Raw genomic sequence first — 53,522 nt, 5'->3', positions numbered from 1 at the left:
AAGGTGGTGCGGGCGGGGGCGGAAGGGGGCTCGGGCCTCTTCGGGGTGGACTATTTTGAAAAGCGGGCCTACCTGGCCCAGTCCCCCCAGCTTTACAAGCAGATCCTGGTGGGGGTCTTCGAGCGGGTGTACGAGGTGGCCCCCGTCTGGCGCATGGAGGAGCACAACACCAGCCGCCACCTGAACGAGTACCTCTCCCTGGACGTGGAGATGGGCTTTATCCAAGGGGAGGAAGACCTCATGCGGCTGGAGGAAGGGCTCCTGCAGGAGATGATGGAGGAGGCCCTGACGGGCGCCGGCAACGAGATCCGGCTCCTGGGGGCGGAGTGGCCCTCCTTCCCCAAGGAAATCCCCCGCCTCACCCACGCCGAGGCCCGGAAAATCCTGAAGGAGGAACTGGGCTACCCCGTGGGCCAGGACCTTTCCGAGGAGGCGGAGCGCCTCTTGGGCCAGTACGCCCAGGAGCGCTGGGGCACGGACTGGCTCTTCGTCACCCGCTACCCCCGCCCCCTCCGGCCCTTTTACACCTACCCGGAGGCGGACGGCACCACGAGGAGCTTCGACCTCCTCTTCCGCGGCCTGGAGATCACCTCCGGGGGCCAGAGGATCCACCGCCACCCGGACCTGGTGGAAAGCCTGAAGGCCAAGGGCATGGACCTCGAGGGCTTCCAAGGGTACCTGGAGGTCTTCAAGTACGGCATGCCCCCCCACGGGGGCTTCGCCATCGGGGCGGAAAGGCTCACCCAGAAGCTTTTGGGCCTGCCCAACGTGCGCTACGCCCGGGCCTTCCCCCGCGACCGGCACCGCCTCACGCCCTAGGCCCCACTGGGGCGTACGCCCCAGCGGCCAAGGAGCCGCCCCAAAGCCTGCCCCACCCTTGGGGCCCCCATCGCGGCTTGGGCCGCGATGGGGCACTTAGAACCGGTCGAAGAGGATGGCCCGCTTCACCTCCTCGATGAGCTGGGTCACGGGGATCTCCCGGGGGCAGGCCTCCGTGCAGTTGTAGGCGGTGCGGCAGCGCCAGACCCCGCTTCCCGAGCCCAGGGCCCTGAAGCGCTCCCTTTTGCCCCGGTCGCGGGAATCGAAGAGGAAGCGGTGGGCCTGGACGATGGCCGCCGGGCCCAGGTAGGCCCCGTTCACCCAGAAGACCGGGCAGCTGGTGGTGCAGCTGGCGCAGAGGATGCACTTGGTGCCCTGGTCAAACCGCTCCCGTTCCTCGGGGCTTTGCAGGCGCTCCCGGGCCGGGGGAGGGTCGTCGTTGATGAGGTAGGGCTTCACCGCCCGGTAGGCGGCGAAGAAGGGCTCCATGTCCACGATGAGGTCCTTTTCCACGGGCAGCCCCCGGATGGGCTCCACGGCGATCTGGCTCCCCAGGTCCTTCACCAGGGTCTTGCAGGCCAGGCGGTTTTTCCCGTTGATGAGCATGGCGTCGGAGCCGCAGATGCCGTGGCCGCAGCTGCGGCGGAAGGCCAGGGTGCCGTCCTGGCCCTCCTTCACCTTGTGCAGGAGGTCCAGGACCCGGTCGGTGGGCTCGGCCTCCACCTGGAAGGTCTGCCACTCGGGCCGCTTGTGCCGGGCGGGGTCGAAGCGGAGCACCTTGAGGGTCACCTGCATGGGGCCACCTCAGTAGACGCGGGCCTGGGGCTGGAAGCGGCCCAGGACCACGGGCTTGTAGCGGAAGGCCACCTTGCCGTCTTCCACCTTGTAGGCCAGGGTGTGCTTGAGCCAGTTGGCGTCGTCCCGCTCGGGGTAGTCCTCCCGGGCGTGGGCCCCCCGGGACTCGGTGCGGTTCAGGGCGGAGTGCACCAGGGCCTCGGAGACCTCCAGGAGATAGCCGAGCTCCAGGGCCTCGACGAGCTCGGTGTTGTAGGCCTCCCCCTTGTCCTGGAGGGCCACGTTCCGGTAGCGGTCCATGAGCTCCTTGAGGACCTCCACCTGCTTGGCCAATAGCTCCCCGGTGCGGAAGACCGAGGCGTGGTCCATCATGCTCTGCTGGAGCTCAGCCCGCAGGACGGCGACCTTCTCTTTGCCGGTGGAGTTCTTGAGGCGCTCGATGCGCTCGCGGCTTTCCCCCAGGTGGTCGGGCTTAAGCTCGTGGAAGTCCGCGTCCTTGGCGAAGCGGGCGGCGTGGATCCCCGCGCGGCGGCCGAAGACCACCAAATCCCCCAGGGAGTTGGTGCCCAGGCGGTTGGCCCCGTGCAGGCTCACGCAGGCCGCCTCCCCGGCGGCGTAGAGCCCGGGGACCACGGTGTTCTTCTCGTCCCGGATCACCTCCCCCCAAAGGGTGGTGGGGATGCCCCCCATGGCGTAGTGGGCGGTGGGCATCACCGGCACGGGCTCCTTCAGGGGGTCCACCCCCAGGTAGATGCGGCTGAACTCGGTGATGTCGGGGAGCTTCTTCTCGATCACCTCGGGGGGCAGGTGGGTGAGGTCCAGGAGGACGTGGTCCTTCCGGGGACCCACCCCCCGGCCCTCCCGCACCTCCAGGTACATGGCCCGGGCCACCAGGTCCCGGGGGGCCAGGTCCTTGATGGTGGGGGCGTAGCGCTCCATGAAGCGCTCCCCCAGGGCGTTCCGCAGGATCCCCCCTTCCCCCCGGGCCCCCTCGGTGAGGAGGATCCCCAAGGGGAAGAGGCCCGTGGGGTGGAACTGGTAGAACTCCATGTCCTCCAGGGGGAGCCCCTTGCGGTAGAGGATGGCCTGCAGGTCCCCGGTGAGGGTGTAGGCGTTGGAGGTCACCTTGTAGATGCGGCCGAAGCCCCCGGAGGCGACGACGATGGCCTTGGCCTGGAAGAGGTGGAGCTCCCCGGTGGCGAGCTCGTAGGCCACCAGCCCCTTGGCCACCCCGTCCTCCAGGATGACGTCGGTGACGTGGAACTCGTTGTAGAAGGTGATCCCCGCCTTCACGCACTGCTGGTAGAGGGTCTGGAGGATCATGTGCCCGGTGCGGTCGGCGGCGTGGGCCGCCCGGTGCACCGGGGCCTTGCCCCAGTCCTTGGTGTGGCCCCCAAAGCGGCGCTGGGCGATCCTCCCGTTGGGAAGGCGGTCGAAGGGGAGGCCCATGTGCTCCAGTTCCAAGACGGCCTCGATCACCTCCTTGGCGAAGACCTCGGCAGCGTCCTGGTCGGTGAGGTAGTCCCCCCCCTTCACCGTGTCGAACATGTGCCACTCCCAGTGGTCCTCCTCCACGTTGCCCAGGGCAGCCCCGATGCCCCCTTGGGCCGCGCCGGTGTGGCTGCGGGTGGGGTAGAGCTTGGTCACCACCGCCACGTCCGCGCCCTCCTTGGCCGCATAAAGGGCGGTGGCGAGGCCCGCCCCGCCCGCGCCCACCACGATCACCCCGTGCCGGATCACCATGCTAGTTCACCCCGAAGTCGTGGTTGAAGAGGGAGAGGCTGCCCAGGAAGAAGATGAAGGCCAGGAGGGAGTAGGCCACCACCTTGGTCCAGAAGCGCTTCACCGGGTCCCGCACCCAGTCGTCCAGCACGTAGCGGAGGCCGTTGCCGCCGTGCAGGAGGGCCAGGGCCAGGATGAGCCAGTCGTACACCTTCCAGGTGGTCTGGGAGAGTCTCTGGGCCACGTAGTCGTAGTCGATCTTGTTGAGGTCCATGATGACGGCGTTCATCCACATGTGGCCGATGAGCAGGAAGACCAGGACCACCCCGGAGATGCGCATGAAGACCCACCAGTAGAGCTCCAGGCTGCTGCCGGCCTCGAGCCTCGCCTCCTCATAGCGCTTGGACTTAATCGCCATGGCCGCCTCCTAGGATGCTGCCCCCGATCCGGATCAGGAAGGGCAGGTAGAAGACCACAAAGAGGGCCCAGACCCCGTACCAGAGCTGGCGCTGGTAGCGCACGCCCCAGCGGGTGAAGTCCATAAGGATGATCCGGAGGCCGTTGAACCCGTGGTAGAGCACCCCGGCGATGAGGGCGAGAAGCCCTATCTGGAACACGGGCTGGTGGTAGAACTTCATGAGGGCGTTGGACACCTCGGGCCCCCACATGGCGCTGGCGATGTTGGCCACGTGGAGGACCAGGAAGACCAGGATGCCCAGGCCCGAGATCCGGTGGAGGTAGAACGCCCACTGCCCTTCTCTTCCCCGGTACATGGCACCTCCTTGCCGGGACCCATCATAGCATCACCTATACTAGAGGACTTTGTCCTGGAAGGCCCATTCCCTTTCAATATACCCCACCGTAGTATATGAAGTTCGTCCTACACAGCTTTTACTCCCCAGTCCCCTTCCCCTCTTCCAGGGGTGGGGTCCGGGGATTTATCCCCCGGGGGCACAGGAGATTTCCCGCCAGGAAACGAGGTATTGACAGGGGGGGGAGGGGGGGGCATAATGGGGGGCGTGCCGTGGGGGGATACCCCGGGGGGCACGGGAAGGAGGTGGTCGCGATGGAACTCTTTGGCTTCGGCCCACACCTGATGGTAGACGGCTACGATGCCGATCCCGCCAGGCTCCGGGACGCCGAGCTGGTACGGCGGGTCCTGGACGAGCTCCCCGAGGAGATGGCCATGACCAAGGTGCTCCCTCCCTTCGTGTACCGGTACGGGCCCGAGGGAGAGGACGGGGTGACCGGGGTGGTGATCATCGCCGAAAGCCACATCGCCATCCACACCTTTCCCAAGAAGCGCTTTCTTTCCATCGACATCTTTTCCTGCAAGGCCTTTGACATGGCCCACGTCCTGCGCAAGCTCACCGAGGTCTTCCAGATCGGGCGCTACGAAACCTACATGATCCACCGGGGCAAAGAATTCCCCAAGGATCCGGAACTGGCCCGGCAGATCGTCCTGGGGGAGCGGGAGTACCTGCAGGCCCGGGTGGGCTGAGGCCCGGGGCGCAGACCGCGACGCAGGGTTTGCCCTGGCCTGGGGTTTTCATGGGGGGCTCATACTTCTCGCCTAACCTTGGGTATCGGAGGCGTTCTATGGCGAGAAAGCTGCTCCCGCTTCTGCTTCTGGTGTTGAGTACGGCCTTGGCCCAGGGCTACCGAGGCCTTTCCCTAGGCACTCCCTATCCCGAGATCGGGGTGCAGCCCGGGGAGAGCGTGAACCTCACCCTTACCCTCAAGAACCACGGCCTGCCCCCTGGGGTGGTGCGCCTCAGCGTGACCGAGGTGCCCCAGGGCTGGCAGGCCAGCCTCATCGGCGGCGGGCGCCTGGTGCGGGCGGTCTATCTGGCCCCGGAGGGGGAGTCGAGCCTGACCCTCAGGATCCAACCCCCCCGGGAGGTGGCCCCGGGCACTTACCGCTTCCAGGTACGGGCAGAGGGCCTGGGCCAGACGGCCAGCCTACCCATCGCCCTGGTGGTGGGAGAAGGCCTGCCGCAGCGGCTCAGCCTCGAGGCCGAGCTCCCCATCCTCCGGGGGCCGCCCACCAGCGCCTTCCGCTACCGGGTGACCTTGCGCAACGAGTCCGACCGCGACCTCCTGACCTCCTTGGAGTACGAGGCCCCCCAGGGCTTCCAGGTGACCTTCACCCCCGCCTTCACCGGGCAGCAGGTGACGAGCCTCCCCATCCGCGCCGGGGAGAGCCGGGACCTGGACGTGGAGGTTTCCCTGCCCCGGGACACCCCGGCCGACACCTACGGCTTCACCGTGCGGGCGGTGGCCGGGGACACCCGGGCAGACCTGAGGCTCACCCTGGAGGTGACGGGCAGGCCCGAGGTGCGGGTCACCACCAAGGAGGGCCGGCTCTCGGGAAGGGTGACCGCCGGACGGGAAAACGCCATCGCCTTGGTGCTCCGCAACGAGGGCAGCGCCCCGGCCAGAAACCTCACCTTCAGCGCCTTTGAGCCCTCGGGCTGGGAGGTGCGGTTCGAGCCGGAAGAGCTGGAGGCCCTGGAGCCCGGCCAGGAGCAGGAGGTCACCGCCCGGGTGAAGCCCTCCCCAAGGGCCGTGGCCGGGGACTACATGCTGACCTTCTCCACCCGGGGCGACGATGGGGTGAGCCAGACCATGGACTACCGGGCCACGGTGGTCACCTCCACCCTCTGGGGCCTGGTGGGGGTGGCCCTGGTGGCGGTGGCCCTCCTGGTGCTGGCCTTCGCGGTGAGCCGCTTTGGGCGGAGGTAGGATGACGGTCATCCAAACCCGGGGGCTCAGCAAGCGCTACGGCCGGGTGGTGGCCGTGGAGGACCTGAACCTGGAGGTCTGGGAAGGGGAGGTCTTCGGCGTTCTGGGCCCCAACGGCTCGGGCAAGACCACCACCATCCTCATGCTTCTGGGCCTCACCGAGCCCACCCAGGGGGAGGCCCGGGTCCTGGGCCTGGACCCCATGCGGGAGCCCCTGAAGGTGAAGGCGCGGGTGGGCTACCTCCCCGACCAGGTGGGCTTTTACGGGGAACTCACCGCCTGGGAGAACCTGCGCTACACCACGAGGCTTCTGGGCCTGCCCGAAGGGGAGGCCAAGGCCCGCATCGAGGAGGTCCTCAGGCGCATGGGGCTTTGGGAGGTGCGGGAGCGGCGGGTTTCCGCCTTCAGCCGAGGGATGCGCCAGCGGTTGGGCCTGGCCGAGGTCCTCCTCAAGAGGCCCAAGGTGGTCATCCTGGACGAGCCCACCAGCGGCCTGGACCCCGAGGCCGCCCGGGAGTTTTTAGAGCTCATCAAGGAACTCAAGGCCGAGGGGATCACCGTCCTCCTCTCCAGCCACCTCCTGCACCAGGTGCAGGAGATCTGCGACCGGGTGGGACTTTTCCACAAGGGCCGCCTGGCCCTTCTGGGCACGGTGGAGGAGCTGGCCCAGCGGGTGCTGGGGGGCGGGTACGAGATCCTGGTGGAGGCGGGGCCGGGCCTGGAGGAGGCCTTCCTGGGGCTGGAGGGGGTGGCCCGGGTGGAGGCGGAGGACGGCCGTTACCGCGTGCTGGCCACGGGGGACCTGCGCCCCGAGCTGGCCCGGGTGGCGGTGGAGCGGGGCCCGCTTCTGGGGCTCACCCTCCGCCGCCCCAGCCTGGACGAGGTCTACGCCCACTACTTCAAGGAGGTAGTCCATGCGGCGTGAGGGCTCCCCCTGGACGGGGCTTTGGGCTGTCTTCTTCAAGGAGATGGCCGACCACCTCTCGGGGCTCAGGATGCGGATCCTGGAGGTCCTGATCCTCCTTTCCGCGGTGGCGGCGGTGTACACGGGGAGCCAGGCCCTGCGGCAGACGGTGGGGGAGGACCCCTTCCTCTACCTCAAGCTCCTCACCACCGCCCAAGACCCCTTGCCCTCCTTCGTGGGCTTCCTCTCCTTCTTCGTCCCCCTGGCGGCCATCGCCTTGGCCTTCGACGCGGTGAACGGGGAGTACACCCGGGGCACCCTCTCCCGCATCCTCTCCCAGCCCATCTACCGGGACGCCCTCCTCTTCGGCAAGTTCCTGGCGGGCCTGGGCACCCTGGCGGTCCTCCTCCTGGCCCTCTTCCTCCTGGTGGTGGGCCTGGGGCTTTTCACCCTGGGGGTGCCCCCTGGGGGGGAGGAGGTGGCCCGGGCCTTCTTCTTCCTCCTCGCCACCCTGGCCTACGCCGGGGTGTGGCTGGCCTTGGGCCTCCTCTTCTCCGTCCTCTTCCGCCAGCCCGCCACCGCCGCCTTGGCCGCCATCGGGGTGTGGCTCTTCTTTGCCGTCTTCTTCCCCATCCTCACCGACCTGGCCGCGGTGGCCCTCCTGCTCCAGGCCGACCCCTTTGACCCGGAAAGCCAGCTCAGACAGGCCAACCTGGCCCTCTGGATCTCCCGCCTCTCCCCCAACACCCTCTACGCGGAGGCCCTCACCGCCCTCCTCAACCCCGAGGTCCGGGCCCTGGGGCCCGTCCTCATCGTCCAGCTGGAGCGGGCCATCCTGGGGAGCCCCCTGCCCCTGGGCCAGAGCCTCCTCCTGGTCTGGCCCCAGCTCACGGGGCTCTTCGCCGCGGTGATCCTCCTCTTCACCCTGGCCTACGTGGCCTTCCAGCGTCAGGAGGTGCGGGCCTAGGTGCCGGCGCGGGGAAGTGGCCACAACCGGCAGGGGCCAAGGGCATAACCGCAGCCCCTCTGGCCACCAAACCCGCCTCCCCCGCAAGGGGGAGGCTCCATTCCCGGGCCGACCCTGTGCCGCACCCCTTCGCCGTCGGCCCAAAGAACCGCCTTGCGGGTGGGAGCCCTGGCGGCACTGCCCCGGTGAAAGGGTGGGCAAGGCTTCCCCTCGGGACGAGGAGGGGAAGGGTTCGGCGAAAGGGTATTACTCCTCCAGCCACTCCGTGGCGTAGGCGGCGGTCTTGGGGATGACGCAGAGGAACTCCACGGGCTCCTCGGCCTCGTTGGCGTAGGCGTGGGGGGTGCCCGGGGGGATGTAGACCGCCTGCCCGGCGGCCACCTCCCTGACCTCGCCGCCCAGGTGGACCCGCATGCGCCCGGAGAGGACGAACTGCTCGTGCTCGATGGTGGGGTGGCGGTGCATGGGGATGCGGCCTCCGGGGAGGATGGTGAACTTGCGGGTGATGAAGTGGGGGGCCCCGTCTTCAGGGCCGATGAGCACCTGGATGAAGGCCCTTTCCCCCCGCTCCACGGGGCGGGCCTCCACGCTGGCCGCCTGCTTGACCACGGGCCTCATGCCGCCCATTGTAGCAAAAGGGCCTCCACCTCCTCGTCGGTAACCTCGCCAAAGTCCAGGTAATAGGCCCCCACCGCGGCGAAGTCGTGAGGGGTGGAAAGAGCCACCACCTCGGCCTTCTCCCTAAGCCGCTCCACAGCCTCAGGGCTGGCTACGGGAACGGCCGCCACCACCCGGCGGGGCCTTTCTGCCAGCACCACGCTCAAAGCCGCCTCCATGGTGGATCCGGTGGCGATGCCGTCGTCCACCAGGACCACGTCCCGTCCCTGGAGGGGTAGCTTGGCCCGGGCCCTGCGGTAGCGCTCCGCCCGCTTGCGGATCACGTCCTTCTGCCGGGCCGCCTCCCGCTCCAGGTAGCTCTGATCGGCATACTGGAGGGCGTAAGGCTTAAGGACCAGCTCCCCCTTCTCCCCCACAGCCCCCAGGGCGAACTCCGGGTTGCCCGGAGCCCCCACCTTGCGCACCAGGACCACGTCCAGCTCCCCGGAAAGGCGCCTGGCCACCTCGTCGGCCACCACCACCCCCCCTCGCGGCACGCCCAGGACCACGGGGGCCTCGAGGCCCAAGGGCTTCAGGGCCTCGGCCAGAAGGGCTCCGGCATGCCTGCGGTCGCGAAAACGCATAGGAAACCTCCGTTCCCATGGTACACCGCGCGCCCGCGTTGAACGCGGTATAAGGCGTCTGGTATGGTGGGAGGTGAAGGAAAGGAGGGAAGAATGGCGAAGATCGAGGCGAAACCCTGGCTGGCCCATTACGACCCTGGCGTACCGGCGGAGATCGAGGTCCCCCACAAGCCCCTGTGGCGCTTTCTGGAGGAGAGCGCCGAGCGCTTCCCCGGCAACGTGGCCCTGGAGTTTCTGGGCAAGACCCTCACCTACGCCGAGCTATGGGACAAGTCCCGACGCTTCGCCGGTGGGCTCAAGGCCCTGGGGGTGCGGCCCGGGGACCGGGTGGCCATCATGCTGCCCAACTCCCCCCAGTTTGTCATCGCCTTCTACGGGGCCCTTCTGGCCGGAGGGGTGGGGGTGAACGTGAACCCCCTCTACACCCCTCGGGAGCTAAGGCACCAGCTGGTAGACTCGGGCTCGGAAACCCTCATCATCCTGGACCACCTCCTGCCCCGCTTCCTGGAGGTGGAGCGGGAGACCCCGGTGAAGCGCACCGTGGTCACGGGCATCAAGGACTTCCTCCCCTTTCCCAAAAACCTTCTTTACCCCCTAAAGGCCAGGAAGGACAAGCTCCCCCTGGGCTTCCCCAAGAAGGAGGGCTTCCACGCCTTCGCCGATCTGCTCAAGGGGGAACCCGCTACCCCCCATCCCGCGGACCCCGAGGACCTGGCCCTCCTCCAGTACACCGGGGGGACCACGGGGATCTCCAAGGGGGCCATGCTCACCCACCGGAACCTGGTGGCCAACGTCTTACAGATCGACGCCTGGGACGCCTCCGCCCGGGAGCTTCTGGGCAAGGGGGTGATGCTGGGAGCCCTGCCCTTCTTCCACGTCTACGGCATGACCGTGGCCATGAACTACGGCCTCTTCTCGGGCTACAAGATCGTCCTCCTGCCCAGGCCGGAGATCCGGGCCATCGTGGAGGCCATCGAGCGGCACGGGGTCACCCACTTCCCGGGGGTGCCCACCCTGTACGTGGCCTTCAACAACTTCCCGGGGGTGGAGGGCAAGAACGTGAAGAGCGTGCGCATCTGCCTCTCGGGGGCCGCCCCCCTACCGGTGGAGGTGGCCAAGCGCTTTGAGGAGATCACCGGGGCCCGGCTCATCGAGGGCTACGGCCTCAGCGAGGCCAGCCCCGTCACCCACTCCAACCCCGTCCTAGGGGAGGTGAAGAAAGGCTCCATCGGCATGCCCCTGCCCAGCATCGAGGCCAAGGTGGTGGACGAGGAGGGCAAGGAGGTGCCCCTGGGGGAGGTGGGGGAGCTGGCGGTGAGGGGCCCCAACGTGATGAAGGGCTACTGGAACCGCCCCGAGGAGACCGCCAAAGCCCTCAAGGACGGCTGGCTCCTCACCGGGGACTTGGCCCGGATGGACGAGGACGGGTACTTCTACATCGTGGACCGCAAGAAGGACATGATCATCGCCGGAGGGTACAACATCTACCCCCGGGAGGTGGAGGAGGTCCTCTACGCCCACCCCGCCGTCCAGGAGGCCGCGGTGGTGGGCGTCCCCGACCCCTACCGGGGGGAGACCGTGGCCGCCTTCGTCGTCCTCAAGGAGGAGCACCGGGGCAAGGTGGGGAAGGAGGACCTGGTGGCCTTCTGCCGGGAAAACCTCGCCGCCTATAAGGTGCCCCGCATCCTGGAGTTCCGGGAAAGCCTCCCCAAGACCAGCGTGGGCAAGATCCTCAGGCGGGAGCTCCGCGACGAGTTCACCAGGGGCAAGGGCTAGAGGGGCCTTTTGCGGTCCCCGCCGTGGCCTAGACCACGGCGGGGCGCTTAGCCCCGGGCCCGGGCCACCGCCTCCCGGAAGACCGCCACCGCCCGGTCCACCTCGGCCTCGGTGGTGAAGCGGCCCAGGGAGAAGCGCAGGGAGGCCTTGGCCTCCTCCCGGGTGCGGCCGATGGCCAGGAGGACGTGGGAGGGCTCGAGGCTCCCCGCGGAGCAAGCCGAGCCCGAGGAGACCGCTACCCCCAGGAGGTCCAGGGCCAGGAGGAGGGCCTCCCCGTCCGCGCCCTTGACGGTCACGTTCACCAGCTTGGGCAGGCGCCGCTCGGGGTGGCCATTGAGCTCCACCCCCTCCACGGCGAGGAGGCCGGCCTCCAGCCTGCCCCTGAGGGCGAGGAGGCGGGGAGCCTCCTCGGGGAGGAGCCTTAAGGCCTTCTCCAGGGCCACCGCCATCCCGTGGGCCAGGACCGGGCTCTGGGTGCCCCCCCGCCTCCCCCCCTCCCCCTTCCCCGGCACCAGGGGGAAAAGCTCCACCCCCCGGCGCACCAGGAGGGCCCCGATCCCCTTGGGCCCGTAGAACTTGTGGGCGCTCAAGGAGACCAGGTCCGCCCCCACCTCGTCCATGCGGAAGGGGATCTGGCCGATGGCCTGCACCGCATCGGTGTGGAAGAGGGCCCCGTGGGCGCGGGCCACCTGGGCGATCTCCCCCACGGGGTAGAGGGTGCCGAGCTCGTTGTTGGCGGCCATGACGCTCACCAGGAAGGTGTCGGGCCTCAGGGCCTCCGCCACCTGCTCGGGGTAGACCAGGCCGTGGCGGTCGGGCTTCAGCCGCGTCACGGCGAAGCCCAGCCCCTCCAGAAGCCGCAAAGCCCCCAGGAGGGCGGAGTGCTCCACCTCGGTGCTCACCACATGCCCCCGGCCCCGGGCCAGGGCCACGCCCAGGAGGGCCAGGGCGTCGGCCTCGGAACCCGAGGCGGTGAAGACCACCTCCCGGGGGTCCGCCCCGAGGAGGTGGGCCACCCTCTCCCGGGCCTCCTCCAGGACCCGCCTGGCCGCCTGGCCCGCGCGGTGGACGCTGTTGGGATTGCCGAAAACCCCCTCCACCTCCCCCATGGCCTCCCGCACCTCGGGGTCCAGGGGAGTGGTGGCGGCGTGGTCCAGGTAGATCACCCTAGCCGGCGGCCTCCAGGTGGACCAGGCGGCGGGCCTCGATGAGCCTGCGCTCCTCCACCAGGTCCTTGAGGGTGGTCCCCCCCAGGACCCCGCGCATGGCCTGGTCCACCCGCCGCCAGAGGTTCTCCGTGGAGCACTGCCCCACCTTGGCGCAGCTCTCGGGGTCCTCCAGGCAGGTGACGGGGGCCAGGCTCCCCTCCAGGGCCTCCACCACCTCCAAGGCCGTCACCCGCTCGGGGGGGCGGGCCAGGCGGTACCCCCCCTTGGCCCCCCGCACGGAGCGGATGAAGCCCGCGCGGCGGAGCTGGGCGGCGATCTGCTCCAGGTAGTGCTGGCTGATGCCCTGGGCCTCGGCCACCTCCTTGAGGGGCACGGCCTCCGGGGCGCGGAGGCCGATCTCCACCAGGGCCCGGAGGCCGTACTGGGCCTTCGTGGATACCCACATGCCCCCAGTATAGCGCAAAGGGGCTATTTCCCCCCGGAAAACACGGTTTTCACGAAGGCCAGGCCGAAGAGGAAGGCCTGGAAGAGGACGATGCTGGCCCCGCTGGGCCAGTCCAGCAGGAAGGAGAGGAAGAGGCCCAGCACCGTGGAAAGGGCGGCCAGGAGGAGGGAGAGGAGGGTGAGGAGGGCCATGGTGGGGGCCAGGAGCCGGGCGGTGGCCCCGGGGATCACCAGGAAGGCCGCCACCAGGATGATCCCCACCACCTTCACCGCCAGGACCAGGCTCACGGCGATGAAGCCGGAAAGGAGGTAGTCGTGGAAAGCCACGGGCACGCGGTCGGAAAGGGCCAGCTCCCGGTCGAAGGTGGCGTAGGCCAAGGGCCCCCAGAGGGGCAGGAGGAAGAGGGCCAGGAGGAGGAGGAGGCCCACGGCCAGGAGGTCCTGGGGCCCCACGGCCAGGAGGGAGCCGAAGAGGTAGCCCATGGCGTCCCCCACATACCCCCGGGCCTGGGAGAGGAACAGGGCCCCCAGGGCCACGGAGAGGGCGAAGAAGACCCCGATGGCCGTGTCCTCGGAAAGCTCGGTCCTCTCCTTCACAAAGGTGATGGCCATGGCCACCAGGAAGGTGAAGGGCAGGGCGAACCAGAGGGGCTCCCCCCGGAGGAAAAGGCCCAAGGCCACCCCGGCGAAGGCGGCATGGGCCAGGCCGTCCCCCAGAAAGGAAAGCCGCCTCTGCACCACGAAGGGGGAGAGGAGCCCGGTGAGGAGGCTCACCAGAACCCCCGCCAGGAGGGCCCGCTGGAAGAAGGGGAAGCTCAAGGCCTCAAGCACGCTCCCCCCCCACGAAGAGCCCGTGGGCGTGGCCCAGGTGGCCGTAGGCCTGGCGCAGGCACTCTTCGGAGAGGGCCCGCTCGGGCGGCCCGAAGCCCACCACCTTCCGGTTCAGGACCAGGACGTGGGTCGCGTGGTGGGCTGCCTCCCAGTCGTGGGTGATCATCAGGACCGTGGCCCCCGATTCCCGCTGGTAGGCCTCCAGGTAGCGGTAGAGGTCCACCTCCCCCACCCGGTCCACCCCGGTGGCGGGCTCGTCCAGGAGGAGGAGCCGGGGCCTGCGGATCAGGGCCCGGGCCAGGTAGACCCGCTGGAGCTGGCCCCCGGAAAGGCGGCCTAAGGGCCTGTGGGCCAGCCCCTCCGCTCCCACCCGGGCCAGGGCCCTCAGGGCCTCCTCCCGCGCCCCCGGGGAGAGGCGGAAGGGCCAGCGCCCGAGGAGCCCCGTGGCCACCAGCTCCAGGGCCAAGGCGGGGAAGGAGCGGTCGAAGGTCTTGATCTGGGGCACATAGCCGAACCACCGGGGATCGGCCTCCCCCAGGGGACGGCCGAAGACCCGCACCTCCCCCAGGAAGGGGACCAAGCCCAAAAGGGCTTTCAGGAGGGTGCTCTTCCCCGCCCCATTGGGCCCCACGATGGCCACGAAGGCCCCCTCGGGCACCGCCAGGGATACCCCCTCCAGGGCGGGGAACTCCCCGAAGCGCACGGAGAGGTTGCGGACCTCGAGGGCCGCCATGCCCTTAACGATACTGCGTTTTCAACTTCCCGGTCAAGGCCCGGGGAGCCTCACATGAAGCGCTTGCGCCTCTTGTAGGCCTTCACCTCCTTGAAGCTCTTGCGCCCACCCCCCTTGGCCACCCCCAGGTAGAACTCCTGCACATCGGGGTTTTCCAGGAGGTAGTCCCGGTCCCCCTCCAGGACGATCCGCCCCGTCTCCATGATGTAGCCGTAGTGGGCGATGGAGAGGGCCATGCGGGCGTTCTGCTCCACGATGAGCACCGTCACCCCCTCCTCGGCGTTCACCCGGGCCACGATGTCGAAGATCTCCCGCACCAGAAGGGGGGCGAGGCCCAAGGAGGGCTCGTCCAGGAGGAGGAGCCTCGGCTTGGCCAGGAGGGCGCGGCCAATGGCGATCATCTGCTGCTCCCCCCCGGAGCAGTACCCGGCCAGGCGGTTCCTGAGGTCGGCCAGGCGGGGGAAGTAGCCGTAGATGCGCTCCAGCTCCTCCCGCAGGCTCCCCTCCCTCCGGGTCAGGGTGCCCACCCGCAGGTTCTCCTCCACCGTGAGGTGCTTGAAGACCCTGCGGCCCTCCAACACCTGGACGATGCCCAGCTTTACGATCTCCTCGGGAGGGCGGCCCTGGATGGGCCTGCCCCCGTAGAGGATCTCCCCCCGGACCACCTCCCCGTCCTCGGGGATGAGGAGGCCGGAGATGGCCCGAAGGGTGGTGGTCTTCCCCGCCCCGTTCGGGCCCAAGAGGGCGGTGATGCGCCCCTCGGGAACCTTCAAGGAAACGCCCCGCAGCACCTGGATGATGTCGTGGTAGACCACCTCGATGTTGTTGACCAGGAGGAGGACGGGGCCCAGCTCCTCAGGACGCGTGGGGTTCAGGCTCATGGGCAAAGTCCCTGGGGCCCGGAGGGACCTCCGGGCCCCCAAGCGCTACCTATGCAGGCGGCGGAAGAGGGCCGAGGTGAAGGGCTCGGTCACGGGCACGAAGCGGCCACCCCGGGCCTCGAGGATCCGCAGGCCCTCTGCCCCCGTAAGCTCCGTACGGGTGAAGTCGATCTCGATGCCCGCCTTGGTGGAAACGGCGAAACCGGGGTTAAAGGCGTTGGGCCCGTTCATGCCGATGATGGCCTGGTAAACCGTTTCGTTGGTGATGCGCCGGAAGCGCTGTTGGGCCCGGCGCATGGCCTCCACGGCAATGGCCGTAGCCAGCATGCCGTTGGTGTAGTTCACGTTCTCCACCACCGCCGCCGGGCGGCCGTACCGCGCGCCCAGCTCCCGCTGCAAGCGGATGCCGGCGGCCTCCTCGTGGGCCATGTAGAAGCTGGTGGCCCAGAGGAACCCCTCCGCTGCCTCCCCCGCCAGGGCGATGAGGTCGCTACCCCCGGTGTAGTGGGCCCCCAGGTGGCGCATCCGGGTGTGGAGCCCCAGGCGGCGCGTATCCCGCAGGATGTTGGCCACGGGACCGGCCACGTTCTGGTGGACCACGAACTCCACCCCCGCCCCCTCAAAGCGCCGGAGGAGGGCGGTGTTGTCCAGGTTTCCTGCCCCCACCTCCTGCACGTCCACGATCTGCAAGCCAAGCTGCTGGGCCGCCCGCCGGGCGTCCTCCACCGGGGCCCGGCCAAAGGGGGAGGGGTGGACCACCAGGGCCACCCGGGCTCCCCGGCGCTGCTGGGCAATGTACTCCAGGATGGCCACCACCTGCTCGGAGTAGGTGGAGGTGGGGATGAAGAAGTACTCGTGGTTGGGGGGGCGGATGAGGCCCACGTGCATGGAGGCGGGAATGGTGGGAATCTTCAGCTCTTGGACCAGGGGCTTCAGAAGCTCGTTGGCCCCGGTGGCGTAGGAGAGGAAGAGGGGGATGCGCAGCCGGTCCACGGCCTCCTCAAAAAAGCGGCGGGTGGTGGCGTTGTCGTAGCGGTCGTCCCGCACCACGCAGTTGAGGCGCACCCCTGGAACCAGGCCCCGCTCGTTGGCGTACCGGCAGTAGTCCTCCACCCCGGCCGCGTAGGGCGCGCCCGCCTCGGAGGTGGGCCCGGTGATAGCCCCTGACCACAGAAGGTTTACCTGCTGCTGGCCCAAGGCCAGCCCCAGCGCCGCCAGCAACCCCACGATGCTCTTTCTCATGGTCTTCCCTCCTATTCCCAACCCCAAATGGGGGGTCGGCCAGTACTAGTACTTGAAGGGCCAGGTGCGGAAGTAGCTTCGCACGATCCGCCACCAGTTGTAAAGCCCTCGGGGCTCAAACATGAGAAAGAGGACGATGATGAGCCCAAAGGCCAGGGGACGGAGGGCAGTGGCCACATCCACCCCGGCTACGCTGAAGCCCAGGGCCTTGATGAAACCGGAAAGAGCCTCCATGTTCACGTCCAAAAGCTCTAGGAAAGCCGGGCCTAAAAAGCTCCCCACCAAGGTCCCGAGCCCCCCCACGATGGCCATGGCCAGGAGCTTGATGGAGACGAAAAGGGTGTAGTCCTCGATGATCACCGAACGCGCCAGATAGGCGTAAAGGACCCCGGCCACCCCGGCGTAAAAGGCCCCCAGGGCGAAGGCGAAGAGCTTGGTGCGCCCAGGATCCATGCCCATGGCGTCCGCCGCCCGGTCGTTATCCCGCACAGCCACTAGGGCCCGCCCGTACTTGGTGCGCAGCAGGTTGCGGAAGAAAAGGGCCATGATCACGAGGACGAAAAGGATAACGTAGTACCAGAAATGGAAGTGATTTCTGAAACCCACCTCGTACCCCAGGAAGGCCACCCGGGGCAGGTCCATGGCCGCACCCTGATGGAACAGGGGCATACGGCCCACCGACCACTCAAAGATCACCTGGAAGGCCAGGGTGGCCAGGGCCAGGTAGAGGTGCTTGACCCGGAGACTCGGGATGCCCACCAAAAAACCGAAGAAAGCCGCCACCATACCCCCCAAGGGGATGACCAGCCAGAAGGGCAGGCCCTGGGGGGCGAGGAGGGCCGCGGTGTAAGCCCCCACCCCCATGAAGGCCGCCTGGCCGATGTTGATGAGGCCTGCGTACCCCGTGGTGATGTTGAGGCCCAGCACGGCAATGCTGTAGACCAGGATCAGGTCCAGGATGAACACCTGGGTGCGGGATAGAAACTGGGGCAGAATCAGGAGGAAACCCAGAAGGAGCAAGAGGGAGACAAGCTCCCGATGGGTGGCGAAGATGCTGGCGTCTTGCCGGTAATCCGTGCGGTAGTTTCCGGTTTGGGCCCAGGGGTTTCTCATACGCGCTCAATCTCCTCGGTGCCAAAGAGCCCGTGCGGCTTGAACCAAAGGACCAAAAGCAAGACCAGGAAGGGGAAGACGTCCCGGGTGCCCCCGCCGGGGACCAGGGTGTCTAGGAAGCCGGCAGCCAAGTTCTCCAGCACCCCGATGAGGATCCCCGCCACCACCGCCCCGGGAATGGAATCCAGACCCCCTAGGATCACCACAGGGAAAACCCTCAGCCCGATGTGCACCAGGCTGTCCAGGTTCAAACCGGAAACGGTGCCCACCATGACCCCGCCCGCGGCCGCCGCCAACCCGGCCGCTGCCCAGGCCAGGGCGAAGACCTTGGCCACGGAAACCCCCAGGCTCATGGCCGCCATCTGGTCGTCGGCCACGCTGCGCATGGCCACCCCCAGGGTGGAGCGCTGGAAGAACCAAGTGAAGAGGAGCAGGAAGAGCACCGTAAGGAAAAGGGCCAGAAGTTGGGCATAGGAAACCCGGGCCCCCAGGAGGTCCACCCCGCCCTCGGGCAGGAAGGGAGGATAGCCGTAGCTGCCCGCCCCATAAGGGGTGAGGTGCAGGAGCCCGTCCAGGAAGAAGGCCAAGCCGATGGTGGCCATGATGACGGAGATAATGGGCTGGCCCACCAGCCGTTTGAGGAACACCCGCTCCAGAAGGTAGCCCACCAGGGCGGTGGAAGCCAGGGCCAGGAGGAAAGCAAGGAGGATGGGAAGCTTCAGGGTGACCAGGAAGAAATGAGCAGAAAAGGCTCCGATGGCGATCAACTCCCCTTGGGCGAAGTTCACCACCCGACTGGCTTTGTAGATGAGGACGAACCCCAGGGCGACCAAGGCGTAGATGAGGCCTAGGATCACCCCCGAGATCATGAGCTCCAGGAAAAAGCTCATACCACTACCTCCTCCCTGAGAGACAGAACAGGAACCCGGGCCTTCAGCCGCTGTACGGTGCCGTCCTGGTAGCGGTATTCCGCCTCCACCTCCACCTCTTTGGCCCCGGAGTAAAGGGCCTCCACCAAGGAGGCGTACCTCTTGGCCACGAGGCCCCGGCGCACTTTGCCCGTTCGGGTCAGCTCCTCGTCGTCAGCGTCCAGAAGCTTGTACAGAAGCACGAAGCGCTGGACCTTCAAGTCCTCGGGTAGCTCCCCGTTCACCCGCTCCACCTCCTTGCGGACCAGCTCGGCCACCTCGGGCTTGAGGGAGAGGTCCAGATAGGTGGTGTAGGCCAGGCCCCGGTCCTCCGCCCACTTGCCCACGGTTTGGGGGTCGATGTTGATAAAGGCCGCCAGGAAGGGCTTGCGGTCCCCGAAGACCACGGCCTCCTTGATGTAAGGGGAGAACTTGAGCTTGTTCTCCACGAACTGGGGGCTGAAGACCGTGCCCCGCTCGGTGCGCATCACGTCGGAAAGCCGGTCGATCACCACCAGGTGCCCGTCTTCCGTGAGGTAGCCGGCGTCCCCGGTGTGGAGCCAGCCGTCCCGGAAGGCTTCCGCCGTGGCCTCAGGGCGTTCCCAGTAGCCGGCGCAGACGGCATCGGAACGGCAGAGGATCTCCCCCTCCTCGCTGATCCGGACCTCGGTGCCGGGGATGGGCAGGCCCACGGTGTCGTGGCGCACGTCCCCATCCCGGTGGACGAAGGCAATGCCGATGATCTCCGTCTGGCCGTAGATCTGCTTGAGGTTCACCCCGATGGCGTGGAAGAAGCGGAAGACATCCGGCCCCAGGGCCGCCCCACCGGTATAGGCCCGCCTTAGGCGCAAAAACCCCAGCTGGTCCCGGAGGGGCCGGAAAAGCACCAGGTCCGCCAGCCGGTAGGCCAGGCGCAGACCCAGGGGCATGGGCTTCCCCCGCATGCGGTACTCCGCCGCCAGGTACCCCACCTTGAGGAGGCGCTGGTACACCCACCGGTTAAGGGCGTAGCTTTCGGACATACGCACCCAGATGCCGCTCTGTATGCCTTCCCAGACCCGAGGAGGGCTGAACATCACGTGAGGGCCGACCTCCTTGAGGTCCTGCATGGCGGTCTCCACCGCCTCGGGGAAGTTGACCGCGAAGCCCCCGGTGAGGGCCATGGCCACGGACATCATCTGCTCCCCGATCCAGGCCAGGGGCAAGAAGGAGAGGTAGTCGTCCGTGGGTTCCAAGGGGTCCACCTCCTGCAAGGCCACCCCCATGTGGACCAGGTTGCGGTGGCGCAGCATGGCCGCCTTGGGGCGGCCGGTGGTGCCCGAGGTGGAGGAGAGGTGGCAGACCTCCTCGGGGCTCGCCTCGAGGAGGAGCCGCTCTACCGCGTCAGGGTTCTTCCTGCGGTGCTCCCTCCCCCGCTCCAGCACCTCCTCGAAGGAGAGGAGCCAGGGGTCCTGGTAGGCCCGCATCCCCTTGGGGTCCTCGTAGATCACGTGGCGGACCTGGGAGATCTCATTCCGGATCTCGTAGAGCTTGTCCACCTGCTCCTGGTCCTCGGCCACCACGAAGCTGGCCCCGGTGTAGCCCAGCATGTAGGCGATCTCCGCAGGGAGGCTACTCTGGTAGACCCCCACGCTGATCCCCCGCACCGCCTGGGTCCCCAGCTCGGCGTAAAGCCACTCGGGGATGTTGTCGGCGATGACCGCCAGGCGCTCCCCCGGCCTGAAGCCCAAGGCGAGGAGGCCGTGGGCGAAGAGGAGGACCCGCTCGTAGTACTCGGCGTAGGTGACCTCGTTCCAGATGCCGTAGTCCTTCTCCCGGAGGGCCACCCGGTCCCCTTCCTCCAGGGCCCGGAGGCGGAGGAGCTGGGGCAGGGTGTAGCCTTTCATCTGGTGGGAAGGCCTGAGGGCCCTCACGCTCCCACCCCCAGGTAAGCCTCCTGGACCCGGGCGTTCTGGGCCACGGCCTCCGGCGGCCCCTCGGCGATCACCTGGCCGAAGTCCAGGACGTAGACCCGGTCGGAGATGTCCATGACCACCCCCAGGTCGTGCTCGATGAGGATGACCGTGGTCCCCCGGGCGCGGATCTCCAGCACGAAGCGCACCATGTCCTCCTTCTCCTCCAGGGTCATCCCCGCCATGGGCTCGTCCAGGAGGAGGAGCTTGGGGGAGAGGGAGAGGGCCCGGGCCACCTCCACCCGCTTGCGCACCCCGTAAGGGAGGTTCCCCACCAGGGCCTTGCGGTAGGGCTCCAGCTCCATGAAGTCGATGACCTCCTCCACCACCCGGCGGTTCGCCACCTCCTCGGCCAAGGCCCTCCCGTAGAAGAGCCCCGCCTGCAGAAGGCCGTAGGCGAGGTGGGTGTGCCGCGCCAGCATAAGGTTTTCCAGGACCGTCAGCCCGGAGAAAAGCTCGATGTTCTGAAAGGCCCGGGCGATCCCCCGTTTGGTGACCTCGTGGGGGCTGGCCCGGGTGATCTCCTGTCCCTCGAAGAGGATGCGTCCTCGCTGGGGCCGGTAGAACCCGGAGATCACGTTGAGGAGGCTGGTCTTCCCCGCCCCGTTGGGGCCGATGACGGAAACGAGCTCTCCCCGGCGGACCTCGAGGGAGACCGCGGACAAGGCGGCCACGCCGCCGAAGGTTAGGGTTACGTTCTCCACGAGCAGCTGGACCACAGGCTCCTCCCTAGCAACTGTTTGCCGGGAAGTATAAGGGGGGACCGGAAGAATGTCAACGCTATGCTGCCCGGGTGTAAAAAAACGTTAGACCTGGTACAGGCCCCCTTGTGCTACACTCGTTAGGGTATCGGGGGCTGAAGCCCCAGGGAGGGAAATGAATGAAAAGGACCTGGCAGCCCAACCGGAGGAAGCGGGCCAAGACCCACGGCTTCCGGGCCCGCATGAGGACCCCAGGCGGCAAGCGGGTGCTGAAGCTCCGTCGGCAGAAAGGCCGCTGGCGCCTCACGCCCAAGGTAAGCGGTTAAAGGATGGGCCCCCCGCCACGGGGGGGAAGCTGCTTTCCCTCAAGGGGGATCAGGCCTTCCAACGCCTGCGCAAGGGCCGGGCAGGCTGGGGTCGTTTGCTGAGCGTCAAGTGGCTTCCTGCCCCGGAGCTCCGGGTGGGCATCGTGGTGTCCAAGAAGGTGGGCAAAGCGGTGGTGCGCAACCGGGTAAAGCGCCGCCTCCGGGAGATCCTCCGCCGCCTCCACCTGCCCAAGGCCCACCTCCTGGTGGTGGCAGGCCCGGAGGCCCGGGAAGCGGGCTACGCCGAGCTCTTTCAGGACCTCATCCGCGCCCTCAGGAAGAGCGGCCTGATACAATAGGCGGCGTGCGCGGCTTGCTGATCCTTTTGGTGAAAACCTACCGCAGGTTCCTTTCCCCCCTGAAACCCAGGACCTGCCGCTTCCACCCCACCTGCTCCGCCTACGCCCTCGAGGCCCTAGAGCGCCACGGAGCCCTATGGGGTAGCTACCTGGCGGCCCGGCGCATCCTGAGGTGCCACCCCCTCCACCCCGGGGGCCTGGACCCTGTCCCCCCGGTCTTCCCCCCCAGGAAGGCGAAGGAGGGGGCCCGATGAGGCGGGTTTGGGCCCTGGCCCTCCTCCTCCTGCCCGCCCTGGCCCTCGAGGCCCAGTTCAAGCAGGTGGACGTCAACGGGGACGGGACTCTGGAGACCGTGGCCGTCACCAACCTCATGGATCTAGCCTTCAACCGCCAGGGCCAGGTGGTGGGCTGGTACGTGAAAGCCTTCAAGGGAACCGTCTTCAACGACTACACCCGGGCTCCTAACCTTTCGGCCAATGGCCCCGTGGTGGTCCCCCAGGGCTTCACCCCGGAGGAAGCGGAGTTCCTGGTAGAGGGAGACCGCCTCCTGGCCCGCTTCCAGGGACCCGAGGGCACCCTCACCTACCGCATCGCCAAGGGGCGTTACACCGTGGAGGTGGAGGCCGACTTCCCCCTCACCCTGCGGCTTGCCGCCCAGGGTAGCCCGCGGGTCCTCCTAAAAGGGCAAAGCGAACCCCTACCCAGCGGGGAAGGGGAGCTGCACTACATGGCCTGGCAGACCCGGCCCCGGGCGGGATACGCCCTGGTGGCCTTCGGGAACATCCCCTTGCGGGCCAAGCTGGTGGGGAGGGAGGGGGAGGTGGCCCTCCCTCCCGGGGAGGTCTTGCGGATCTACGGGGGCCAAAACGAGTTGGTGCGTTTCCACGTGGAAGGCCTCCTCCCCCTTCCTGGCCTCTTCAGCCCCAACCTCTGGGGCCAGCTCTCCTTAGGCCTCCTCTGGATCATGGAAACCGCCTTCCGCTACACGGGGAGCTGGGGACTGGCCATCCTCTTCCTCACCCTGGTGGTGCGCCTCCTCCTCTGGCCCCTCATGCACCAGCAGTTCAAAAGCCTGGCGGAGATGCAGCGCCTCCAGCCCCTTATCCAGAAGATCAACCAGAAGTACAAGGACGACCCCAACAAGCGGGCCGAGGCCACCATGAAGCTCTACCAGGAGCACAAGGTGAACCCGGCAGCCGGATGCCTACCCCTCCTCATCCAGATGCCCATTCTCTTCCTCCTCTGGAAGGTGATCGCCAATTACGAGTTCGGCCAGGGCCTCCTGTGGATCCCCGACCTCGCCCTTCCCGACCCCTTCTACGTCCTTCCCCTGCTCTACGTGATCACCACCTTCCTCTCCACCTGGCTTTCCGCCCACGGCAACAAGGACCTCATCCGCCAAAGCCTTTTCATGAACCTGATCTTCATCTTCCTGGTGCTGCAGTTCCCCTCAGGGGTCACCCTCTACTGGGTGCTCTCCAACGTGATCGGCCTAGGGCAACAGTGGATGATTAACCAAAGCCTGAAGCCCCTAAAGGCATAAACTAGGGGCATGGAAGAGCGCAAGAGGAGCATCGACGACCTCCTCTCCGACCTGGGGGTTCTGGAGGAAGCCCCGGTGGAGGTGGAGCTCAAGGAGCTGGGCAAGGAAGCCCTGACCAGGGGTCCTAAAGAAGTCCTGGAAGAGTTCCTGGTCGGCCTGCTTCTGCGCCTGGACCCCGCCTACTATGTGGAGATCCGCCAAGAAGGCAACCTTTTCCGGGTTGAGGTGAAGGGAGGAGACCTGGGCCGCCTCATCGGCAAGGAGGGGCGCACCCTAAAGGCGGTGGAGTACCTGGCGGGGGTGGTGCTGGCCAAGCACTTTGGGGGGGAGTACCGGGTGGTCCTGGACGCAGCTGGCTACCGCAAGCGTCAGGAAGAGAGGATTCGCCGGATGGCCGAGGACGCCGCCCTCACCGTGGCCCTCACCGGGGAGGCCCTGCACCTTCCTCCCATGCGCCCCTCGGAGAGGCGCATCGTCCACATGCTCCTCAAGAACCACCCCAAGGTGACCACGGAAAGCCAGGGAGAGGGCGAGGCGCGGCACGTGGTGGTCCATCCCCGTGATCCGGCTTCTCCGGGAGCTAAGCGGGAGGCTTAGGGAGGCGGGGCTTCCCGAGGGGGAGGCCCTGGACCTGCTGGCCAAGGCCTCGGGCCTTTCGCGGAAAGATCTCCTCCTGGGCCTTTCCCAGGCTCCGCCCCAGGGCGTGGCGGAGCGGGCTTGGGCCTTGTTGGCGAAGCGCCTTTCCGGCTACCCCCTCCAGTACCTCCTGGGAGAGGTAGAGTTTTTTGGCCTCCCATTGAAGGTGGCGGAAGGGGTGCTCATCCCCCGGCCGGAAACCGAGGGCTTAGTGGAGCTGGCCATAAAGCTTTCTCTTCCGGAAAGGCCCCGCGTCCTGGACGTGGGCACGGGCACGGGGGCTATCGCCCTGGCCGTGAAGCAGCACCTGCCGGAGGCGGAGGTTTTCGCCACAGAGGTGGACGACCCAGCCCTTGCCCTGGCGGAGGAGAACGCGCGCAGGCTAGGCCTGGCGGTGCACTTTCTCAGGGCCTCCCTCACCGGGGGGCTTAGGGAGCTGCACCTCATCGTGTCCAACCCTCCCTACCTGCCGGAGGGCTACCGGGAGCAGGCCCCCGGGGAACTGGCCTACGAGAACCCCCTGGCCCTCTACGGGGGGGAGGAGGGGCTTTCCCTGGCCCGGCCCCTGGCCCTGGAGGCGAAACAGGCCCTCCGGCCAGGCGGGTACCTCCTCCTGGAGCTCGCCCCAGAAAACGTGCACTCGCTGGCGGAGGAACTGAAGAGGGGGGGCTGGCAGGAGGTGGCGGTGCTAGGGGACCTGACGGGCCGGGACCGGTACCTCCGGGCCCGGCGGCCCCCCTAGGAGGCCGTAGTAGAGAAGAGGCCTTTCCACCGTCCAGAGGTCCCTGGCGGCCACCACCCCCACCCGCACCACCCCCCGGCGTCCTTGGAGGAGGGCCAGGCCCCGGGCCAGCTCCTCCGGGGAGGGGAAGGTGGCGTACTCTGGCGGAAAACCTGCCTCCAGGAGCTTTTGGCGCACCCGCTCCCCGAGTTCCTCCAGCACCTCCTGGTCCCGGGCCGGGGTGGAGAGGCGGAAGGTGGTGCTGGCCAGCACATCCCCACCCGCAAAAGCCCGTTTTTCCGGGTAAAAGCGCACCCGTACCAGGAGCCGCCCCTCCCGGTAACCGGCCCCTTCCAGCACCGCCAAACCCGGTCCCTCCGGCCCGTCCAAAAGCTCCGCGCCGCGAAACCCCTGGAGGGAGGCCCTTCGTTCCGCCACCCGTTCCAAGGCCACCCTTCCCTCCCCCGCACCCAGGCGGACCTCTCCCAGGTAAAGGCCCTGGCTCAGGCGGAGGAGGTTTTGCGAAAGCTGGCCCCGCTCGCCCTGGAGGGCCTCGGCTTGCAGGAGAAGGTTCCGGACCCGGTCCTCCGCCTGCCCGAGCTCCTGCCGCGACCGGGCCAAGGCCGCCCTGAGGGCCTCCACCTCCCGCACCAAGGCCTCCCTCTGCCGCCGCACCTCCTCCAGGCGGGCCTGGGCCAAGACCAGATCCCCTTCCAGGCGCCTGCGCTCCTCAAGCAGCCTAGCCCTTTCCCCCTCTGCCCTCCTGGCCCCCTCCTGCACCGCGGAAAGCCTGCGCTCCAGGGCCAAGAGCTCCTCCCCCCTACGGGCAAGCTCCCGGCTCCGTTCCTCCAGGATGCGGAGGAGTTCCTGCCGCTCCGCTTCCAGGCTAGCCTTTTCCCGCTGCAAGGCTCCCCGCTCCCGCTGCAGGACCTCCACCTGCTCCGCCAAGGCCAGGGCCTCCCCCTGCAGGCGCCGCCGCAAGGCCTCCCCCTCCTCCAGGGCCTCGGCCAGCTCCCGCCTTTCGGCCCGCAGGGCGTTGAGCTCGGCCAGGGCCCGGGAGGCCTCGGCCTCCATGGCCTCCTTTACCCGCAAAAGGGCCTCCCGTTCGGCCTTGAGGCTATCCCGCTCCTGGCGTACAGCTTGGGCCTGGAGGATGATCTCCCGGGCCTCTTGAAAGACCAGTAGGAAACCCAGGTAGCTGAAGAGGGCGATCCCCACCCCGGTGAGGACCGCGATCAGGGTGGCCGTCTGCCGGGGCCTCAGGCCGAAGAGGCGAAAGTGCCGCTTCCCCGCCCACTTGGCCACCTTGTCCCCCAGGTAGGCTACCAAGGCAGCCAGGAGGAGGATGAGGACAAGGAGGCTCCAGAAGGCCATGACCTAAAGCTCGTAGTCCTCGCCCAGGTAGTGGCGCCGCACCCCCTGGTCGCGGGCAAAGGTCTCGGGGTCTCCGTGGAAAAGGATCTCCCCATCGTACATCACGTAGACCCGGTCGGTGATGGCCAAAGTCTCCCGCACGGAGTGGTCGGTGACGAAGACCCCTACCCCCCGCCTTTCCCGGAGCTCGGCGATCACCTTCTGGATCTCGCGGACGTTCTTGGGGTCCACCCCGGTGAAAGGCTCGTCCAGGAGGATGAAGTCCGGGTCTGTGCAAAGGGCGCGGGCGATCTCCAGCCGGCGCCTTTCCCCGCCGGAGAGGGCGTAGGCTAGGCGGTCTTTGAGGTGGTAGATGGCCAGCTCCTCCAGAAGGGCCTTGGCCTTCTCCAGGCGCTCCTTCCTGGAAAGTGGTTGAAACTCCAAGATGGCCAAGAGGTTCTCCAGAACCGTCATGCGCCGGAAGGCCGAGGGCTCCTGGGGGAGGTAGCCGAGGCCCAAACGGGCCCGGCGGTACATGGGCAGGCGGCTCACCTCCTGTCCCTTCAGGAAGATCCGCCCCCCTGTGGGCCTTATGAAGCCCACCATCATGTAGAAGGTGGTGGTTTTCCCCGCCCCGTTGGGGCCGAAGAGGGCCACGATCTCTCCCCGCCTGAGGCGGAGGTCCACTCCCCGCACCACCTCCTTGGGGCCGTAGCGCTTGCGCAGGCCTTGGGCCAGAAGATCCCCCTCCATTGCTTTCAGGCTAAGGGGCAACCTTTAACCCCGGGTGAGATAATGGGCGAGGTATGGTGGTGACCCGCATCGCCCCAAGCCCCACGGGGGACCCCCATGTGGGCACGGCCTACATCGCCCTCTTCAACCACGTCTGGGCCAGGAAAAACGGGGGGCGCTTCCTGGTGCGCATCGAGGACACCGACCGCGCCCGCTACGTGCCTGGGGCGGAGGCGCGCATCCTGGCCGCCCTCAGGTGGCTCGGCATCCCCTACGACGAGGGGCCGGACATCGGCGGGCCGAGGGGCCCTTACCGGCAGTCGGAGCGGCTTCCCCTCTACCAGAAGCATGCGGAAGAACTCCTGAAGCGGGGCTGGGCCTACCGGGCCTTCGAGACCCCGGAGGAGCTGGAAAGAATCCGCAAGGAGAAGGGCGGCTACGACGGCCGGGCCCGGAACATCCCTCCCGAGGAGGCCGAGGAGCGGGCCAGGCGGGGCGAGCCCCACGTGATCCGCCTCAAGGTCCCCCGTCCGGGCACCACGGAGGTGAGGGATGAGCTGCGGGGCCTGGTGGCTTACGACAACGCCGAGATCCCCGACGTGGTCCTCCTCAAGTCCGACGGCTACCCCACCTACCACCTGGCCAACGTGGTGGACGACCACCTCATGGGGGTCACGGACGTGATCCGGGCAGAGGAGTGGCTGGTCTCCACCCCCATCCACGTCCTCCTCTACCGGGCCTTCGGCTGGCCCGTGCCCAGGTTCTACCACATGCCCCTCCTCAGAAATCCCGACAAGACCAAGATCAGCAAGCGGAAGAGCCACACCTCCTTGGAGTGGTACAAGGCGGAAGGGTTTTTGCCCGAGGCCTTAAGGAACTACCTGGCCCTCATGGGCTTCTCCATGCCCGACGGGCGGGAGATCTTCACCCTCGAGGAGCTCGTCCAGGCCTTCACCTGGGAGCGGGTCTCCCTGGGGGGGCCGGTCTTCGACCTGGAGAAGCTCCGCTGGATGAACGGGAAGTACATCCGCGAGGTGCTCCCCCTGGAGGAAGTGGCGGAAAGGGCGAAGCCTTTCCTGGAAGCCGCGGGGTGCGCCTGGCCGGACGAGGCCTACCTGCGGCGGGCGGTGGCCCTCATGCGCCCCCGGTTCGACACCCTAAGGGAGCTTCCCGAGAAGGCCCCCTACCTCTTCCGCGAGGACTACCCCTTCTCGGAGAAGGCCCAGGAGAAGCTGCAGGAGGGCCTTCCCATCCTCCAGGAGGTGAGGCCCCTCCTCGAGGCCCAGGCGGACTGGGGCGAGACCGCCCTGGAGGCGCTCCTGCGGGGCTTCGCCGGGGAGCGGGGCCTGAAGCTCGGCCAGGTGGCCCAGCCCCTAAGGGCCGCCCTCACGGGGAGCCTGGAGACCCCGGGGCTTTTTGAGATCATGGCCCTCCTGGGCAAGGAGCGCGTGCTCTCCCGGCTGGCGCAGGTTCTGGGGAACCGCCCATGAAGGGTTTCAAGTGAAAGGCTACGCAAAAGCGGCTATACTGGTTGTTATGGGGCGTCTATTTCCGCTTCCCTCGCCCTCCCTGGGACCGGCGAGCGCCCAAAGCACCACCAGCCTGCCTTTCGGCTACGGGGAGGGGCTGGGCCTCTCCTTTGGGGCGGGGGTGGAGAACCGCCTCCGGCAGAACCTCTCTGGCCGCCTCACCGCCGAGCTCGCCCCGGGGATGGAGAGGCTTTGGGACCCCTGCACCGGCCTCTTCGCCGGGGGGGCCCATGTCTACGGCCTCGCCGACTTTCCCAAGGCGGGGCGCTTCGCCTGGGGAGCGAACTTCCGGTAGCATCCAAGGGGTCCATGGGCTTCTTTGACCGCCTCAAGGCCGGCCTCTCCAAGACCCGGGAGAGGCTCCTCAAGGCCATCCCCTGGGGGGCCGACCCCGAGGAGGTGCTGGAGGAGCTGGAGATGGCCCTCCTGGCCGCGGACGTGGGCCTGGCCGCCACCGAGGAGCTCCTCGCCGAGGTGCGGGCCTCCGGGCGGAAGGACCTGAAGGAAGCGGTGAAGGAGAAGCTCGTCCAGATGCTGGAGCCGGAGGAGCGAAGGGCCACCTTACGCAAGCTCGGCTTCCGCCCCCAAGGTCCTAAGCCCGTGGAGCCCAAGGGCCACGTGGTCCTGGTGGTGGGGGTGAACGGGGTGGGCAAGACCACCACCATCGCCAAGCTGGGCCGCCTCTACGGGGGCCTGGGCAAGAAGGTGATGTTCTGCGCCGGGGACACCTTCCGCGCCGCCGGGGGCGCCCAGCTTTCCGAGTGGGGGAAGCGCCTCGGCATCCCCGTCCTCCAGGGCCCGGAAGGAGCCGACCCTGCGGCCTTGGCCTTTGACGCCGCCCAGGCCCGGAAGGCCCGGGGTTACGACCTCCTCCTGGTGGACACCGCCGGAAGGCTCCACACCAAGCACAACCTGATGGAGGAGCTGAAGAAGGTGAAGCGGGCCATCGCCAAGGCCGACCCCGAGGAGCCTAAGGAGGTCTGGCTGGTGCTGGACGCGGTAACCGGGCAAAACGGCCTGGAGCAGGCCAAGCGGTTCCACGAGGCCGTGGGCCTCACCGGGGTCATCGTCACCAAGCTGGACGGCACCGCCAAGGGCGGGGTCCTCATTCCCATCGTGCGCACCCTGAAGGTGCCCATCCGCTTCATCGGGGTGGGGGAAGGCCCAGACGACCTTCAGCCCTTCGACGCTGAGGCCTTCGTGGAGGCGTTGCTGGAGGGGTAGTGGCGGAGGCCTCGCCCGCCCCTTCGCCGGGGCCCCAGGCGGAAGGCCTCCGCAGAGGGTGGCGTCAGGGGCCTGCCCTCTCCCCCGTAGGACGGTCCCCGTGGACAGGCACCGGGTCCTCCCGCCAAGGGCAGTGGCGGCACCCCGAGCGGCAGCAATAGCCCCGCCTGCGGTGGAAGGCCTCGGTGAAGACCACCCGCCCTTCCTCCCAGTAAAAGTCCTCCCCTTCCCGGAGTCCCTCGAACCCCACAAGGCCAGTTTAGGGGTATGCTTTGGGGGATGAACCGCGGCTTCCTCCTGCTGGGCTTCGCCTGGACCGTGGCCCTGGTGGCTACCCTGGGAAGCCTCTATTACTCGGAGGTGCGGCTCTTCCTACCCTGCGAGCTCTGCTGGTACCAGCGGGTTTTCATGTACCCCCTGGCGGTGATCCTGGGCCTGGCCCTCTGGCGGCAGGACCTTAGGATCTGGCCCCATGCCCTGGCCCTCTCCCTGATCGGCGGGCTCCTGAGCGCCCTGCACCTCTTCCAGCAACGCTTCCCCGACCTCTTCACCCTGGCCTGCAAACCCCCGGTGCCCTGCACCGTGGAGTACATCCCGGAGTTCCCCATCCCCCTGCAGGCCCTCATCGCCTTCGGCCTCATCGCGGGCAGCATGCTCCTCGTGGCCAAGGAGGCCAGGGGTGGCCAACCCCACCCGCAGGGGTAGCGGCAGGTAAACTAGCCTCGTGATCCTCGTCCTGGACTTTGGCTCCCAGTACACCAGGCTCATCGCCAGGAGGCTTCGGGAACTCCGGGCCTTCTCCTTGATCCTTCCCGGGGACACCCCCCTGGAGGAGGTCCTGAAGCATGGGCCCGAGGCCCTGATCCTCTCCGGCGGGCCCAACAGCGTCTTCGACCCCCAAGCCCCCCGGCCCGACCCCCGGGTGCTGGAGCTTGGCCTACCCACCCTGGGCATCTGCTACGGGATGCAGCTTCTTGCCCAGGAGCTCGGGGGCAAGGTGGAGCGGGCGGGGCGGGCGGAGTACGGCAAGGCCCTCCTCACCCGCCACCAAGGCCCCCTTTTCCGGGGCTTGGAGGGCGACGTCCAGGTGTGGATGAGCCACCAAGACGCGGTAACCGAGCTCCCCCCGGGGTGGCGGGTGGTGGCGGAGACCGAGGAAAACCCGGTGGCGGCCATGGAGGGCCCGGACGGCCGGACCTTCGCCGTCCAGTTCCACCCCGAGGTAGCCCACACCCCTAAAGGGATGCAGATCCTGGAAAACTTCCTGGAGCTCGCTGGGGTCAGGCGGGACTGGACCCCGGAGCACGTGCTGGAGGGCCTGGTGGAGGAGGTGCGGGAGCGGGTGGGGCAAGACCGCGTTTTGCTGGCGGTTTCCGGGGGGGTGGACTCCAGCACCCTGGCCCTCCTCCTGGCCCGGGCGGGGGTGGACCACCTGGCGGTCTTCGTGGACCACGGCCTCCTGCGCCTGGGGGAGCGGGAGGAGGTGGAGGGGGCCCTTAGGGCCCTTGGGGTCAACCTCCTCGTGGTGGACGCCAAGGAGCGCTTCCTGGAGGCCCTGAAGGGGGTGGAGGACCCGGAGGAAAAGCGCCGGATCATCGGCCGGGAGTTCGTGGAGGTCTTCAGCCAGTTGGCCCGGGAAAAGGGGCCCTTCCGCTTCCTGGCCCAGGGTACCCTCTACCCCGACGTGATCGAGTCCGCCGGGGAAGGGGGGGCGGCCAAGATCAAGAGCCACCACAACGTGGGGGGCCTCCCCGAGGACCTCCAGTTTGAGCTCCTCGAGCCCTTCCGCCTCCTCTTCAAGGACGAGGTGCGGGAGCTGGCCCTCCTCCTCGGCCTCCCCGACCCCATCCGCCTGCGCCACCCCTTCCCGGGGCCGGGCCTGGCGGTGCGCGTGCTGGGGGAGGTCACGGAGGAAAAGCTCTCCATCCTCCGGCGGGCGGAGGACATCTTCGTAAGCCTCCTCCGGGAATGGGGCCTCTACGGCCAGGTGGCCCAGGCCCTGGCGGTCCTCACCCCCGTGCGGAGCGTAGGGGTCGCAGGGGACGAGCGGAAGTACGGCTACGTTCTGGCCTTAAGGGCGGTGACCACCGAAGACTTCATGACCGCGGACTGGGCCAGGCTCCCCCTGGAGTTTTTGGACGAGGTGGCAAGGCGCATCACCCGCCGGGTGCCGGAGATCGGCCGGGTGGTCTACGACCTCACCTCCAAGCCTCCCGCCACCATAGAATGGGAGTGATGGGCGAACCCGCCAAGGCCCTAAAACCCCTTTCCCTGGAGGAGTACCTGGCATGGGAAACCCGGTCTACAACCAAGCATGAGCTGGTGGAGGGCCTGCCCTACGCCATGGCCGGGGCCAGCCGGGCCCACAACCTGGTGGTGAGCCACCTGCACTACCTCCTTTACCCGTTGGCCCGGCGCAAGGGTTGCCGCCTCTACGTGGCGGACATGAAGCTCAAGGTGGGGGAACGCACCGTCTACTACCCCGACCTCATGGCGGTTTGCGCCCCGCCCCTGGAAAACCCCTACTACGAGGAGGCCCCTTGCCTGGTGGTGGAGGTGCTCTCGGAGAGCACGGAAGGGGTGGACCGGCGGGAGAAACTCTGGCGCTACCTGGCCCTCCCCTCTTTGGAGGGCTACCTCCTGGTGAGCGCCCTGGAGCGGCGGGCGGAGCTTTACCGCAAGGGGGAGGAAGGCGTTTTGTACCAAGCCTTCACAGACGGGGAGGTGCCCCTACCCTGCCTGGAGGGCGCCTTACCCCTGGAGGAGGTCTACGCCGGGGTGGACCTGGAGCCCCGCCCCGGCTAAACTGGAGGGGAAAGGAGGCAAGGTATGCCCACCTTTATCGTCCTCAGCACCCTCACGGATGATGGCGCCGAGACCCTGGTGAAAAACCCCGAGCGCATCAAGGAGGTGAACCAGGAGCTGGAACAGGACTTCGGGGTCAAAGTGGTGGCCCAGTACGCCGTCCTCGGCCCCTACGACTTCGTGAACATCGTGGAGGCGGAGGATGCCCTGGCCGTGGCCCGGGCCATGCTCCACCTGGGGGCGCGGGGGAGCGTGAAGACCACCACCCTCGAGGCCATCCCCGTGGCCGACCTCATCGCCAAGCTCAAGTAGTGGAGGTCCTGGAAACCGCCGTCTACGCCGAGGATCTGGAGAAGGCCCGGGCCTTTTACGAGGGGGTCCTGGGCCTTCCTTGCTTTCAGTACCAGCCCCCGCGCCACGCCTTCTTCCGGGCCGGGCAGGGGGTCTTTCTGGTCTTCAACCCAGAACACACGGAAAAGGACCAGGCCTTACCTCCCCACGGGGCCAAGGGAAGCGTCCACGTGGCCTTCCAGGTGGAGGAGGAAGAGCTTCCCCGCTGGGCGGAAAAGCTCCAGGAAGCGGGCTTTCCCGTCTGGTGGGCGGACTGGCCCAGGGGGAAAAGCCTTTACACCCGCGACCCCGCGGGGAACCTGGTGGAACTGGCCCCGGCCAGAATCTGGGGCCTAGAATGAGGGCATGGCCACCCGCTACCGCTTCGGGGTAGAGGAGTTTGAGCGGCTTTTCCAGGGCGTGAAGCACCTGGAACTCCTAAGGGGGGAGATCTACGAGATGAGCCCCATCGGTCCTAGGCATGTCTTTACCGTGGCTCGGCTGGACAAAAAGTTCCAGGCTCTTTTGGGGGAGGAAGCCGTCGTCACCGTGCAGTCCCCCCTGCGCATCCCGCCCCGTTCCGAGCCCGAACCAGACCTCCTGGTGCTGAAGCCCCCTCTAGAAGCCTATGCGGAACGCCTCCCCGAGCCCCAGGACGTCCTCCTCCTCATCGAGGTGGCCGACACCAGCCTGGAGCACGACCGGGCCAAGCTCGCCCTCTACGCCGAGGCAGGCCTTCCCGAGGTCTGGATCGTGAACCTCCAGGAAAACCTCCTGGAGGTCTACCGCGAACCCCAGGGAAGCCATTACCGCCTGCGGGAGCTGGTGCCTCCCGGGGAGGCCAAGGCCCCCCTGGCCTTCCCCGAACGGCCCGTCCCCTGGTCGTGAGGCGGGTGGAGCTCTACACCGACGGGGCCTGCCTGGGTAACCCCGGGCCCGGGGGTTGGGCGGCCCTCCTGCGTTACAGCGCCAGGGAGAAGCTCCTCTCCGGGGGGGAGCCCTGCACCACCAACAACCGCATGGAGCTCACCGCCCTCCTTCAGGGCCTTAAGGCCCTCAAGGAGCCTTGCGAGGTGCACCTCTTTTCCGACAGCCAGTATTTGGTGCGGGCCCTCAGCGAATGGCTTCCCGCCTGGCAGAGGCGGGGCCTGCGCAAGGCGGACGGGAAGCCTGTAGAAAACCGCGACCTCTGGGAGGCCATCCTGGAAGAGTTGAAACGCCACCGCGTCCTCCCCACCTGGGTGCGGGGGCACAACGGCCACCCGGAAAACGAGCGGGTGGACCGGGAGGCGAGGCGCCAGGCCCAGCGGCAAAAGGCCCAGGCCCGCACCCCCTGCCCCCCAAAGAGGGCTCCCACCGACACGCTTTTCTCCGAATAAGCAAAAAAGCGTTATACTCAGGCCATGCCCACCGATCCCAAGGCCCTGGAAAGCCGCCTCCGTCCGGAGGAACGGGAAAGCCCGGTTTTCAAGGCCAATAAGGACGCCTGGGTGGCCCTGGTGCGGGACTTCAGGGAAAGCCTGGAGGGGGTGCGCCAGGGAGGAGGCCCCAAGGCCATCGAGCGCCAGCACAAAAAGGGACGCCTCTCCGCCCGGGAGCGGATCGCCAGGCTTTTAGACCCGGGCACGGAGTTCTACGAGCTCATGGCCTTCGCCGGGTGGGGAATGTACGAGGAGTGGGGCGGGGCCCCCGCGGGGGGAGTCATCACCGGCCTCGGGCAGATCCAGGGCCAGACCTGGATGATCATCGCCAACGACGCCACCGTGAAGGCAGGGGCCTTCTTCCCCATCACCGCCAAAAAGGTGATCCGGGCCCAGACCATGGCGTTGGAAAACCGCATTCCCACCCTGTACCTGGTGGACTCCGCCGGGGTTTTCCTACCCCTTCAGGACGAGGTCTTCCCGGACCAGGACGACTTTGGCCGCATCTTCTACCTCAACGCCCGCATGTCCGCCCTGGGCATCCCCCAGATCTCGGCCATCATGGGCAACTGCGTGGCCGGGGGCGCCTACCTCCCCGTCATGACCGATGTCCTCATCATGACCGAGGGAAGCGGCCTCTACCTGGCGGGCCCCGCCCTGGTAAAGGCGGCCATCGGCCAGGAGGTGACCAGCGAGGAGCTGGGTGGGGCCCGCATGCACTTTGAGGTCTCGGGCACCGTGGACTTTTACGAACCCAGCGACGAAGCGGCCATAGAGAGGATCCGAAAGCTCATCGCCCTCTACCCGCCCCCCAGGCTTGCCCCCTGGGCGGAAGGACGCAAGGAACCCAGGGAACCCCTTTACCCCGCCGAAGACCTCTACGGACTCATCGCCCCCGACGGCTCCAGGCCTTACGACCTCCGGGAGGTGATCGCCCGCCTTGTGGACGGCTCGGAGTTCCTGGAGTACAAGGGGGGGTACGGGGAGACCCTGGTCACGGGCTTCGCCCGCATCGGGAGCTTCCCCGTGGGCATCGTGGGGAATCAGCGCCTTATCCTGAAGAAGAAGGGACGAATCGAGGTGGGTGGGGTGATCTATGCGGAGGCGGCGGACAAGGCCGCCCGGTTCATCCTCGAGGTGAACCAGATGAACATCCCCCTCCTTTTCCTCCAGGACGTGACGGGCTTCATGGTGGGGAAGGAGTCAGAGCAGGCGGGGATCATCCGCCGGGGAGCCAAACTGGTCAATGCCGTGAGCAACTCGGTGGTGCCCAAGATCACCGTGATCCTGGGAGGCTCCTTCGGGGCGGGAAACTACGCCCTGGCGGGCAAGGCCTACGCCCCCCGCTTCCTCTTCGCCTGGCCCAGCGCCAAGTACGCGGTGATGGGTGGGGCCCAGGCGGCCAAGACCCTCTTGGAGCTGGAGGTGGAAAAGCTCAGGCGGGAAGGGAAGGAACCCTCGGACGAGGAGCTAAAGGAGCTTTACGAGCGCATCAAGGGGCGCTACGAGGAAACCCTGGACCCCCGGTACGCCGCCGCCCGGCTCTGGGTGGACGGGGTGATCTTCCCCCACGAAACCCGGAAGTGGCTCATCCGGGTCCTCGAGGCCTGCGCCCTGAACCCCGAGCGGGAGCCTTTTAGAGTGGGGGTGTTCCAGGTCTAAGGCCACCCCACCCTGGAAGCGTCAGGGTGGGGGCCCCGGCAAAAGGCCAAAAGGAGGGTCCATGGAAAAGGTGAAGTGGGTGGAGTGCCCCAGGGACGCCTGGCAAGGGTTTTCCCGCCCCATCCCCACCGAGGAAAAGGTGGCCTTTTTACACCGACTGCTGGAAGCGGGGTTTCGCCATCTGGACCTGACCAGCTTCGTCTCCCCCAAGTGGGTACCCCAGATGGCGGACGCGGAGGCGGTCTTGGCCGCCTTGCCGCCCCCGGAAGGGCGCACCTATTTGGCCATCGTGGCCAACGAGCGGGGCCTGGAAAGGGCGCTAAAGGCCCCAAACCTCACCCACGTGGGCTACCCCTTCTCCCTCTCGGAAACCTTCCAGCGCAAGAACACGAACCGCTCCATTGAGGACTCCTGGCCCCTGGTGGCGGAGATGGTGCGGGCCACGGAGGGGAGGCTTGGCCTCGTGGTCTACCTCTCCATGGCCTTCGGCAACCCCTACGGGGATCCCTGGAGCCTGGAGGCCGTCCTGGAGGCCATCGGAAGGCTCCGGGCGCTGGGGGTGCGGGAGATCGCCCTGGCGGACACCTACGGGGTGGCGGAGGCAAGCCGTATCCAGGAGGTGCTAGGGGAGGCCGTGGCCCGCTTTGGCCCCGAAGGCCTGGGGGCCCACCTCCACGCCCGGCCCGAGGGGGTCTTGGCCAAGGTGGAGGCGGTGCTGGGGGCGGGGGTGCGCTGGCTGGAGGGGGCCTTGGCGGGGGTGGGGGGCTGCCCCTTTGCCGGGGACGAGCTGGTGGGCAACCTACCCACGGAGAAGGTCCTGCCCCACCTCGAGGCCCAAGGCCTCACCACGGGGGTGGACATGAGAGCGCTCCCCCTCTTAGCGGAGGAGGCGGCCCGGCTCCGGCTCCTCTACGGCTGAGCACCCGAGATCGTCCACACGATTTTGTACGTCCTGGAAAACGGCATAACGGTGTCGCCGACCAGAACAGGATACCGTGGGACTCCTCGGATGTACTGGATCCACCGCAGCTTCATCTTTCCATCGCCTCCTCAGCCCGGATGGCTTTGTTGGAACCCCACCTCCCCGCTCCCCTATTGCGCACCGCGCACCCTGATGTAGAGCAAGAGCGCCGCGATGAGGGCGGTTGCCGAACCACCCAAGATCAAGAGCGTTTGGACGCCGAACCTTTGGAGAACCGCACCGGCACTTAGGAACACGACCACAGGGATGACCCGTAGGGCCGCATACTGAACAGCAAAGGCCCGGCCCAGGACCTCCGAAGGCAGGGTCCGCTGCAGGATGCTGGCCGTGTAGACCGAAACCAATTCGGCCGTCAGACCGGCGAGCGCCACCGCCAGCAACCACCCCTCCAGTCCCCCGACGAAGCCCAGGGACCCAACCAGGAAGCCGAACAGGACCGTGGCAAGTCCGGACAACCGGTGCTCATCCATCCGCCCCGCCAGTGGAGTGGCTATCAGGGTCGCAGCGATGGCCCCGAGCGCCATCGCTCCGGTGAGGAATCCATAGCCAGCGGCGCCGTGGCGCAGAACCTGTTCAGAAACAACGGGCAGGGCTATGACCAGAACCGGAATACCGACGTTGACCACCACCAGATCGGCCATGGCGAGCAAAGCCGCGCCGTGGCGGCGCAGGATACCCACCCCACTCACGAAATCCTGCAGTACCCTTGGCCGCCGGCCCCGCACCACTAGGGATTCCCCGTTCATGCGACGGATCGGCAGCAGAGCCGCCGACGCCACAGACAAGGCCGCATTCGCCATGAACGTGTACGCCGGGCCTACCCAGGCTAAGAGTACGCCCGTCATAACCTTGCCAAACAGGTCGCACGCGTTGCGGCTCAACCTGAGCAGCGCGTTGGCGCGTGTCAGGTCCACCTGGTCAACGATGGTCGGGACCACAGCCCCGGCTGCGACGGTAAGAAAACTGGCGGTTACCGCATGGGCCACCACAGCAAGGTACAGGTGCCACGCCTGCAAGTTGCCCAGGAGCGACAGCCCAGCCACAGCCAGACCGAGCAGGGCCCGGAAACTTTCCGCAACGAGTATCACTTTTGTCCTTGAAGCAGCGTCCGCATAAACACCGGCAAAGGGAGCCAGCAGCAGCGAAGGGACAACCTGGACGGCAAAGGCCAGCCCAAGTTGTAGGGCGCTGCCCGTCAGCTGAAACACCAGCCACGGGACGGCAAGGGAGAACACGTTCTCGCCAATGCGGGACGAGGTCCTGCTGAGGAAAAAGTAGGAGAAGGTGGGGTTTCGGGCGAAAAGCGCAAGCCCCAGCCTGGTCATCAAGGCGACAATGGCTTCATGCCGTTTCATGCCGATTTCCTTATCCTAGACTACCAGCGAAAGAGGGTGTGCCGCCGCATCTGCCCCCCCGGGGCCGGGGGGTGCGCAGAGCAACTCCTGGTTTTAGCCCCTCACCGTTTCTTGCACCCAGTGGGGGCTGTTCAGGGTGATCTTGGCAATCTTCTTAGCGGGGAGCCCCCGCTCGGCGTGGTAGACCACCAAGAAGCGGGTCCTCTCTATCGGGTCCTTGGCCTTCTCGACCCGCTGCCACAAGGCCGTTAAAGGTCAGGTGGTCGGCTACGGTCATAGGCGAAGGATCCAACAAGAAAGGGTATCAGGCGGCCCGCTTCAGGTAAATGCCGGGGTCGGCGGGGTTGGCGATGGCGTTCACCCGGGCAAGGAGCTCCTCGGGAGGAAGGCCGAGGAGAGCGGTCATCTCCCCGGGAGAGACCACGGCCTCGTAGAACCTCCGCGCCCCCCGCTCCAGGAGGAGGGCCATCAGTTCGGAAAGGGCCGCCTCGCCCCCGGGAAACGCCGGGCCGAAGGCGTCGGGGGTGAGGAGGTCCTTCTTGCCCCCGTGGATCACAACCGCGTAGCGGGCCTGGTGGCGGCGGTCCTGCCAGTCGGTGATGAGGTAGACCTTGGCCTCGGGGAAACGCACCCCCTTGAGGGCCTCCTTGAGGGCCTCGAGGGTCAGCCGGGGAGCAGCGCGCAAGCCCACGCGTTCCATGCTTCCCATCTTACGGCCGCCCCCTAGGGACAGGGGTCCTCAGCCCAGGAGCTTGCGGGCGTAGATGATCTGCCCTGCATGGTGCTGGGCGTGCTCCACCAGGTGGTGGAGGATATGGGCCCTGGGCGCCTTCAGGCCCTGGGCGCCCACGGAAACCTCCTGGCCGAGTTCCTCTTCCCTTACCCTCCGGAAGGCGGAGGAAAGCCTCGCCCAAGCCTCTCGGAAGCGGGCCTCCACCACCTCCTTGGGCTCGGGCTCCCCTCCTAGCTCCCACTCCCGCCCCCTTTTGGCCCAGTCGGGAAGCTCCTGGGGAAAAGCATAGGAAAGGAGCCGCAAGGAGCTTCCCGCGATGTGGCGCACCAGGCCCCCAATGGGGTTCGTCCCCTCCTTGGGCCGCCACCAAAACCCCTCCTCGGAAAGGGCAAAGGCCCAGCGATCCAGGTGAGCCTCCACCTCCTTCAAGCCCTTGATCCAGGCGGAAACCACCGGGGGCACCCCCGGCTCCAGGGGTTCCAGAAAGGGCGCAGGCATACCCCCATGCTACACCCCGTAAACTGACGGGCGTGGAGGCCCTGGCCCTGCTCGCCCTCTTGGCCGGTGCGGCCCTCTTCCTCGCCCGGCGCAGGAGGCCCCCTACCTGCCCCCGCTGCGGCCTGCCCCGGGCCCTGGCCCTGGAGGTGGCCCGCCACCGGCGCTTCTGCCCCCAGGTGGCCTTCCGCACCTGCCCCTTTGACCCCAGGAAGGGGGTGTACCGCCAAAGGCGATGAACCCGGTGGAAGCCGCGTGGGAGGCCCTCGAGGCGGACCTCGCCGACTACCTGAGGCAAAAGGGCCTCGCCCCCTCCTGCCGGGCGGGGTGCTTCGCCTGCTGCCACGGCCTGGTGACCCTCTCCCGCCTGGAGGGGGAGGCCCTCCTCCCCCACCTCACGGAGGCGCAGCGGGCCCGCCTCCTGGAGGAAGGCCCCAAACGCCTGGCCCTCCTCGGGGAGGGCAAGGACGACCCCCACTTCCCGAGCCGCTTTTTCAGGGAAAGAAGGCCCTGCCCCTTCCTGGAGGGGGGCCTCTGCGGGGTCTACCCCTTCAGGCCCCTGGCCTGCCGCGGCCTCCTCACCGCCGGGGACCCCGCCCTCTGCCAGCCGGAAGCCCAGGCCCCCCGGGGCCACTTCCTCAAAGCGCCCTGGGGCATGGCCCACCGCCGCATGGAGGCGCTTTGGGAGGAGGAAGGGCGGCGCTACGGCTTCGTGGTGATAGGGGAGCTTGCGGGCCTCCTGTACCTCCTCCTCGAGGGCCTGCCCCGGGGGCGGGCGGAGGTGGAGAGGCTCCTGGAAGGGCTGGGCGTCCTCGGGGGGCGGTGGGGGTTCCAGGTGGTCTCACCCTGGCGAGGTCAGGGTGGGAACCCCGGTGGCTAGGATCCGGCGGCCCAGCCCTCCAGGCGCAGGCCCGGAACCTGACGGAAAGCCTGGTCGGCGCTCACCAGCACCAGGCCGTGGGCCTTGGCCGTGGCGGCGATCCAGAGGTCGTTGGCCCCGAGGGGCTTCCCCACCCGCTCCAGGTCCAGGCGAAGCCAGCCGTAGACCTCGGCCACCCGTTCGTCGATGGGCAGCACCCGCACCAAGCCGGCCAGGCGCACGACCCGCCTGAGGTTCGCCTACACCCTAGCGCTCTTCCTGGCCCCGTAGAAGAGCTCGCCCAGGGAAACGGCGGAGATGGCCAGCCTGGGCTCCTGCCAGGCCCGTTCCACCACCCGGGGATGCCCCTTGAGGTAGGCGATCCAGGCGTTGGTGTCCAGGAGGTAGAGGGTCACGGGAGGCCCTCGCGGACTTCCGGTTCCCCCTGGGGAGGACGCGCAAGCTCCCCCTCCCAGCTCCCCGCCAAGGCATAGAACTCCTCCCGGTGCGGCAGGGCGTGGCGTTCCAAAAGCTCGCGAAGGTAGGCGGATAGGCTCATCCCCCGGGCCTCCGCCTGCCGCTTTAGGGCCTCGTAGACCTCCCTGCGCAGATAGGTGTGCACCTGGGGCATACTACGAGTATACCCAGGCCAAATACATGGGNTCCGCTACAGGGTCGGTTCCCCATCTTTTTATCCCATTCAGCGTCTCACATGTGTCTGTCCAGGTTCAGGGGCCAGAAAAAAGGCGGCCCACAGGCCGCCTTTGGCGGAGGGGGCGGGATTCGAACCCGCGAGGCCCCTTGCGGAGCCTACCGGTTTTCGAGACCGGCCCGTTCAACCGCTCCGGCACCCCTCCCTGAGCCGGGCGAAGAAGTCCTTTAGGAGCTTAGCACACTCCCCCTCCAGGACGCCACCCCGCATCCCGCCCCCCTGGCCAAAGCGGGTGAGGGCCCCTTCCTTCAGGTTCTCCGCCCCGTAGACCACCTCCACCCTGGCCTCCCTCAGGGCGTGGTGGCACATGCGGCAGGGCTCGAGGGTCACGTAAAGCCGCCCTCCCCTAGCCCCCTTGCCCACCCTCCGGAGAAGGAGCATCTCCGCGTGGGCCGTGGGGTCCCGGGTAGCCTCCACCTGATTGTGAGCCCTGTACACCCTTTCCCCCACCACCAAGACCGCCCCCACCGGCACCTCCCCCTCCTGGAAGGCCTGCCTGGCCTCCTCGAGGGCCAAGGCCATGTACCGCTCCTCCTCGGAGGGAGGATAGAAGCCCAGCACCTCCATCACCCGCTTACCTTCCGCCCTCACCGGCCAAAGGGGCTTGAGCTCCTTAGGTACCCCTTTCTCCGCCAAAAAGTCCACCAGGCGCTTTCTCCCGTAGGGCATGGCTAGGTAGTCTCCCGGCAAGGGGCGGCGAAACCCAGGGGGAAGGGGCAGCTTGGGAGCGGGGGGAAGGAGAAAAAGGGTACCTCCTTTGCGCCTGGCCGTGTAGCCGCCGGGCAGGGTGGCCACCTTGCCCCCTAAAGCCTCCTCCAGAAGGGCGATAAGCCGGGCCTCAGGCCGGAGGTCTAAGGCCTCCAGCATCCAGCGCAAAGCCCTCCGTCTAAGGGCCCCAGGAGCCTCCAAAAGAGGTACCGCCCGGTAGGCGGGCACGAAGAAGCGGGGATCGGGTAGGAGGCGGGCTTTGGCCTCCTTCTCCAGGTGAGCCTCCTCCTCCATCCGCACCTGGGCAAAGCGGGAAAGCGCCTCCTTGGCCCCAGGAAACCGCTCCTCCACAAGGGGAAGCACCTTAAGCCTCAGGTAGTTGCGATCCCGGGAAAGGTCCTGGTTGGAGGAATCCTCCCGCCACACTTCCCCCAGGGCCTTGAGGTACGCCCTTAACTCCTCGCGGCGAAAGGCCAGAAGGGGGCGGACCACAAGCCCCTCCTTTTCCCGGATACCCAGGCCCCGGGCCGTGCCCTGAAGGAGTTTGAGGAGCACGGTTTCCGCCTGGTCGTCCAGGGTATGGGCGGTGAGGATGGCCTTGGCCTTCACCTCCTTGGCCACCCGGTGCAGGAAGGCGTAGCGGATCTCCCGGGCCACGGCCTCGAGGTTCTCCCCCCGTTCCCTGGCCACCCTGGCCACCTCCACCCGCTCGGCATAAAAGGGAAAGCCAAGCCTTTCCGCCAGGGCCTTCACAAAGGCCCTATCCTCCCCGCTTTCCGGGCGCAGGGCGTGGTCCAGGTGGGCCACCACCGCCTCCCGCCCGGCGCGCCGCACCAGGTGGGCCAACGCCACCGAGTCCCCGCCCCCAGAGACCGCCAGCACCAGGGGGTCCTTGGGAGCCAGCCGGGCGAGCCGCGCGCGAAAGGCCTCTTCCAGTTCCTGGGGAAGCGCCTCAGGCAAGCCGGGCCACCTCCGCCTTCAGGGTGGAAAGGCAACAGCGTCCCCGGGGGTTCCTCTGATCGCAGGCGCAGCGCTTGGCCCTTACCCCCCCCTCCACCTGGACCACGGGGTCCAGCCCCTGGCTTAGAGCCTCCGCCAGGCCCTCCCTAGTCCAGTCAAAGCAGTAGCAGATGAGGGAAGCCCCCTTGTCGTAGATGGGAAAGCGCACCTCCTCCAGGGTGTAAACCCCCTCCTGCCCGTAGTAGACCACGGGACAGGCGGGGTCCTGGCAGAGGTAGTGGGGGCTTTCGGGGTCCAGCCGGGCGAGGGCTTTCCCGGTGAGGAAGTTCTTCACCGTCTTCAGGGGCACCTCGAGGCCTATCTTTCCATTCTGTGGGCAAAGCATACCTCCACTTTATCCCCGGTATCCTGAGGGCATGAAGCTCCGCTTCCGCCAGGATGGGCCCTACGTGTTGGACTTGCCCGAAGGAACTCCCTTCCGGTTCAACGGGGAAGAAAGGCGCCTGGAAAGGGCCAAGCTGGCCCTTTGTCGCTGCGGCCACTCGGAAAGGAAGCCCTTCTGCGACGGGAGCCACAAACGGGTGGGCTTCCGGGCAGAGGGTGGGGAGATCGTCAGTAAAGAAACTCCCTGATGTCGTACCGCGCCGCCCTAAGCCCCAGGCGGCGCACCGCCTCCCGCCAGCGGCCTACCTCCGCCTCCACGTCCTCGAGGGGTTCCAGCCCAAGCCGGGCGTAGGGGGTGGCGGGCGCCTCCTGGAAGGGGGAGAGGTAGACCAGGTCCTCCGGGCCGAGGGGAAGCTCGGCGAGAAGGCGGAGGCTTTCCCGAAGGTGGGCCCCGGCGTAGGGCTTCCCCCCGGCCCCCACCATGAGGATCACCCCCACCGAAAGCCCCGCCCCCTTCAACGCCCGCACCAGGGAAAGGGCTTCCCGGGGGTGGCCCGGCTTGTGGAGGAGGGCCAGGAGGGGGGCGTGCCCCGTTTCCAGGCCCAGGTACACCCGCCTCAAGCCCAAAACCCGGAGCCTGGCCCACCAGGAAGCTTCCTTCTTTAGACCGGTGAAGAGGTCCAAAAAGCCCAGCACGGGCTCCCCAGGAAAGTGGCGCCCCACCACCTCCAGGAGGGGCAGAAGGGGCTCGGAGAGGGCCAGGGCGTTCCCGTCCGCCAGGAAGACCCCGCGCCGGAGGAGCCGCCCCTTCCCTAAAAGGGCAAGGACCCGCTCCACATGCTCGGCGAAGGCCTCCGGGGAACGCTTCTGGAAGGCACGGTCCTGGTAGAAGGAGCAGAAGGCGCAGCGGTTCCAGGTGCAGCCTGTGGTGGCCTGGAGGACCACGGAAAGATAGGCGTCCGGAGGGAGGATGCTTATGGGCCAGGCGTAGGCAAGGCGGTAGGGGGTGGGGTCCAGGAGGGCCTCCGGGGTCCAGCGGAGGACCTCTTTCCGCCTCTCCCGGTCCCTCAGGTGGGCCTCCGCCAGGGCGAGGATCTCCCGGTAAACCCCATGGGCCTCCTCCCCTAAAAGGCGCCGCCTCCGCCTCTCCCCTTCCCGGTAGCGCAGGTGGAGGGTTCCGTCCAGGGCCCGCTTGTAGGTGAGCCCCTGACGGAAGTAGTGGTAGGGGCGGCCCTCCCGGTCGAAGGAGAGGACCCTGTCCCCCAGGGAGAGCACCGTGGCCTCCGGGCGCAGGAGCTCCACGGGCTCCAGGCTACCCCAAGGGGCAAGGGTCCCGGCCCCGTGCCCTTACAATAAGGCCCGTGGCGCTTGCGGCCCTTAGGGGCCTCCTCTCCCCCGAAGCCCTCGCCCGCCTCACCCCCCTGGGCGGCTTCGAGGCCCGGGTCTATACCGACGGCCAGAGGGTCTACAAGGTCTACAGCCCTCCTGAGGCCCACCTGGCAGCCCTCGAGGCCCGCCGCATGGCCCGGGCGGGCCTGGGGCGTTTCGTCCTGGGAGTAGAGGAGGTGGCAGGGCAAGGAGTCCTCATCACCCAGCGCTTCCCGGGGAGGCCCTTCCGCCCCGAGGCCTTCCGCCCCAAGACCCTGGCGGCCCTCTCCCACCTCTTCCTCTCCCTCCACCGCCTGCCAGAGCCTGGGCAGGTAAAGGGAGAAGAGCTTCTGGAACGCCTGGAGCGCTTCGCGGAAACCCTCCACGGGGTGCCCGAGGCCCGTTCCCTCGTGCATGCCCTGAAGCGCGAGGTGGGGCTTGCGGCGGGGGCGGAGCGGCGCTTCTGCCACCGGGACGCCTGGGCGGGGAACCTCCTCCTGAAGGAGCCGGGGGAGGAAGGCCCGGAGGTGCTGCTGGTGGACTGGGTGCGTTCAGGGGGGGACGACCCCGCCCGGGACCTGGCCCTCCTCAAGACGGGGAGCCTGGACCTTCTGGGGGAAGGCGCGGCCCGGGAGGCCCTCTTCCGCCTGGCCCGCCTCTACCCCCAGGAGGTGCGGGAGCGCCTGGCCTTCTACGTACCCCTCACCTACCTCCACGACCTTCACTGGTTCCGCGCCAAGCGCCCCGAGGGGTTTCCCGAAGCCTTGGGGGAGAAGCTGCCCCGGGCGCAAGGCTTCTTCCGCGACTTCTTTCCCAAAAGGGGAAGGGCGTGCTAGGCTCTTGGGGATGAGGATCACCCTGGTGGACCACCCCCTGGTGCAGCACAAGCTGGCCCACTTGCGGGACCGGCACACCGGCCCCCGGGACTTCCGTGAGCTAGCCGAGGAGGTTTCCCTGCTCATGGCCTACGAGGCCATGCGGGACCTGGAACTCAGCGAGGCCACCGTGGAAACCCCCGTGGCCCCCGCGAGGGTTAAGGTGCTCTCCGGCAAAAAGCTCGCCCTGGTGGCCATCCTGCGGGCCGGACTCGTTATGGTGGAGGGGATCTTAAAACTCGTGCCCCACGCCCGGACGGGGCACATCGGCCTCTACCGGGATCCCGAGTCCCTGAAACCCGTGCAGTACTACGCCAAGCTTCCCCCGGACATCGCCGAGCGTCGGGTCTTCCTCCTGGACCCCATGCTGGCCACGGGGGGAAGCGCCAGCCGGGCCCTTACCCTGCTCAAGGAAAAGGGGGCCTCCGGGGTGAAGCTCATGTGCCTCATCGCCGCCCCTGAGGGCCTGGAGCGCATCGCCCGGGACCACCCCGACGCCGAGGTGGTGGTGGCGGCCATCGACGAGCGCCTCGACGACCACGGTTACATCGTCCCCGGCCTGGGCGACGCGGGGGACCGGATTTACGGGACCAAATGACGGAACTCCTCCAGCGCATAGGGATCGCCGAGCCCCTGGGCACCGGCTGGCTGGTGGTGGTCTTCATCTTCCTCCTCTCCCTCTTCTTCACCTGGCGCTTCCTCCCCTACGTGCGCCGCTTCGCCCTGAAGGTGGGCTGGGCCGACCAGCCCAACGAGCGCCGCCTCAACCGGGAGCCCCTCCCCAACGCCGGGGGCCTGGCGGTCTACGCCGGGGTGGTCCTGGCCCTGGTGGTGGCCGCCTTCCTGAGGCCCATCCTGGTGGAGGGGGTGCTCATCCAGGTGCTGGCCATCCTCCTGGGGGGGGCCTGGCTGGTCCTGGTGGGCTTCATCGACGACCAATACGGGCTTCCTCCCGCCTTCCGCCTCCTGGCCCAGACCCTCGCCGCCCTCCTCCTCATGGCGGTGGGGGTGCGCTTCGAAGCCGCTTTCGGCACCCCCTTGGACCCCGCCTTGGGCCTCTTCCTCACCTGGCTTTGGGTGGTGGGCATCACCAACGCCCTGAACCTCATGGACGGGCTGGACGGCCTGGCAGGGGGCATCGCCTACATCAGCGCCATGAGCCTCCTCTTCGTGAGCGCCCAGTTCCCCTTCTGGGCCGCGGGCACCCTGGTGCTCGCCGCCTTGGCGGGGGCTTCCCTGGGGTTTTTGCGCCACAACCTCCACCCGAGCCGCATCATCCTGGGGGACGCCGGGGCCTACTTCCTGGGCTACACCCTGGCGGCCACCGCCCTCCTCGGCAACCTGAAGCTCACCACCTTCCTGGGCCTTCTGCCACCGGCCCTCTTTCTCCTCCTCCCCATCCTGGACACCACCCAGGTGGTGGTGCGGAGGCTCCTAAGGGGCCAGAACCCCCTCGCCACCCCCGGCAAGGACCACATCCACCACCGCCTCCTGGCCCGGGGGCTTTCCCAGAGGCGGGTGGCCTTCCTCCTTTGGGGGCTCGCCCTCCTCTCCAACCTCTCGGCCATGCTCTACTTGGGCATGCCCTGGGAAGGGGTGGTCGCCAGCCTTTCGGCCACCCTCCTGGGCCTCACCTGGGTCACCTATCGCCGCATGCGGGCCCTCTGGAGGGGAGAATGAAGCGCGTGGTCCTCGCCTTCGGCACCCGGCCCGAGGCCACCAAGATGGCCCCGGTGTATCTGGCCTTGAAAGGGCATCCCCACATCAGGCCCCTGGTCCTCCTGACCGGCCAGCACCGGGAGCAGCTCCAGCAGGCCCTGGGGCTTTTCGGCATCCGGGAGGACCGGAACCTGGACGTGATGCAGGAGCGCCAGGCCCTTCCCGACCTGGCGGCCCGCATCCTCCCCCAGGCGGCCCGGGCCCTCAAGGAGATGCACGCGGACTACGTCCTGGTCCACGGGGACACCCTCAGCACCTTCGCCGTGGCCTGGGCGGCCTTCCTGGAAGGCCTTCCCGTGGGGCACGTGGAGGCGGGCCTCCGGAGCGGCAGCCTCAAGGAGCCCTTCCCCGAGGAGGCCAACCGCCGCCTCACCGACGCGCTCACCGACCTGGACCTCGCCCCCACCCCCCTGGCCAAGGCGAACCTCCTCAGGGAGGGCAAGCGGGAGGAGGGCATCCTGGTCACCGGCCAGACGGGGGTGGACGCGGTCCTCCTGGCGGCCAGGCTGGGGCGCCTCCCCGAGGGCCTCCCCCCCGGCCCCTACGTGACCGTCACCATGCACCGCCGCGAGAACTGGCCCCTCCTTACCGAGCTGGCCCGGGCCCTCAGGAAGGTGGCGGAAGCCTTCCCCGAGCTCACCTTCGTCTACCCCGTGCACCTGAACCCCGTGGTGCGGGAGGCGGTCTTCCCCGTGCTCAAGGGGTTGGGGAACTTCGTCCTCCTGGACCCCCTGGAGTACGGGCCCATGGCGGCCCTCATGCGGCAAAGCCTCCTCCTGGTCACGGACTCGGGGGGGCTGCAGGAGGAGGGGGCGGCCCTGGGGGTGCCGGTGGTGGTGCTCAGGAACGTCACGGAAAGGCCGGAGGGCCTCGAGGCGGGGATCCTCAAGCTGGCGGGCACCGACCCCGAGCGGGTCTTCCAGGTGGTGAAGGGGCTTTTAGAGACCCCAGAGGAGCTTGCCCGCATGCGCCGGGCCAAGAACCCTTACGGGGACGGCCGGGCGGGGGAGCGGGTGGCGAAGGGGGTAGCCTGGCGGCTCGGCCTCGGCCCTAGGCCGGAGGAGTGGCGGCCCTAGGCCAAGGCCTGAGCTGGTAAAGGCCCACCAGGAGCACCGCACCCCCCAGGGCCAAAGCCGCAGAGCGGCCACCCAGAAGCTCGAAAAGAAGCCCGGTGAGGTAGGCCCCCAATGGCCCCGTTCCCAGCATCACCAGGCTGTACACGGCCATGACCCGGCCCCTGAGGCGGTCGGGCACGGCGAGCTGCACCAGGGTGTTGGCGTTGATGAGCACCGAGATCATCCCAAACCCCCCCAGGGCCAGGAAGAGGGGGGCCAGGGAAGGGTAGGGTAGGAAGAGGCCCAGGTGGGCCAGGGCCAGGGCGAAGACCCCGAGAAGGAGGCGCGCCGGTTTGGGCCTTCCCGTGAAGGCCATCACCAGGGCCGCCCCCAGGGCCCCAAAACCCACGCTGGACAGCAGCAGGCCGTAACCGGCGGCTTCCATCTCCAGGACCAGCCGGGCGTAGGCGGGGACCAGGGTCTGGAAGTTCATGCCCAGGAGGGTGGCGAAGAGGACCAGGCCCACCACCCGGCGCACCAGGGGGTGCTCCAGGACGAAGCGCACCCCTTCTCCCGCCTGCCCCCAGAAGCGGCCGTCCCCCCCTTCCCCGGCCGGACCCCCGGGGAGACGCTGGAGGACCAGGAGGAGAGGGAGGAAGGAGAGGGCGTTGGCCAGGTAGGCCACCCCTACCCCGAAAAGGGCGATGAGGAGGCCAGCGAGGGCCGGGCCCAGGAGGCGGCTCAGGTTGAAGCCGAAGGAGTTCAAAGCGATGGCCCCGGGGTAGCGCTCCTTGCCCGCCAGCTCCACGGTGAAGCTCTGGCGCACGGGCAGGTCCATGGCGTTCAGGGCCCCGTAGAGGAAGGCGAAGAGGAGGACGTGGGCGTAGTCCACCAGCCCGGTGAGGATGAGGAGGGCCATGAGGAGGGCCAAAAGCATCATCCCCCCTTGGGTGAGGAGGAGGAGGGCCCGCTTGGGGTAGCGGTCGGCCAACACCCCCGCGGGCAGGGAGAAGAGGAGGGAAGGGAGGAACTGGAGGGCCACCACCAGGCCGAGCCTCTCCGCGCTCCCAGTGAGGAGGAGGACCAGCCACGCCTGGGCCGCGGCCTGCATCCAGGTGCCCATCTGGGAGGTGAAGAGGGCCAGCCAGTAGGGACGGTAGAAGGGGTCCTTGAGGAGGGCCAAGGCCAGCACCCCTCTATCCTAAACCTGACTGACCGGTCATTACTAACTCCGCGCCCCGGGGGGGGCCTTTATACTGAGGCATGTTCCAACGGGGCCTACCCCTTTTCCGCATCCTGGGCATCCCGGTTCAGCTGGACCTCTCCTTCCTCATCATCCTGCCCCTCCTGGCCTTCCTCATCGGCGCCAACCTGCCCCTTTACCTGCGCCTTTTCGGCCTTCCCGAGGCGGAGGGCCTCCTGGTGGGAGCAAGGCCCTTCCTGCTGGGCCTCCTAGCCGCTATGGGCCTTTTCCTCTCCGTGCTCCTCCACGAGCTGGGCCACGCCCTGGCCGCGCGCCGCTTCGGCATCGAGACCCGGCGCATCACCCTTTGGCTCCTGGGAGGGGTAGCCCAGATGGAGCGCATCCCCCGGGAACCCCTGAAGGAGCTCTGGATCGCCCTGGCAGGCCCGGCGGTGAGCTTTGCCCTGGCCCTTCTCTTCCACCTGGCCCGCGCCGAAGAGGGAACCCTGGGCTTCCTCACCCACTACCTGGCCCTGATCAACCTCATGCTGGGACTTTTCAACCTCCTACCCGCCCTGCCCTTGGACGGGGGCCGGGTGTACCGGGCCCTTCTGGCCTTGCGCAAGCCTTACCTCCAGGCCACCAGGCAGGCGGTGGCCCTGAGCCAAGCCCTGGCCATCGCCCTAGGGCTTTTCGGCCTCCTGGTCTTCAACCCCTTCCTGATCCTCATCGCCTTCTTTGTGTACATGGCCTCCAGAGCTGAGGCCGAGGCCACCCTTCTGGCCCAGACCCTGGAAGGCCTCCGGGTGCGGGACCTGATGACCCAAGACCCCTTTACCGTGACCCCCGACCTTCCTGTGGCGGAGGTCCTGCGCCTGGCCTTGGTGCATAAAGTTTCCGGGTTTCCCGTGGTGGAGGGTGGGCGGGTCCTGGGGGCGGTGGGGCTAGAGGGCCTGGAGGGCGCCGACCCCAACGCCCCGGTGGGCCGGTATGCCCAAGAACCCCTGGTGCTTGCCCCCGAAGAGGATGCCCTCACCGCCCTGGAGCGCATGGCGGAAAGGGGCTACGCCCGGGCGTTGGTGATGGAAGGACCGAGGCTCCTAGGAGTCCTCAGCAAGACGGACCTCCTGCGGGCCTTCCAGATCCACCTCCTGGGACAGGGGTNGGAGTTCCTGGCTAAGATATGGGGGGAGTCGGTTCCCCAAGGTGTCTCAAATGTGGTGGCCAATTACAGTCCCTTGACAGGGGACGGGGCCTTCGTTAATCTGTGGGCGCAAAACTATACGGGAGGCAACCATGAGGAAAGCCTTTGTTGTTCTGCTGGCCTTAGTCCTAGGTCTAGTCCTGGCCCAGAAGCCCCGGGTGGTGGTGGGTACCGGCAGCACGGGAGGCGTCTTCTTCTACTACGGCACCACCTTGGCCGACCTCATCAACCGGGCCGGGGTAGCCGAGGCCCAGCCGGTGCAGACCGGGGGCTCTTACGACAACCTCCTCCTGCTGCGGGATCGCACCAACCCCCAGGCCAACACCTACTACTGCGCCCTCACCACCACCGACTCCGCCTACGTGGCCTACACCGGGGAAGAACCCCGCTTCCGCGCCCGCAAGGCCGACAGCCAGCGGGTGATGTTCTACATGTACCCCTCCTTCATCCACATCGTCACCACGGAGAAGACGGGCATCCGGGTGGTGCAGGACCTGGCGGGCAAGCGGGTTTCTACGGGCCAGCCCGGTTCCAGCACGGAGAACCTGGCCCTCATGGTCCTGCAGGCGGCAGGAGTCCGGCCGGAGAGCTTCGCCAAGCGGGAGCGCCTGCCGGTGGCCGAAGGGGCCAAGGCTCTTTCCGAGGGCACCCTGGATGCCTTCTTCTGGGTGGGCGGGGTGCCTACAGGGAGTATCGTGGAGCTCTCCACCAGCCTGGCCCGCAAGGGAGACCGGGTCCACCTCATCCCCATCGACCCGCGGAGCACCACGGCCCAGGTAGCCCTGCGCCGCTTCCCAGGGCTTTTGGAACCCACGGTGGTGCCCCGCACGGTCTACAACACCCGCGGCGATGTTTCCGGGCTCAACACGGGTAACATCGTGGTCTGCCCGGAGAGCCTTCCCGCCGAGGTGGCCTACGGCATCATGCGGGCCGTGTTTGAGAACCTGGAAACCCTGCGCACCTCGGTGGCCGCCGCCCGGGACACCAGCCTGGAGAACACCGCCCGGCTCTTCGGCCGGCTGGTCATTCCCTTCCACCCGGGAGCCGAGCGCTACCTGAGGGAAAGGGGCGTCCTCCGCTAGGCCCTGGGTATCCCGGGCCCCCAAGCGGGGCCCCTTTTTGGGAAAACCGACATGGCCGAACTACCCACCGCACCCCTGCCCCACACCCCCTTGGGCCGCATCGCCCGGGTGGTCCTGGTCCTGGGAGCCCTCTACGCCCTCTACCTGGTCCTCCACCCCTTCACCCCCCTATCCCGGGCGGAGATACCCATACTGGACATCGTCCAGCTTCAGCGCAGCACCCACGTCCTATTCCTCCTCCTCGGCACCTACCTGGTCACCTTCCCCCTGGTGCGTAAGCGCACCTTGGGAAGCTGGGTCTTCGCCCTGTTCAGCCTGGTCCCCCTCCTGGCCTTTCTCTTGTCCCCCGTGCCCATCCCGGGAACGGTCAAGGCCCTGGTCCTGCTGGTCTGGGGCGCGACCGTCCTCCCCGCCCTCCTGCCGAGGTGGCAGCGCCCCGCCGCCCTCCTGGCCGCACTCCTTTCCCTCCTTCCCACCCTCTACCAGCTCCGCTACTTCGAGGAGTTGGTCTATCGGGCGGTGATCCCCGAGCCTTGGGACGCGGGCATGTCCCTCACCTTGATCTTTTTGGTCTTGGGGGCGGTCTACCGCCTCCTAGGCCCGGTGATGCCGGTGCTGGTCCTCTTCTTCTTCAGCTACAACCTGCACGCCCACCTCTTCCCCGGGGCCTTCCGCGGCACCCCCCAGCCCATCGACCTCCTCCTGGGCAAGGCCTTCAACGAGACGGAGGCGGGCATCTACGGCCTCATCACCGGGGTCTCCCTCAAGTACCTGGTCTACTTCACCGTCCTTTCCGGGATGATCGGGGCCCTGGGCCTGGGGCGGGTGGTGGCCAACCTGGCCCTGGCCCTGGTGGGTAAGCACCCCGCCACCCCGGGGAGGGTCACGGGGCTCTCCGCCGTCTTCATGGGGATGTTCTCCGGCTCGGGGGCCGCGGACACCCAGTTCGTGGCCACCCTGACCAAGCCCCTTTACGAGCGGGCCGGGTACGACCGCCACGTGGCCGCAGGGGTGGTGGCCACCGCGGGGAGCATCGCCCTCATCACCCCACCCGTCATGGGTTCCATCGCCTTCCTCATGGTGGAGATCCTGGAGATCCCCTACCTCCAGGTGATCGTCATGGCCTTGGGGCCCGCCCTCCTCTACCTCATCTCCATCATGGCCTTCAACGAGTTCTACGCCCGCAAGATGGGCCTTCCCCCCGTAGGAGTGGACTTCCCGGGAAGCCGGAGGGCCTACACCCTCCGCTACAGCGTCCTCTTCCTGCCCATCCTCCTCATCATCGCCCTCCTCTACCTGGGCTATGAGGTGCGCACCGCGGCCAGCCTGGCCCTGGTGGCCTTCGTGCTCATCGCCTACCTGGACCCCACCCTAAGGCCCAAGGGCTTCGGGCCCATCCTGGAGGGCCTCGAGGGGGGCTTCCGCATCCTACTGCCCATCGGCACCGCGGTCACCGCCGCCAACCTCATCTTCACCATGATGGTGACCTCGGGCCTGCCCTCCAAGTTCAGCCAGCTCTTGCAGCAGGTCTCCGGGGAAAGCCTCCTCCTGGCCACCCTGATCACCGCCGTCTTCAGCCTCATCCTGGGCATGGGGGTGCCCCCCACGGCCACCTATGTGCTCACCTCCGCCCTGACCGCCCCGGCCATCATCGCCTTGGCTATCGAAAATGGCCTCCCGGCCTCTGCGGCCCTCCTGGCCACCCACATGTTCCTCTTCTACTACGCGGTCCTGGCAGAGGTGACCCCGCCCGTAGCCCTGGCGGGCTACGCCGCCGCCAGCGTTTTCGGTACCAACCCCCTCACCACCGGGGTCTACGCGGCCCGGGTGGCCCTCTCCAAGTACCTGGTGGGTTTCTTCTTCCTCCTCTCCTACTCGGGCACGGGCCTCCTCATCATCCCCGTGTTGCAAAACTCCCCACCCGCCGAGGCCTGGCCCATCATCCTGGAGCGCTTCCTGGCCGTGGCCGCAGGGATCATCTACCTCTCGGCCTCAGGGGCCGGGTACACGAGGAGGCCCCTACGGCGCTGGGAGGCCTGGGCCCTGGGGATCCTGGCGGTCATGCTCTTCGTGCCCTATGGACCCCTCAACCTCCTGGCCTTTCTCCTGGGGCTGCCCTTCTTCCTCAAGGGCTTGACCCGGGCCCCCAAGGAGGCTTAAGGTAGGGCCGAAGGAAAGGGGGTAAAAACATGCAAAGGTTTGTTCTGGTCCTCCTGGCCCTTCTCGTCCTCGGCCTAGGGCTGGCGCAAAGGCCCCGGGTGGTCATCGCCACCGGGGGCGTGGGA

General features: G+C 67.8%; 62 protein-coding genes, 1 tRNA gene and 2 pseudogenes (2 of these 65 cut by a window edge). 35 read left to right on the top strand and 30 right to left on the bottom strand.

What is annotated here, in order from left to right; genetic code table 11:
• On the top strand, positions 1-819 hold the 3' portion of the coding sequence (gene aspS, locus ETP66_RS06365) for an aspartate--tRNA(Asn) ligase (protein WP_130841667.1). Its footprint begins 450 nt before the window's first position; only the last 819 of its 1,269 coding nucleotides appear in the window; the start codon falls outside the window, past its left edge; its stop codon occupies positions 817-819.
• A 96-nt stretch (positions 820-915) separates the two neighbouring features.
• Here aspS and ETP66_RS06360 read toward each other — a convergent pair whose 3' ends face one another.
• The 4 genes from ETP66_RS06360 to sdhC are packed head-to-tail and all read right to left on the bottom strand — an operon-like array spanning position 916 to position 4,109.
• Entirely contained in the window at positions 916-1,614 is a 699-nt protein-coding gene (locus ETP66_RS06360) for a succinate dehydrogenase iron-sulfur subunit (protein WP_130841665.1), read from the bottom strand.
• Positions 1,615-1,623: 9 nt separating this feature from the next.
• Positions 1,624-3,357 (bottom strand): succinate dehydrogenase flavoprotein subunit, encoded by a 1,734-nt coding sequence (gene sdhA, locus ETP66_RS06355; protein ID WP_130841663.1) that lies wholly within the window; start codon positions 3,355-3,357, stop codon positions 1,624-1,626.
• A 1-nt stretch (position 3,358) separates the two neighbouring features.
• Positions 3,359-3,754: a succinate dehydrogenase hydrophobic membrane anchor subunit gene (locus ETP66_RS06350; protein ID WP_130841661.1), complete on the bottom strand. Its 396-nt coding sequence runs from the start codon at positions 3,752-3,754 to the stop codon at positions 3,359-3,361.
• Positions 3,744-4,109, bottom strand: coding sequence for a succinate dehydrogenase, cytochrome b556 subunit (sdhC, locus tag ETP66_RS06345; RefSeq protein WP_130841659.1), 366 nt, complete (start codon positions 4,107-4,109; stop codon positions 3,744-3,746). Before sdhC ends, ETP66_RS06350 begins: the two co-directional genes overlap by 11 nt.
• Positions 4,110-4,402: 293 nt before the next feature.
• Between sdhC and speD the strand changes: the two genes are divergently transcribed.
• The 4 genes from speD to ETP66_RS06325 all read left to right on the top strand — a co-directional run bounded on the left by speD (position 4,403) and on the right by ETP66_RS06325 (position 7,952).
• Positions 4,403-4,837: an adenosylmethionine decarboxylase gene (gene speD / locus ETP66_RS06340; protein WP_130841737.1), complete on the top strand. Its 435-nt coding sequence runs from the start codon at positions 4,403-4,405 to the stop codon at positions 4,835-4,837.
• A 98-nt stretch (positions 4,838-4,935) separates the two neighbouring features.
• Positions 4,936-6,081 (top strand): NEW3 domain-containing protein, encoded by a 1,146-nt coding sequence (locus ETP66_RS06335; RefSeq protein WP_130841657.1) that lies wholly within the window; start codon positions 4,936-4,938, stop codon positions 6,079-6,081.
• Between the two features lies 1 nt (position 6,082).
• A complete protein-coding gene (locus ETP66_RS06330; RefSeq protein WP_130841655.1) occupies positions 6,083-7,006 on the top strand; it encodes an ABC transporter ATP-binding protein in 924 nt (307 codons plus the stop codon).
• A complete protein-coding gene (locus ETP66_RS06325; RefSeq protein ID WP_130841653.1) occupies positions 6,996-7,952 on the top strand; it encodes an ABC transporter permease in 957 nt (318 codons plus the stop codon). Before ETP66_RS06330 ends, ETP66_RS06325 begins: the two co-directional genes overlap by 11 nt.
• 246 nt (positions 7,953-8,198) lie before the next feature.
• On the opposite strand, the gene ETP66_RS06320 is transcribed toward ETP66_RS06325, so the two are convergent.
• Positions 8,199-8,579: a cupin domain-containing protein gene (locus tag ETP66_RS06320; protein WP_130841651.1), complete on the bottom strand. Its 381-nt coding sequence runs from the start codon at positions 8,577-8,579 to the stop codon at positions 8,199-8,201.
• Positions 8,567-9,193: a phosphoribosyltransferase gene (locus ETP66_RS06315; protein WP_130841649.1), complete on the bottom strand. Its 627-nt coding sequence runs from the start codon at positions 9,191-9,193 to the stop codon at positions 8,567-8,569. Before ETP66_RS06315 ends, ETP66_RS06320 begins: the two co-directional genes overlap by 13 nt.
• A 93-nt stretch (positions 9,194-9,286) precedes the next feature.
• On the opposite strand from ETP66_RS06315, the gene ETP66_RS06310 reads away from it, so the two are divergent.
• Positions 9,287-10,969 carry a long-chain-fatty-acid--CoA ligase gene (locus ETP66_RS06310; RefSeq protein ID WP_130841647.1) on the top strand — a complete coding sequence of 561 codons (1,683 nt, stop codon included), beginning with the start codon at positions 9,287-9,289 and terminating at the stop codon, positions 10,967-10,969.
• Positions 10,970-11,016: 47 nt separating this feature from the next.
• On the opposite strand, the gene ETP66_RS06305 is transcribed toward ETP66_RS06310, so the two are convergent.
• From ETP66_RS06305 to ETP66_RS06260, 10 genes are read right to left on the bottom strand one after another with little or no spacing between them, the layout of a single operon-like run.
• Positions 11,017-12,135, bottom strand: coding sequence for a cysteine desulfurase family protein (locus ETP66_RS06305; protein WP_130841646.1), 1,119 nt, complete (start codon positions 12,133-12,135; stop codon positions 11,017-11,019).
• A gap of 1 nt (position 12,136) precedes the next feature.
• The gene (locus ETP66_RS06300; protein ID WP_130841644.1) at positions 12,137-12,583 is read right to left on the bottom strand and encodes an RrF2 family transcriptional regulator; all 447 of its coding nucleotides are present in this window, start codon (positions 12,581-12,583) and stop codon (positions 12,137-12,139) included.
• Positions 12,584-12,606: 23 nt separating this feature from the next.
• Entirely contained in the window at positions 12,607-13,413 is an 807-nt protein-coding gene (locus ETP66_RS06295; protein WP_130841642.1) for a metal ABC transporter permease, read from the bottom strand.
• The gene (locus ETP66_RS06290) at positions 13,406-14,146 is read right to left on the bottom strand and encodes a metal ABC transporter ATP-binding protein (RefSeq protein WP_130841640.1); all 741 of its coding nucleotides are present in this window, start codon (positions 14,144-14,146) and stop codon (positions 13,406-13,408) included. Before ETP66_RS06290 ends, ETP66_RS06295 begins: the two co-directional genes overlap by 8 nt.
• Positions 14,147-14,196: 50 nt before the next feature.
• Positions 14,197-15,027, bottom strand: a complete 831-nt coding sequence (locus ETP66_RS06285; protein ID WP_130841638.1) for an ABC transporter ATP-binding protein — start codon at positions 15,025-15,027, stop codon at positions 14,197-14,199.
• A gap of 45 nt (positions 15,028-15,072) precedes the next feature.
• Positions 15,073-16,269: an ABC transporter substrate-binding protein gene (locus ETP66_RS06280; RefSeq protein ID WP_201738482.1), complete on the bottom strand. Its 1,197-nt coding sequence runs from the start codon at positions 16,267-16,269 to the stop codon at positions 15,073-15,075.
• Positions 16,270-16,314: 45 nt separating this feature from the next.
• Positions 16,315-17,382, bottom strand: coding sequence for a branched-chain amino acid ABC transporter permease (locus ETP66_RS06275; protein ID WP_130841634.1), 1,068 nt, complete (start codon positions 17,380-17,382; stop codon positions 16,315-16,317).
• Positions 17,379-18,272, bottom strand: a complete 894-nt coding sequence (locus tag ETP66_RS06270; RefSeq protein WP_130841632.1) for a branched-chain amino acid ABC transporter permease — start codon at positions 18,270-18,272, stop codon at positions 17,379-17,381. Before ETP66_RS06270 ends, ETP66_RS06275 begins: the two co-directional genes overlap by 4 nt.
• Positions 18,269-20,203: a long-chain fatty acid--CoA ligase gene (locus ETP66_RS06265; protein ID WP_130841631.1), complete on the bottom strand. Its 1,935-nt coding sequence runs from the start codon at positions 20,201-20,203 to the stop codon at positions 18,269-18,271. Before ETP66_RS06265 ends, ETP66_RS06270 begins: the two co-directional genes overlap by 4 nt.
• Positions 20,200-20,961: an ABC transporter ATP-binding protein gene (locus tag ETP66_RS06260; RefSeq protein ID WP_130841629.1), complete on the bottom strand. Its 762-nt coding sequence runs from the start codon at positions 20,959-20,961 to the stop codon at positions 20,200-20,202. Before ETP66_RS06260 ends, ETP66_RS06265 begins: the two co-directional genes overlap by 4 nt.
• Positions 20,962-21,122: 161 nt before the next feature.
• Here ETP66_RS06260 and rpmH point away from each other — a divergent pair, with 161 nt between their 5' ends.
• From rpmH to prmC, 6 genes are all read left to right on the top strand, one after another.
• Positions 21,123-21,269 (top strand): 50S ribosomal protein L34, encoded by a 147-nt coding sequence (rpmH, locus tag ETP66_RS06255; protein ID WP_130841733.1) that lies wholly within the window; start codon positions 21,123-21,125, stop codon positions 21,267-21,269.
• A gap of 95 nt (positions 21,270-21,364) precedes the next feature.
• Positions 21,365-21,607 (top strand): ribonuclease P protein component, encoded by a 243-nt coding sequence (gene rnpA / locus ETP66_RS06250; RefSeq protein WP_236630104.1) that lies wholly within the window; start codon positions 21,365-21,367, stop codon positions 21,605-21,607.
• Between the two features lie 5 nt (positions 21,608-21,612).
• Positions 21,613-21,861, top strand: coding sequence for a membrane protein insertion efficiency factor YidD (gene yidD / locus ETP66_RS06245; protein WP_130841627.1), 249 nt, complete (start codon positions 21,613-21,615; stop codon positions 21,859-21,861).
• Positions 21,858-23,150, top strand: coding sequence for a YidC/Oxa1 family membrane protein insertase (locus ETP66_RS06240; RefSeq protein WP_130841626.1), 1,293 nt, complete (start codon positions 21,858-21,860; stop codon positions 23,148-23,150). The genes yidD and ETP66_RS06240 overlap by 4 nt, the downstream gene beginning before the upstream one ends.
• A gap of 9 nt (positions 23,151-23,159) precedes the next feature.
• Entirely contained in the window at positions 23,160-23,747 is a 588-nt protein-coding gene (locus ETP66_RS06235) for a Jag family protein (RefSeq protein WP_130841625.1), read from the top strand.
• A complete protein-coding gene (prmC, locus tag ETP66_RS06230) occupies positions 23,710-24,528 on the top strand; it encodes a peptide chain release factor N(5)-glutamine methyltransferase (protein ID WP_130841623.1) in 819 nt (272 codons plus the stop codon). The genes ETP66_RS06235 and prmC overlap by 38 nt, the downstream gene beginning before the upstream one ends.
• Here prmC and ETP66_RS06225 read toward each other — a convergent pair.
• Both ETP66_RS06225 and lptB read right to left on the bottom strand, forming a co-directional pair.
• Positions 24,475-25,881 (bottom strand): DUF3084 domain-containing protein, encoded by a 1,407-nt coding sequence (locus tag ETP66_RS06225; protein WP_130841621.1) that lies wholly within the window; start codon positions 25,879-25,881, stop codon positions 24,475-24,477. The genes prmC and ETP66_RS06225 overlap by 54 nt on opposite strands.
• Positions 25,882-25,884: 3 nt before the next feature.
• Positions 25,885-26,613 carry an LPS export ABC transporter ATP-binding protein gene (lptB, locus tag ETP66_RS06220; protein WP_130841619.1) on the bottom strand — a complete coding sequence of 243 codons (729 nt, stop codon included), beginning with the start codon at positions 26,611-26,613 and terminating at the stop codon, positions 25,885-25,887.
• 53 nt (positions 26,614-26,666) lie between these two features.
• Here lptB and gltX point away from each other — a divergent pair, with 53 nt between their 5' ends.
• From gltX to ftsY, 3 genes are read left to right on the top strand one after another with little or no spacing between them, the layout of a single operon-like run.
• Positions 26,667-28,082 carry a glutamate--tRNA ligase gene (gene gltX, locus ETP66_RS06215; protein WP_130841618.1) on the top strand — a complete coding sequence of 472 codons (1,416 nt, stop codon included), beginning with the start codon at positions 26,667-26,669 and terminating at the stop codon, positions 28,080-28,082.
• Between the two features lie 46 nt (positions 28,083-28,128).
• On the top strand, positions 28,129-28,416 hold the full coding sequence (locus ETP66_RS06210) for a hypothetical protein (protein WP_130841616.1): 288 nt from the start codon (positions 28,129-28,131) through the stop codon (positions 28,414-28,416).
• A gap of 14 nt (positions 28,417-28,430) precedes the next feature.
• Positions 28,431-29,345: a signal recognition particle-docking protein FtsY gene (gene ftsY / locus ETP66_RS06205; protein ID WP_130841614.1), complete on the top strand. Its 915-nt coding sequence runs from the start codon at positions 28,431-28,433 to the stop codon at positions 29,343-29,345.
• 64 nt (positions 29,346-29,409) lie between these two features.
• Here ftsY and ETP66_RS06200 read toward each other — a convergent pair whose 3' ends face one another.
• Positions 29,410-29,595 carry a C1orf53 family protein gene (locus ETP66_RS06200; protein WP_130841612.1) on the bottom strand — a complete coding sequence of 62 codons (186 nt, stop codon included), beginning with the start codon at positions 29,593-29,595 and terminating at the stop codon, positions 29,410-29,412.
• A gap of 29 nt (positions 29,596-29,624) precedes the next feature.
• On the opposite strand from ETP66_RS06200, the gene ETP66_RS06195 reads away from it, so the two are divergent.
• From ETP66_RS06195 to ETP66_RS06155, 9 genes are all read left to right on the top strand, one after another.
• Positions 29,625-30,050 (top strand): disulfide bond formation protein B, encoded by a 426-nt coding sequence (locus ETP66_RS06195; protein ID WP_130841611.1) that lies wholly within the window; start codon positions 29,625-29,627, stop codon positions 30,048-30,050.
• Between the two features lie 19 nt (positions 30,051-30,069).
• Complete coding sequence (guaA, locus tag ETP66_RS06190; RefSeq protein WP_130841609.1) at positions 30,070-31,581, top strand: glutamine-hydrolyzing GMP synthase; 1,512 nt, start codon at positions 30,070-30,072, stop codon at positions 31,579-31,581.
• Positions 31,581-32,150 carry a Uma2 family endonuclease gene (locus ETP66_RS06185; protein WP_201738481.1) on the top strand — a complete coding sequence of 190 codons (570 nt, stop codon included), beginning with the start codon at positions 31,581-31,583 and terminating at the stop codon, positions 32,148-32,150. Before guaA ends, ETP66_RS06185 begins: the two co-directional genes overlap by 1 nt.
• A gap of 24 nt (positions 32,151-32,174) precedes the next feature.
• Positions 32,175-32,462 (top strand): glutamine synthetase/cystathionine beta-lyase binding protein, encoded by a 288-nt coding sequence (locus ETP66_RS06180; RefSeq protein ID WP_130841605.1) that lies wholly within the window; start codon positions 32,175-32,177, stop codon positions 32,460-32,462.
• The gene (locus ETP66_RS06175) at positions 32,462-32,842 is read left to right on the top strand and encodes a VOC family protein (protein WP_130841603.1); all 381 of its coding nucleotides are present in this window, start codon (positions 32,462-32,464) and stop codon (positions 32,840-32,842) included. Before ETP66_RS06180 ends, ETP66_RS06175 begins: the two co-directional genes overlap by 1 nt.
• A 4-nt stretch (positions 32,843-32,846) precedes the next feature.
• Complete coding sequence (locus ETP66_RS06170; protein ID WP_130841601.1) at positions 32,847-33,368, top strand: Uma2 family endonuclease; 522 nt, start codon at positions 32,847-32,849, stop codon at positions 33,366-33,368.
• A complete protein-coding gene (gene rnhA / locus ETP66_RS06165) occupies positions 33,365-33,859 on the top strand; it encodes a ribonuclease HI (RefSeq protein WP_130841599.1) in 495 nt (164 codons plus the stop codon). The genes ETP66_RS06170 and rnhA overlap by 4 nt, the downstream gene beginning before the upstream one ends.
• A gap of 24 nt (positions 33,860-33,883) precedes the next feature.
• Positions 33,884-35,563 (top strand): acyl-CoA carboxylase subunit beta, encoded by a 1,680-nt coding sequence (locus tag ETP66_RS06160; protein WP_130841597.1) that lies wholly within the window; start codon positions 33,884-33,886, stop codon positions 35,561-35,563.
• A 61-nt stretch (positions 35,564-35,624) separates the two neighbouring features.
• Positions 35,625-36,482, top strand: coding sequence for a hydroxymethylglutaryl-CoA lyase (locus tag ETP66_RS06155; protein WP_130841595.1), 858 nt, complete (start codon positions 35,625-35,627; stop codon positions 36,480-36,482).
• Positions 36,483-36,655: 173 nt separating this feature from the next.
• On the opposite strand, the gene ETP66_RS06150 is transcribed toward ETP66_RS06155, so the two are convergent.
• From ETP66_RS06150 to ETP66_RS06135, 4 genes are all read right to left on the bottom strand, one after another.
• Complete coding sequence (locus ETP66_RS06150; protein ID WP_130841593.1) at positions 36,656-37,900, bottom strand: MFS transporter; 1,245 nt, start codon at positions 37,898-37,900, stop codon at positions 36,656-36,658.
• Positions 37,901-37,993: 93 nt separating this feature from the next.
• Complete coding sequence (locus tag ETP66_RS06145; RefSeq protein WP_235187243.1) at positions 37,994-38,143, bottom strand: hypothetical protein; 150 nt, start codon at positions 38,141-38,143, stop codon at positions 37,994-37,996.
• A 61-nt stretch (positions 38,144-38,204) separates the two neighbouring features.
• The gene (locus ETP66_RS06140) at positions 38,205-38,600 is read right to left on the bottom strand and encodes a DUF3197 domain-containing protein (RefSeq protein WP_130841591.1); all 396 of its coding nucleotides are present in this window, start codon (positions 38,598-38,600) and stop codon (positions 38,205-38,207) included.
• Positions 38,601-38,639: 39 nt separating this feature from the next.
• Complete coding sequence (locus ETP66_RS06135) at positions 38,640-39,131, bottom strand: DinB family protein (protein WP_130841589.1); 492 nt, start codon at positions 39,129-39,131, stop codon at positions 38,640-38,642.
• 32 nt (positions 39,132-39,163) lie between these two features.
• On the opposite strand from ETP66_RS06135, the gene ETP66_RS06130 reads away from it, so the two are divergent.
• Positions 39,164-39,367 carry a hypothetical protein gene (locus ETP66_RS06130; RefSeq protein ID WP_130841587.1) on the top strand — a complete coding sequence of 68 codons (204 nt, stop codon included), beginning with the start codon at positions 39,164-39,166 and terminating at the stop codon, positions 39,365-39,367.
• Complete coding sequence (locus ETP66_RS06125; protein WP_130841585.1) at positions 39,364-40,008, top strand: YkgJ family cysteine cluster protein; 645 nt, start codon at positions 39,364-39,366, stop codon at positions 40,006-40,008. Before ETP66_RS06130 ends, ETP66_RS06125 begins: the two co-directional genes overlap by 4 nt.
• Here the strand turns inward: ETP66_RS06125 and ETP66_RS06120 are convergent.
• From ETP66_RS06120 to ETP66_RS06100, 5 genes and pseudogenes are all read right to left on the bottom strand, one after another.
• Positions 40,005-40,403, bottom strand: a pseudogene (locus tag ETP66_RS06120) (type II toxin-antitoxin system VapC family toxin). The gene ETP66_RS06125 and the pseudogene ETP66_RS06120 overlap by 4 nt on opposite strands.
• Entirely contained in the window at positions 40,400-40,618 is a 219-nt protein-coding gene (locus ETP66_RS06115; protein ID WP_130841583.1) for a hypothetical protein, read from the bottom strand. Before ETP66_RS06115 ends, ETP66_RS06120 begins: the two are co-directional and overlap by 4 nt.
• A 134-nt stretch (positions 40,619-40,752) precedes the next feature.
• Positions 40,753-40,844, bottom strand: a tRNA-Ser gene (locus tag ETP66_RS06110).
• Positions 40,823-42,367 carry a tRNA lysidine(34) synthetase TilS gene (gene tilS / locus ETP66_RS06105; RefSeq protein WP_430731877.1) on the bottom strand — a complete coding sequence of 515 codons (1,545 nt, stop codon included), beginning with the start codon at positions 42,365-42,367 and terminating at the stop codon, positions 40,823-40,825. The genes ETP66_RS06110 and tilS overlap by 22 nt, the downstream gene beginning before the upstream one ends.
• Positions 42,360-42,752: a copper chaperone Copz family protein gene (locus tag ETP66_RS06100; RefSeq protein ID WP_130841582.1), complete on the bottom strand. Its 393-nt coding sequence runs from the start codon at positions 42,750-42,752 to the stop codon at positions 42,360-42,362. Before ETP66_RS06100 ends, tilS begins: the two co-directional genes overlap by 8 nt.
• A 31-nt stretch (positions 42,753-42,783) precedes the next feature.
• Between ETP66_RS06100 and ETP66_RS06095 the strand changes: the two genes are divergently transcribed.
• Positions 42,784-42,999 (top strand): CDGSH iron-sulfur domain-containing protein, encoded by a 216-nt coding sequence (locus ETP66_RS06095; protein WP_130841580.1) that lies wholly within the window; start codon positions 42,784-42,786, stop codon positions 42,997-42,999.
• Here ETP66_RS06095 and ETP66_RS06090 read toward each other — a convergent pair.
• A complete protein-coding gene (locus tag ETP66_RS06090) occupies positions 42,980-44,053 on the bottom strand; it encodes a radical SAM protein (RefSeq protein ID WP_130841579.1) in 1,074 nt (357 codons plus the stop codon). The genes ETP66_RS06095 and ETP66_RS06090 overlap by 20 nt on opposite strands.
• A 59-nt stretch (positions 44,054-44,112) precedes the next feature.
• On the opposite strand from ETP66_RS06090, the gene ETP66_RS06085 reads away from it, so the two are divergent.
• From ETP66_RS06085 to wecB, 4 genes are read left to right on the top strand one after another with little or no spacing between them, the layout of a single operon-like run.
• The gene (locus tag ETP66_RS06085; protein WP_130841577.1) at positions 44,113-44,955 is read left to right on the top strand and encodes a phosphotransferase family protein; all 843 of its coding nucleotides are present in this window, start codon (positions 44,113-44,115) and stop codon (positions 44,953-44,955) included.
• A gap of 10 nt (positions 44,956-44,965) precedes the next feature.
• Complete coding sequence (gene upp / locus ETP66_RS06080) at positions 44,966-45,592, top strand: uracil phosphoribosyltransferase (protein ID WP_130841575.1); 627 nt, start codon at positions 44,966-44,968, stop codon at positions 45,590-45,592.
• The gene (locus tag ETP66_RS06075) at positions 45,589-46,674 is read left to right on the top strand and encodes an MraY family glycosyltransferase (protein ID WP_130841573.1); all 1,086 of its coding nucleotides are present in this window, start codon (positions 45,589-45,591) and stop codon (positions 46,672-46,674) included. Before upp ends, ETP66_RS06075 begins: the two co-directional genes overlap by 4 nt.
• The gene (wecB, locus tag ETP66_RS06070; protein WP_130841571.1) at positions 46,671-47,789 is read left to right on the top strand and encodes a non-hydrolyzing UDP-N-acetylglucosamine 2-epimerase; all 1,119 of its coding nucleotides are present in this window, start codon (positions 46,671-46,673) and stop codon (positions 47,787-47,789) included. Before ETP66_RS06075 ends, wecB begins: the two co-directional genes overlap by 4 nt.
• Here the strand turns inward: wecB and ETP66_RS06065 are convergent.
• Positions 47,764-48,960, bottom strand: a complete 1,197-nt coding sequence (locus ETP66_RS06065) for an MFS transporter (RefSeq protein ID WP_130841569.1) — start codon at positions 48,958-48,960, stop codon at positions 47,764-47,766. The two genes, wecB and ETP66_RS06065, sit on opposite strands and share 26 nt — an antisense overlap.
• A 71-nt stretch (positions 48,961-49,031) precedes the next feature.
• On the opposite strand from ETP66_RS06065, the pseudogene ETP66_RS06060 reads away from it, so the two are divergent.
• The 4 genes and pseudogenes from ETP66_RS06060 to ETP66_RS06045 all read left to right on the top strand — a co-directional run.
• Positions 49,032-50,108: pseudogene (locus ETP66_RS06060) on the top strand (site-2 protease family protein); the annotation flags it as partial.
• A gap of 139 nt (positions 50,109-50,247) precedes the next feature.
• Complete coding sequence (locus tag ETP66_RS06055) at positions 50,248-51,237, top strand: TAXI family TRAP transporter solute-binding subunit (RefSeq protein ID WP_130841567.1); 990 nt, start codon at positions 50,248-50,250, stop codon at positions 51,235-51,237.
• A gap of 51 nt (positions 51,238-51,288) precedes the next feature.
• Positions 51,289-53,397 (top strand): TRAP transporter permease, encoded by a 2,109-nt coding sequence (locus tag ETP66_RS06050; RefSeq protein ID WP_130841565.1) that lies wholly within the window; start codon positions 51,289-51,291, stop codon positions 53,395-53,397.
• A gap of 29 nt (positions 53,398-53,426) precedes the next feature.
• A protein-coding gene (locus ETP66_RS06045) for a TAXI family TRAP transporter solute-binding subunit (protein WP_130841564.1) crosses the window boundary here: on the top strand, positions 53,427-53,522 show its 5' end (the start). It continues 888 nt past the right edge of the window; only the first 96 of its 984 coding nucleotides appear in the window; its start codon is at positions 53,427-53,429; the stop codon falls past the right edge of the window.

Source organism: Thermus thermamylovorans (assembly GCF_004307015.1).
Lineage (GTDB): Bacteria > Deinococcota > Deinococci > Deinococcales > Thermaceae > Thermus > Thermus thermamylovorans.
This window is presented reverse-complemented; position numbering and strand designations above follow the sequence as displayed.

Coding starts and splice junctions, on each gene's coding strand:
- ETP66_RS06360 (WP_130841665.1), bottom strand. CDS start 1,614: ATGCAGGTGACCCTCAAGGTGCTCCGCTTCGACCCCGCCCGGCACAAG.
- sdhA (WP_130841663.1), bottom strand. CDS start 3,357: ATGGTGATCCGGCACGGGGTGATCGTGGTGGGCGCGGGCGGGGCGGGC.
- ETP66_RS06350 (WP_130841661.1), bottom strand. CDS start 3,754: ATGGCGATTAAGTCCAAGCGCTATGAGGAGGCGAGGCTCGAGGCCGGC.
- sdhC (WP_130841659.1), bottom strand. CDS start 4,109: ATGTACCGGGGAAGAGAAGGGCAGTGGGCGTTCTACCTCCACCGGATC.
- speD (WP_130841737.1), top strand. CDS start 4,403: ATGGAACTCTTTGGCTTCGGCCCACACCTGATGGTAGACGGCTACGAT.
- ETP66_RS06335 (WP_130841657.1), top strand. CDS start 4,936: ATGGCGAGAAAGCTGCTCCCGCTTCTGCTTCTGGTGTTGAGTACGGCC.
- ETP66_RS06330 (WP_130841655.1), top strand. CDS start 6,083: ATGACGGTCATCCAAACCCGGGGGCTCAGCAAGCGCTACGGCCGGGTG.
- ETP66_RS06325 (WP_130841653.1), top strand. CDS start 6,996: ATGCGGCGTGAGGGCTCCCCCTGGACGGGGCTTTGGGCTGTCTTCTTC.
- ETP66_RS06320 (WP_130841651.1), bottom strand. CDS start 8,579: ATGGGCGGCATGAGGCCCGTGGTCAAGCAGGCGGCCAGCGTGGAGGCC.
- ETP66_RS06315 (WP_130841649.1), bottom strand. CDS start 9,193: ATGCGTTTTCGCGACCGCAGGCATGCCGGAGCCCTTCTGGCCGAGGCC.
- ETP66_RS06310 (WP_130841647.1), top strand. CDS start 9,287: ATGGCGAAGATCGAGGCGAAACCCTGGCTGGCCCATTACGACCCTGGC.
- ETP66_RS06300 (WP_130841644.1), bottom strand. CDS start 12,583: ATGTGGGTATCCACGAAGGCCCAGTACGGCCTCCGGGCCCTGGTGGAG.
- ETP66_RS06290 (WP_130841640.1), bottom strand. CDS start 14,146: ATGGCGGCCCTCGAGGTCCGCAACCTCTCCGTGCGCTTCGGGGAGTTC.
- ETP66_RS06285 (WP_130841638.1), bottom strand. CDS start 15,027: ATGAGCCTGAACCCCACGCGTCCTGAGGAGCTGGGCCCCGTCCTCCTC.
- ETP66_RS06280 (WP_201738482.1), bottom strand. CDS start 16,269: ATGAGAAAGAGCATCGTGGGGTTGCTGGCGGCGCTGGGGCTGGCCTTG.
- ETP66_RS06275 (WP_130841634.1), bottom strand. CDS start 17,382: ATGAGAAACCCCTGGGCCCAAACCGGAAACTACCGCACGGATTACCGG.
- ETP66_RS06270 (WP_130841632.1), bottom strand. CDS start 18,272: ATGAGCTTTTTCCTGGAGCTCATGATCTCGGGGGTGATCCTAGGCCTC.
- rpmH (WP_130841733.1), top strand. CDS start 21,123: ATGAAAAGGACCTGGCAGCCCAACCGGAGGAAGCGGGCCAAGACCCAC.
- ETP66_RS06240 (WP_130841626.1), top strand. CDS start 21,858: ATGAGGCGGGTTTGGGCCCTGGCCCTCCTCCTCCTGCCCGCCCTGGCC.
- ETP66_RS06235 (WP_130841625.1), top strand. CDS start 23,160: ATGGAAGAGCGCAAGAGGAGCATCGACGACCTCCTCTCCGACCTGGGG.
- ETP66_RS06225 (WP_130841621.1), bottom strand. CDS start 25,881: ATGGCCTTCTGGAGCCTCCTTGTCCTCATCCTCCTCCTGGCTGCCTTG.
- lptB (WP_130841619.1), bottom strand. CDS start 26,613: ATGGAGGGGGATCTTCTGGCCCAAGGCCTGCGCAAGCGCTACGGCCCC.
- gltX (WP_130841618.1), top strand. CDS start 26,667: ATGGTGGTGACCCGCATCGCCCCAAGCCCCACGGGGGACCCCCATGTG.
- ETP66_RS06210 (WP_130841616.1), top strand. CDS start 28,129: ATGGGGCGTCTATTTCCGCTTCCCTCGCCCTCCCTGGGACCGGCGAGC.
- ftsY (WP_130841614.1), top strand. CDS start 28,431: ATGGGCTTCTTTGACCGCCTCAAGGCCGGCCTCTCCAAGACCCGGGAG.
- ETP66_RS06195 (WP_130841611.1), top strand. CDS start 29,625: ATGAACCGCGGCTTCCTCCTGCTGGGCTTCGCCTGGACCGTGGCCCTG.
- ETP66_RS06185 (WP_201738481.1), top strand. CDS start 31,581: ATGGGCGAACCCGCCAAGGCCCTAAAACCCCTTTCCCTGGAGGAGTAC.
- ETP66_RS06180 (WP_130841605.1), top strand. CDS start 32,175: ATGCCCACCTTTATCGTCCTCAGCACCCTCACGGATGATGGCGCCGAG.
- ETP66_RS06170 (WP_130841601.1), top strand. CDS start 32,847: ATGGCCACCCGCTACCGCTTCGGGGTAGAGGAGTTTGAGCGGCTTTTC.
- ETP66_RS06160 (WP_130841597.1), top strand. CDS start 33,884: ATGCCCACCGATCCCAAGGCCCTGGAAAGCCGCCTCCGTCCGGAGGAA.
- ETP66_RS06155 (WP_130841595.1), top strand. CDS start 35,625: ATGGAAAAGGTGAAGTGGGTGGAGTGCCCCAGGGACGCCTGGCAAGGG.
- ETP66_RS06150 (WP_130841593.1), bottom strand. CDS start 37,900: ATGAAACGGCATGAAGCCATTGTCGCCTTGATGACCAGGCTGGGGCTT.
- ETP66_RS06140 (WP_130841591.1), bottom strand. CDS start 38,600: ATGGAACGCGTGGGCTTGCGCGCTGCTCCCCGGCTGACCCTCGAGGCC.
- ETP66_RS06135 (WP_130841589.1), bottom strand. CDS start 39,131: ATGCCTGCGCCCTTTCTGGAACCCCTGGAGCCGGGGGTGCCCCCGGTG.
- ETP66_RS06125 (WP_130841585.1), top strand. CDS start 39,364: ATGAACCCGGTGGAAGCCGCGTGGGAGGCCCTCGAGGCGGACCTCGCC.
- ETP66_RS06115 (WP_130841583.1), bottom strand. CDS start 40,618: ATGCCCCAGGTGCACACCTATCTGCGCAGGGAGGTCTACGAGGCCCTA.
- ETP66_RS06100 (WP_130841582.1), bottom strand. CDS start 42,752: ATGCTTTGCCCACAGAATGGAAAGATAGGCCTCGAGGTGCCCCTGAAG.
- ETP66_RS06095 (WP_130841580.1), top strand. CDS start 42,784: ATGAAGCTCCGCTTCCGCCAGGATGGGCCCTACGTGTTGGACTTGCCC.
- upp (WP_130841575.1), top strand. CDS start 44,966: ATGAGGATCACCCTGGTGGACCACCCCCTGGTGCAGCACAAGCTGGCC.
- ETP66_RS06075 (WP_130841573.1), top strand. CDS start 45,589: ATGACGGAACTCCTCCAGCGCATAGGGATCGCCGAGCCCCTGGGCACC.
- wecB (WP_130841571.1), top strand. CDS start 46,671: ATGAAGCGCGTGGTCCTCGCCTTCGGCACCCGGCCCGAGGCCACCAAG.
- ETP66_RS06055 (WP_130841567.1), top strand. CDS start 50,248: ATGAGGAAAGCCTTTGTTGTTCTGCTGGCCTTAGTCCTAGGTCTAGTC.
- ETP66_RS06050 (WP_130841565.1), top strand. CDS start 51,289: ATGGCCGAACTACCCACCGCACCCCTGCCCCACACCCCCTTGGGCCGC.